This is a genomic window from Paenibacillus terrisolis (assembly GCF_056171975.1).
This window is the reverse complement of sequence record NZ_JBKFGG010000041.1, coordinates 1-54,938: the sequence shown is the minus strand read 5'-3', so window position 1 is coordinate 54,938 and position 54,938 is coordinate 1. Positions and strand designations below refer to the sequence as shown.

The window sequence follows — 54,938 nt, the reverse complement described above, 5'->3', positions numbered from 1 at the left end:
ACGGACGCAATAAAAAAAGGCATGGATCACCGCCAGGCGGGATGATCGATGCCTTTTTTCGTTAAAACCGGCCTTATGATAAATTGAACAACCCTAAGGTTGAGCATTTTTGCGATTCGCGTTCTACAATTTCGTCCATGCTGATGCCTAAGAGATTACATAATGCGGACATATAGAAAAGATTGCGTCCAAGCTCATTCGTAATAGCGTCCCGGCAATTCTCGCAAAGCTCGCCCCGGACATGCTTGGCAAGCGTTTCTTTGGCTTGCTCCAAGTCCATACCCGGTTCAAAATCCTGTCTCGTAGCATGCAGCTCGATGCACCCGCATTCGGTTACGGCTTTGGTGACGGCGCGAACGGCGGAGGCGTTGGTTTGTCCGGTTTTGGACAAGACATCCAGCAAACTGCGGTGACGGAGCAACAGTTCGGAAACTTGTTCTTGAAAAGATTGAAGGCTTGGTGCGCTCATTTTTCCATCCACCTCAATATTATGAATTGAGTTCATTATATGCCACTTTTTCCCCTCATATCAACCTGAAATCCCTCACAACGAGGGCGATTTCGTAAAAGAATCCTGCGGCGCCGCCAAAAAAAAGTTCAAACCTCCCGATTATGCTATCCAAAATTGGATCATACTGGATATTGAAGTTAATGATTCAGGAGGTGAAGAGAGAGATGCTGAAAAAATATTTGCTGGCCTTAGCCGGTCTATGCGGGGCATGGTTCGGTTATACGGCAGGCGGAATGACTTCTATACTGCCGGAAGCGCTTCGGAACTGGTTTAACGGAATAAATTCAATGGCAACCCATTTCATTTTGGCATTTGCGGGCGCTTTATTGTTTTTGCTGCTATTCTCCCTCGCCGCAGAGGCGGTTTCTTCGAGGGTGAGAATGTGGATTACTGCATTAACGCGTATTCCGATGAATGAAATGGCGGCCGGAACGGCCGGCTTGACCGTGGGACTTCTTCTTTCTTTAATGGTCTATCCCCTGTTGTCCTGGCTTGGATCCATGGAAAGTATAGCCCGTTTTGCCGTATCGGCGTTGTTTGGTTACATAGGGGTGTATGTCGGGCTTGCTAAAAAGGAAGAGCTGTCTTTGCTATGGAAAACGGGGAATTGGGGCAGAGAAGCTGTAAGCGATGAGCGGCGTTTGGAAGAGCATAAAATTTTGGATACCAGCGTGATTATCGACGGGCGGATCGCCGATATTTGCAAAACCGGGTTTATCGAAGGCACGATCGTGATCCCGGAATTTGTTTTGGAGGAGCTTCAGCATATTGCGGATTCGTCGGATTTGCTCAAGCGGAACCGGGGACGCCGGGGCCTTGATATTTTGAATAAAATTCAAAAGGAACTGGACGTCAAGGTGATGATCTACGAAGGGGATTTCGAAGAAATCTCCGAGGTGGACAGCAAGCTTGTCAAGCTGGCTAAGGTGCTGCAGGGTAAAGTGGTGACCAACGATTTTAACCTGAATAAGGTTTGCGAGCTTCAAGGCGTTTCGGTCCTCAATATCAACGACCTCGCCAACGCGGTCAAGCCGGTTGTGCTTCCGGGCGAGGAGATCATGGTTCAAGTCATCAAGGACGGCAAGGAACATGGACAAGGTGTTGCTTACCTGGATGACGGAACGATGATCGTGGTTGAAGGCGGCCGCGACTTTATCGGCAGTATTACGGAAGTTCTGGTGACCAGCGTGTTGCAGACGTCAGCGGGACGGATGATTTTCGCCAAACCGAAACTGTTGGAAAAAGCCCAGTAAATTCGGTATGATGGGAATAAATGCGCGAACAGGCGCAGAATTCTGGGCAGGGCGAGGCAGAAACATATGGTATTAGAAGCAATTCCCCGAGCGGAGGGCGTCGGCGTGATCGTCGTTGCGGCCGGCCGGGGAACCCGTATGGGTACGAAGGAAAGCAAGCAGTATCTCATGCTGCACAATAAGCCGGTCTTCATTCATACGCTGGAGGCATTCGATCGTCATCCGCTTATCACGGAATTGGTGCTTGTCACCGGTGAAGGAGATGTGGAACGATGTAAGGCATGGATCGGGGAATTCGACATCCGCAACAAAATAAAGGTTATTCCGGGCGGCGCAGAGCGTCAGCATTCGGTATACCGGGGACTGCTGGAAATCAGCGCTCCATGGGTACTGGTGCATGACGGCGTCCGCCCTTTTGTCACGCACGGGCAAATCACGTCCTGCTACGAGACAGCGGTGGCATGCGGGGCCTCTGTGCTTGCGGTACCGGTGAAAGACACCGTGAAACAGGCGGACGGGCAGGGCTGGGTGAACGCGACACTTGACCGCAGCAGCCTGTGGGCGATACAAACCCCGCAAGCATTTCGGCGCGGCGACCTCCTGCTGGCCCACGAGCGGGCAGACCAAGAAGGTTTTATAGGCACCGATGATTCGATGCTTGTTGAGCGTATGGGAATTCCCGTTAAGATAGTGGAGGGCGGTTACGGCAACATCAAGATTACGACGCCTGAAGATCTGGAATATGCGGAGTTCATCCAGCGCCGGAAGTAGCGTGAGGGGAGAGAGGAAACAATGAGAATCAGCGTAGGACAAGGGTTTGACGTACACCAGCTAGTTGAAGGAAGGCCATGCATCATCGGAGGGGTAACGATTCCTTATGAGAAAGGGCTGCTCGGACATTCGGATGCCGACGTGCTTCTTCATGCGGTCAGCGATGCCGTTTTGGGGGCGCTTGGTCTGGGGGATATCGGACGGCATTTTCCCGACACTGATCCCGCTTTTAAAGGGGCGGACAGCGTAAAGCTGTTGGAGCGGGTATGGGACATGGCCAAAGAGAAAGGTTACCGACTGGGCAATCTGGATGCTACGATTATCGCGCAGCGGCCGAAAATGGCTCCGCATATTCCGCAAATGGCTGCAAATATTGCTAGTGTGCTGGAAACGGAGCAGGAGCGCGTCAACGTGAAGGCCACGACGACCGAGCATCTCGGTTTTACCGGGCGCGGCGAAGGCATTGCGGCACAATGCATTGTCTGTCTGGTCTCGGATGTGTTATCATTTTAGGATTGTAACGAGTTCACACGCTCAATTTTTACAACTTATCAGCCTGGGGAGGAATAGTTATGGCAGAGGTTCGAGTGCGTTATGCGCCGAGTCCGACCGGTCATTTACATATCGGAAATGCAAGAACGGCGTTATTCAATTATTTGTTTGCCAGACATCACGGCGGGAAATTCATTATCCGGATCGAAGATACGGACGTGAAACGCAACGTGGAAGGCGGGGAAGAGAATCAGCTTACCTACCTGAAATGGCTCGGCATCGACTGGGATGAAAGCGTGGATGTAGGCGGAAAATACGGACCATATCGCCAAACGGAGCGATTGGATCTATACCGCCCGCTGGTGCAGGATTTGCTTGACCGGGGGTTGGCCTACCGCTGCTATTGCACGGAGGAAGAGCTCGAAAAGGAACGCGAAGAGCAGATGGCCCGCGGCGAAACTCCGCGTTATTCCGGGAAGCATCGCAATCTTTCGCCGGAGCAAATCGCCGCTTTCGAAGCGGAGGGATTGCCGTACAGCATCCGTTTCCGTGTTCCGGAAGGCCGCACTTTTACGTTCGACGACCTTGTCAAAGGGCCGATCTCGTTTGAGTCGGATATCAGCGGCGACTTCGTTATCGTCAAAAAAGACGGCATTCCTACGTACAACTTTGCAGTCGTGCTTGATGATCATCTTATGGAAATCACTCACGTTCTGCGAGGGGAGGATCATGTATCCAACACGCCTCGCCAGTTGATGATTTACGACGCGTTTGGCTGGGAGCCGCCGGTGTTCGGCCATATGACCCTGATCGTCGGGGAAAATCATAAAAAGCTGAGTAAACGCGACGAATCGGTTATTCAGTTTATCGAGCAATACGACCAACTGGGCTATTTGCCGGAGGCGTTGTTCAACTTCATCTCTCTGCTCGGCTGGTCGCCGGAGGGAGAAGAGGAGTTCTTCACCAAGGAAGAACTGGTAGCGATTTTTGACGCCAACCGCTTATCCCGCAGTCCGGCGGTATTTGATACGAACAAGCTTGCGCATCTGAACAACCACTATATCAAAAATGCCGATTCCGAGCGCATTGCGGCGCTCGCGATCCCACATTTGCAAAAGGCGTCCCGCCTGCCGGAGGAATTGTCGCCCGAGCAAGCGGCCTGGGCCAAAGCGCTTGTCGCTTTGTACCAGGAGCAAATGACAGCCGCGTCCGATATCGTGGAGTTGTCGGAGCTGTTCTTCCGCACCGACCTGGAATTTGACGACGAAGCGACTGCCGTGCTGGCCGAAGCGCAGGTGCCTGAAGTGCTCAGCGCTTTCCTCGCCAAGATCGAGGCGCTTGAGGCATTTACGGCGGAGAACATCGCCGCGCGCATCAAAGAAGTGCAAAAGGAAACCGGCCACAAGGGCAAAGGGTTGTTTATGCCGATCCGCGTCGCATTGACCGGACAAGTCCACGGCCGCGACCTGAACCAGACGATTTATCTGCTCGGCCAAGAGCGAACGATCGAACGCCTGAAATCGCAGCTTGCGAGCCGTTAAGCGTAAGCGAGCCCGTGGCTTAGCCAAATCATTTCTTGTAGCTTTACCGCCTTTCAGGTAATATAAAGGCAAGAATCATTACTACAACTCACATAGGCAGGCTGAGCAGCGGAGGGAAGTTTGGAGCCGAAGAAGCGAAGCGGTCGCCTTTGCGATTGGATTGTTTCTTATTAAGATTTCATATGATCAGACAATCCGATGGCAACAGCGATCATAGGCCCAAACTTTCCGCAGTTGCGGATTACCTGCCTATATTTCACCGGCATAGAACGGGAGAAGTACGAAGACAGCTGTATTTGCCAGAGAGGATGACCGGGACCGTTCCATCGGACCCAGGCTGGAAGTTATCCAGATACGCGCCTTCCGAAATGCACCCGGGAGCTGCGGAATCGAAGCGCCGTTTGAGGGCGAAGTAGATTTCGCCGTATCGTCCGCGTTAAGGGCGGCGAAAGGGATGAGGAACATACGGTCTTTTTGTGCGGGACGCCCGCATGAAGAATAGACGCCGTGCCTTATCCGAAGCAGAGTGGAACCGCGCGCACAAGCGTCTCTGCAGCTGAGGCTGCAGGGGCGTTTTTTTATGGCCGCCAAGTTTGGGGGAACGAGAAGGTGAGAGGTGGGGGAGTCATGTTCAAGAGAATGAGATCCGATATCCGGGCGGTATTTGATAACGATCCGGCGGCAAGAGGCTGGTTCGAAGTGGTTTTTACCTACTCCGGCCTGCACGCGATATGGAGTCACCGGATTGCCCATGCTTTCTACCGCCGCCGCCTGTTTACCCTTGCACGGATCATATCCCAGGTTAGCCGTTTTTTTACCGGTATCGAAATCCACCCGGGAGCTCGAATCGGCAATCGCTTGTTTATCGACCACGGGATGGGGGTTGTTATCGGAGAAACTTGCGAAATCGGGGACGATGTGGTTATCTATCAGGGAGTGACCCTGGGAGGAAGCGGAAAGGAAAAGGGAAAACGGCACCCGACCATCGGCAACAACGTCGTCATTGGATCGGGAGCCAAAATTCTCGGTTCCTTCAAAGTCGGGGATCAATGCAACATCGGAGCCAATTCGGTGGTTTTGAAGGAAGTTCCATCAGGTACCACCGTCGTGGGCATTCCGGGCAAAATCGTCCGTCAGGACGGGAAACGCCTGGACCGTCTCAGCCATGAGCTGCCGGACCCGGTTGTGGACGCGATGCGGGAGCTGCGCCAGGAAATCGAAGGGCTGCAGGAGGAAGTCAAAAGCTTGCGTCAACGTTTAAAGGAAGATCAACTTAAGTGAAAGGAAAATGAACATGGCATTGCAGATTTACAACACGATGACCCGAAAAAAAGAGGAATTCGTCAGTCTTGAACCGGGTAAGGTGAATATGTACGTATGCGGACCAACCGTATACGGTTATCTCCATATCGGCAACACGCGGCCGATGATATTTTTCGACGTGGTGCGCAACTATTTGGAGAACCAACAATATAAGGTCAACTATATCAGCAATTTTACGGACGTGGACGACAAGCTGATTCATAAAGCTCATGAGATGAACACGACCGTTCCCGAAGTGGCGGAGACTTTTATCAAAGCGTACTTTGAAGATCAGGAAGGGCTCGGAGTCGGGCGGGCCACGGCTAATCCCCGGGTTACGGAAAACATGGGGATTATCATCGATTTCATTCGCGAACTGGTGCAAAAAGGCTTCGCTTATGAAAAAGGCGGTGACGTTTTTTTTCGAACGGGCAAGTTTGACGACTACGGCAAGCTGTCCGGCCAGAACATCGAAGAACTTCAGTTCGGGATCCGGATCGATGTGGATGAACGGAAGGAAAGCCCCGAAGATTTCGTATTATGGAAGGCGGCCAAGCCGGGAGAAATTTTCTGGAACAGTCCATGGGGAGATGGCCGGCCGGGCTGGCATATCGAATGCTCGGCCATGTCCAGACAACTGCTTGGCGATACGCTGGATATCCATGGCGGCGGCCAGGATCTGCAGTTCCCGCACCATGAGTGCGAAATTGCCCAGTCGGAAGCGGCTACGGGCAAACCTCTAGCAAATTATTGGATGCATAACGGATATATTAATATCGATGGGGAAAAAATGTCGAAATCGCTCGGAAACGGAGTTCTTGCGAAAGATTTGCGGGCCACGTACAATCTGGGGGCAATTCGTTATTTCATGCTATCCACCCATTATCGCAACCCGTTGAACTTCTCGGAGGAGACGATGGTTCAAGCGGAGCGAAGCGTGGAACGGATATCCAACGCTGCAGGCAACCTGCGTCACCGGTTAAGTATCGCTCCTGAGCCAGACGGCGAAGCAACGCCGGAATGGAATGCGAAGCTGCAGCAAATCCGCAGCACCTTCCATGCCAAGATGCAGGATGATTTCAATACGCCGGATGCGATTACGGCCATTTTTGAATGGGTAAGCGAAGTGAATGCGCTTCTGCAGCGTACGGATGCCGGGCGCGCCGATCTCGAAGCCGCGGAACGGCTATTCGAAGAGATGAACGGGGTTTTGTCCATTGTGCCGGAGGCGGAGCCTGAACTGCTGGACGATGAGATCGAAGCATTGATTGAAGAACGGACGGAAGCGCGGAAACTGAAGAACTGGGTGCGAGCCGATGAAATCCGCAATTTGCTGGACGCGCAGGGGATTGTGCTGGAAGATACGCCGCAAGGCATGAGATGGCGGCGTAAATGACGAGCGGCGGGTTCGATCAAAACTTTCCGGACCATCGCAGGGATGAAGCGGAAACGGGCGGCAATGAGGGAGGCGCAAGCGATGCGGCGTCTTTCGGGGATGCCACGGGGGCGCCGTCCGCGCTTTGGTTTCCCGACTTGCCGTCCAAGTCTGCCCGGCTGCTGCCCCCGCTGGCGCTCGCTTATATCGGAGACGCCGTCTTTGAAGTGGCCGTTCGTCAGCATGTGATGGCTCGCCCCAATTTGCGGCCGCATCATCTGCATCGCGAATCGACCAAATATGTGTCCGCGAAAGCGCAGGCCGAACTGCTTGCGCTGATCGAATCGCAGCTTACGGAAGACGAGCGGGACGTCGTGCGGCAGGGACGCAACGCCAAGTCGGGCACGGTTCCCAAAAACGCGAACGTGATCGATTACCGTAATGCCACCGCGTTTGAGAGCCTGGTCGGATTTTTGTATTATTCCGGAGCTCATTACCGTCTTCGCAGATTGATTTCCAGCGGGTTCGATCAACTGGAGGAGAAACACCGCTCTTAACGGAGCTGATTATAAATAAGGGAGCTTCCGCGTTTCAAGCGAGACGCACGGTCGGACTTCCTGGGAGGAATAACATGGAGGATCAAGAATGGATCGCGGGCAAGCATTCGCTGCTTGAGGCGCTGCGCGCCGGCCGCACAATCAACAAAATCTGGGTAGCCGAGGGTGCCCAAAAGCATCTGACCCAACCAATTTTGGCGGAAGCCAAAAACAACGGCATCGTCGTGCAGTTTGTCGACAAAAGAAAACTCGATCAAATGGTGCCCGGCCTGCAGCATCAAGGCGTCGTTGCTCAAGCTGCTCCGTATGCTTACGCGGAGGTTGAGGATTTGCTGGCTAAAGCAAAGGAACAAGGGGAACCGCCGTTTTTGCTGATTCTTGACGAAATCGAGGACCCGCACAACTTGGGCTCCATTTTACGTACAGCCGAGTGCACCGGGGTTCATGGCGTTATTATTCCGAAGCGCCGTTCGGCGGCGGTTAACGCAACGGTGTCGAAAACGTCCGCAGGCGCGGTGGAATATGTGCCGGTCGCAAGGGTGACGAATCTTGTCCAAACGATGGAACAACTGAAGGAAGCGGGCGTTTGGGTCGTTGGCACCGACGTTGCCGCCAAAGAAGAAATGTACCAAGGCGGGAACGTATTAACCGGACCTGTCGCCATCGTCATCGGCAACGAAAACAAGGGGATGGGGCGCCTTGTCCGGGAAACCTGCGACGTGCTGCTGAAGCTCCCCATGAACGGACGGCTGAATTCTCTGAACGCTTCGGTTGCCGCAGGTGTGGTTATGTACGAAGTGTTGCGCAGACGCCGCGGCGAAGGCTAATAGGTTATGCGCGATTTGCGCGATCTTCTTCTCGTCGACGGCTATAACATGATCGGCGGGTGGCCTGAACTGGCGGCGCTCGCCAAAACCGGGATGCAGGAAGCCCGGGACCGGCTGCTTGAACGGCTGGCCGATTACCAGGCTTTTTCCGGCAGAAAGGTGATCGTCGTCTTTGATGCGTACCGCGTGCCGGGGCTTGGCAAGTCTTTTGACCAGAACAATGTAGAAATCTATTTCACCAAGGAAAAAGAGACGGCGGACGAATGCATTGAACGGCTGGTCGGCGAATATACCCACCGGAGGCGGCAGATTTATGTGGCCACCAGCGATATGGTGGAACAGCACGTCATCTTCGGACAAGGCGCGCTGCGTATATCCGCTCGTGAATTATTGACCCAAGTGGAGCAAGGCGAAAAAGAAATTCAACAGAAGATCTCCGAGCGCAGCGCAAAAACAAGCCGTAATACGGTGGAAGCCAAGCTTAGCCCGGAACTGCGCCAAATGTTTGAACGCTGGCGCAGGGAATGAAAGGGGAATCATTGGGTTTACTACCATATACCCTTGACAAAGTTCGACTTTACATCTTTTGGTACTTTTTTGGTTGACGCTAGTATGCACCTTCATATATACTGTTCGTATTACTTGATTGGGTGACGGAGTACCGTGCGTTGCAGCCGGAGGGATTTGTGGTGAGTGTCAAACTTGAGTCGTGGGTAATGTTTGACTATGAGATCCAAAATGACGAAGACATTGTCGAGGCTGTCCGTCAAGGAGACAGTGAGGCGCTCGAGTACTTGATCAACAAGTACCGCAGTTTTGTGCGCGCCAAAGCCAGGTCTTATTTCCTGATTGGAGCCGACCGTGAGGATATTATTCAGGAAGGCATGATCGGCCTTTACAAGTCGATCCGTGACTTTCGGGGGGACAAGCTGGCTTCGTTCAAAGCGTTTGCCGAACTGTGCATTACGAGACAGATCATTACGGCCATCAAAACGGCTACACGGCAGAAGCATATTCCGTTGAATTCGTATGTATCCTTGGACAAGCCCATTTACGACGAAGATTCAGACCGGACTTTGCTTGATGTGATCTGCGGAACCCAGGTATCCGATCCGGAAGAACTGATCATCAATCAGGAGGAGTTTATTGGCCTCGAGGACAAGATGTCGGAGATTCTCAGCGATCTGGAGCGTAAGGTGTTAATGTTGTATTTGGATGGTCGGTCTTACCAGGAAATTGCGGTGGATTTGGACCGTCACGTAAAGTCTATCGATAATGCATTGCAACGCGTTAAACGCAAACTTGAGCGGTATTTGGAGATCAGGGATTGCGGCGGCATTTGAATTTTTCTACAATAAATTATCACGAAAATGAGAGACGGCTATATTTTTAGTCGTCTTTTTAGTATCTTCTCCCTTCGACGCGGGCGAGGAGAATTCTCTCACGTGGGTTTATCTTCCAATATCCTGAGTTATACTTGATATTAATCGAATAGATCGGCGGATGTCTCGTTGACACGGGGTTGGGCATGTGATAAAGTGTTTTAGGTAGGCCTAATTTTGCGTACGCATTTTTAGGTCAATAAAGAGACTTCTCATTAATAAAGAATGTCTTCGGGAGGTGCACATCATGCGGGTAATTATCACGTTGGCTTGTACGAACTGTAAGCAAAGAAACTACACGACAACGAAAAACAAGCGTAACCACCCCGACCGCATGGAGATGAAGAAATTTTGCAAGTTTTGTAACGAGCAAGTTCCTCATCGCGAAACCAGATAGTCTTTGGAGGTGTAATCGCGCATGAAACGTAATTTCAAGTCGTTCATTTCTTTTTTCTCTGAAAGCTGGACTGAGCTTAAAAAGGTTCGCTGGCCTAACCGTAAAGAGCTGACGAATTACACGCTGATTGTGCTTGGAACAATTGTCGTTATCGGCATTTATTTTTGGGTGTTGGACATCGGCATTTCCGCTGTGATCGAAGCGATAATTTAAGAAGGGTCCCTAGGTGGCTTGATATGGAAAAAAGATGGTACGTCGTTCATACCTACTCCGGGTATGAGAACAAGGTCAAAGCCAATTTGGAAAAGCGCGTCGAGTCCATGGGTATGGAAGACAAGATATTCCGCGTTCTTGTTCCGATGGAAGAAGAAGTGGTGAACAAAGACGGCAAGAAAAAAACCGTCATGCGCAAAGTTTACCCCGGCTATGTCTTGGTGGAAATGATCCAAACCGACGATTCTTGGTATGTTGTCCGCAACACGCCGGGAGTTACCGGATTTGTCGGCTCGACAGGTTCAGGTTCCAAACCTACCCCGCTGCTTCCTGAGGAAGTTGAACAGATTCTGCAGCATATGGGAATGGAAGAACCTAAACCGGTTATCGAGTTCGAGATCAAAGAGTCCGTGCGCATCAAAGTTGGTCCGTTTGCTAATTTTGTCGGCTCGGTTGAAGAAATTTTGACCGATAAGAGCAAAGTCAAGGTTCACGTCAACATGTTTGGACGAGAAACCCCGCTTGAACTGGATTACACTCAAGTGGAAAAAATATAAGTGAGTGCTCAAAAAATCAGATTTTCAGCACCGAGAAGGTTGGATGAAGCTAGGGACTGAGTAGCGGAGCGTAGCTGGAAGCTACGTGAGCAACGGAAGGCCCCGGGTGAATTCAAGATTCGACGTCGAATCGACTTCTTGAATTGCATCGTGATCAAAAGATGATTATTTGAGCTACTTCTAAAGGTTTCTTAGGGTTTCAAAGTGGGAGGGGCTAAGGTCCCGTCTACCACTATTAGGGCAAGGAGGTGTTTTACATGGCGAAAAAAGTTATCAAAATGGTAAAACTGCAAATTCCTGCAGGGAAAGCGAATCCTGCACCTCCGGTAGGTCCTGCGTTGGGTCAAGCGGGTGTCAACATCATGGCATTCTGTAAAGAATTTAACGCTCGTACCGCCGATCAAGCGGGTTTGATCATTCCGGTTGAAATTTCGGTGTTTGAAGACCGTTCTTTTACATTCATCACCAAAACTCCACCGGCAGCCGTTCTGCTTCGTGTAGCAGCGAAGATTGAGAAAGGTTCCGGCGAACCGAACAAGAAAAAGGTAGCTACCGTGAAACGCGACACCGTTCGTCAAATCGCGGAGCAAAAAATGCCTGACCTTAACGCGGCATCCGTAGAAGCGGCTATGCGTATGGTTGAAGGTACAGCTCGCAGCATGGGCATCACGATCCAAGACTAGTCTTGGAGATTGGATGAGATTTTATAATGCTTACGCATATTCTAAAATTTCATCCCTGGATGAAAATATATATTGCGAACTGCAATAATATACATTTTCATCCTCAGTGGGAGGATATTCCGCTAATACCACATAAGGAGGACAAATTCATGGCTAAACACGGCAAGAAATACCTTGAAGCCGCTAAGCTGATCGACAGTGAAGCGACATATGAGCCTTCAGAAGCCGTTGAACTGGTGAAAAAGGCAGCGACTGCAAAATTCGACGAAACCGTTGAAGCGGCAGTTCGTTTGGGTGTTGACCCTCGTAAACAAGACCAAGCCGTTCGTGGTGTTGTTGTCTTGCCTCACGGCACAGGCAAAACCCAACGCGTATTGGTGTTCGCCAAAGGCGATAAAGTGAAGGAAGCGGAAGCGGCCGGAGCTGACTACGTCGGCGATCAGGACATGATCAACAAAATCCAACAAGGCTGGTTCGAGTTCGATGTCTGCGTAGCAACACCGGACATGATGAGCGAAGTTGGTAAACTTGGCCGTTTGCTCGGCGGTAAAGGCCTCATGCCTAACCCTAAAGCAGGTACGGTTACGTTTGACGTAGCTAAAGCCGTTCAAGAAATCAAAGCAGGTAAAATCGAGTACCGTCTGGATAAAGCGGGTCAAATTCATGCGCCAATCGGCAAAGCTTCTTTCAGCGCCGAACAATTGAACGAGAACCTCAAAGCTCTCGTTGACGCATTGAACCGGGCTAAGCCGGCTGCCGCTAAAGGCGTATACTTGAAGAATATCGCGCTTTCTTCGACAATGGGCCCAAGCGCTCGCGTTAGCACAGCTTCTTACAGATAATACCGCTTGCGTTAAGCGGGATTTGGGTTGACATGAATGTCGCCCCTTGGTATACTGAAATGACTGTTTTAATGTGAGAACTAAATTTGAATATGCTTACCGTAGACAGTAGGTGCCTTCGGGCTTAATTTCCTACCGAGGTGTTGTGATAGAACGTCAGCATTATGCAGTATGCGTATATGCAATGATTTATCAAGCCTTCGTGATTCTACGGAGGCTTTTTTAAATGTCAAGGCCCAGCTAATCTATTAGGAGGTGTACAGTTTGGCAAACGCAAAAGTGATTCAAGCAAAATCGGAAGCCGTTGAAGCCGTAACCGCGAAGTTGCGCGAAAGCACAACGACGGTTGTTGCGGATTACCGCGGACTGAACGTTGCTCAAGTTACTGAACTCCGCAAACAGCTTCGTGAAGCCGGCGTGGAATTCCAAGTGCTTAAGAATACGCTCGTTCGCCGTGCGACAGCCGCTGCGGAATTGACTGAACTGAACGAAGTGTTGACCGGTCCTACGGCCATCGCGTTCAGTGCGGACGACGCAGTAGCTCCGGCGAAAATCCTGAGTGACTTCGCGAAAAAGAACGAAGCGCTCAAAGTGAAAGGTGGCGTGGTTGAAGGCCGTGTTGTTGGCGTCGACCAAATCAAAGCGTTGGCGGATCTTCCGTCCCGCGAAGGTCTCCTTTCCATGCTCCTCAGCGTGCTTCAAGCTCCAGTGCGCAACTTCGCACTCGCTGTCAAAGCCGTTGCCGAGAAAGAAGAAGCAAGCGCGTAAGCTTGTTTTAAAGCAGGCTAGTTAATTTTAAACCAATCTAAATTATTTAATGGAGGTTCAACCATGAGTAAAGAAACGATCTTAGAAGAAATTAAAGGCATGACCGTTCTTGAACTGAACGACCTGGTTAAAGCAATCGAAGAGGAATTCGGCGTAACTGCAGCTGCTCCTGTAGTCGTAGCTGGCGGCGGCGCTGTTGCTGAAGCTGAAGAACAAACTGAATTCGACGTAATCCTGACTAACGCTGGCGCTTCCAAAATCAACGTTATCAAAGTGGTTCGCGAAATCACTGGCCTCGGCTTGAAAGAAGCAAAAGACCTGGTAGACAACGCTCCAAACGCACTGAAAGAAAAAGTGGGCAAAGAAGAAGCAGAAGCTGTAAAAGCAAAATTGGAAGAAGCAGGCGCAACTGTAGAAGTGAAGTAATTCCTTTCTTCCTTACGGCAAACCCCTTGAACTTGTTCAAGGGGTTTGTTCACAATTACCGAGGTTTATTCAGTTGTCCTTGAGCTTCTGAACTTTTCGAAAACAATGGAGGTTACCCGTACAAATGTCAGATCACTATTATACGAGCAAACCAACCGCCGAACATGACCGCAAGATTTGGGAAACCTCGCTGCGAGGGTTTGCTTTCCGTTTTGTGAGTGATGCGGGTGTGTTTTCCAAAGGCGGTGTCGATTACGGCAGCCGAACTTTGATCGAAGCGATGGACCTTCCGGAAAATGCGAAAGTACTTGATGTCGGCTGCGGTTATGGCCCGATTGGTTTGACGGCGGCTAGACTCGCCAGACAGGGTCATGTGACCATGATCGACGTAAACAGCCGTGCCGTAGAGCTGGCTCGTGAAAATGCGGCAGCCAATCGGATAACCAACGTTACTATGCTTGAAAGCGATTTGTTTGCCGCGTTAGGTGATGAACAATTTGATGTGGTTGTGACGAATCCTCCGATTCGCGCAGGCAAGGCGGTGGTACATGCGATTTTTGAAGGTGCATGGGAACGGCTGCGTTCCGGCGGCGTATTGTGGATCGTGATTCAGAAAAAACAGGGAGCGCCATCGGCGAAGGAGAAACTGGAGTCGCTATTCGAGAGAGTAGAAGAAGTTACGAAGGATAAGGGGTACCGGATCTATCGGGCTGTGAAAAAATAATTGTAACTTTTAAGGTTTTCAGAAATAAAGTCATGAAATAGAGTTGACTTGACAATATCGATATGTTATTATTATAAAATGTCAGCATTAGGATGCCCTTTGTGGCTTTAGTTTACTGAAATGTCAAGAATTTTATGTGGACAATGCATAAATTTGCGTTGTTTTACGTATAATATGCACATTTTGGATAAACTATTAGAACGGGGACATCAGGCAGAAATGACACAGATAATGATGCTCTTTTTTCGAAAGCATTCGATAAGGGCTTTTCTTTATTTGTGGCCCGAATCCGTCATGGTCCTATTATAAGGGTACAAACACGGGTTCGCAACGAAATTTTTAAGTGAGTAGACATGAGGGGTGAGTTTAAGTTGGCAGGACATCTTGTTCAATATGGTCGACGCACTCGGCGAAGTTATGCACGGATTAACGAGATCCTCGAAATTCCGAACCTGATCGAAATCCAACAAAAATCCTACGAATGGTTCCTTGAAGAGGGACTTCGGGAAATGTTCCAAGATATTTCTCCGATTCAGGATTTTACCGGAAATTTGGTGTTGGAATTTATCGATTATAGCCTGGGCGAACCGAAGTATACGGTAGATGACGCGAAAGAACGCGACGTAACGTATGCAGCGCCGCTTCGGGTCAAAGTCCGGCTCATTAATAAGGAAACGGGCGAAGTCAAAGAGCAGGAAGTATTTATGGGAGATTTCCCGCTGATGACCGAAACCGGTACATTCATTATCAATGGTGCGGAACGGGTTATTGTCAGCCAGTTGGTTCGCTCTCCTAGCGTCTATTTCAGCACAAAAGTGGATAAGAACGGCAAAAAAATGTATACCGCTACTGTGATTCCTAACCGCGGGGCCTGGCTTGAGCTTGAAACCGACGCGAAGGATATCATTTATGTGCGGATCGACCGTACGCGTAAAATTCCGGTAACCGTATTGTTGCGGGCGCTTGGATTTGGGACGGATGCGGAAATTCTAGATCTGCTCGGCAACGACGAATATATTCGCAACACGCTTGACAAAGACAACACGGATTCGACGGAGAAAGCTCTGATTGAAATCTACGAACGTCTGCGTCCGGGGGAACCGCCTACACTAGACAATGCTAAGAGCTTGCTGGTAGCTCGTTTCTTCGATCCAAAACGTTATGACTTGGCCAATGTAGGCCGTTACAAAATTAATAAAAAGCTGCACATCAAAAACCGCCTCTTCAATCAACGCCTCGCTGAGACTTTGGTCGATACGGGCACGGGCGAAATCATTGCGGAAGCGGGTCAAATGGTTGACCGCCGTTTGCTCGATGAAATTTTGCCTCACCTCGAGAGCAACGTTGGATTCAAGAACTACCACGTTGCCGGCGGTGTGCTTGATGCGGACGACGTGCCTTTGCAAACGGTTGACGTATTCTCGCCGATTGAAGACGGCAAAGTGGTCAAAGTGATCGCGAACCGCAATATCGACAAGTCGATCAAAAATATTACGCCGGCTGACATCATTTCTTCGATCAGCTATTTCATTAACTTGCTGCACGGCATCGGCAGCACGGACGATATCGACCATCTCGGCAACCGTCGTCTGCGCTCCGTAGGCGAACTCCTGCAGAACCAATTCCGGATCGGTTTGTCCCGTATGGAACGCGTGGTTCGCGAAAGAATGTCGATCCAGGACGCCAATGTCATCACGCCTCAAGCGCTGATCAACATCCGTCCGGTTATCGCGTCCATCAAAGAGTTTTTCGGCAGCTCGCAGTTGTCCCAGTTTATGGACCAAACGAATCCGCTTGCTGAACTTACGCATAAACGCCGTTTGTCCGCTCTAGGTCCCGGCGGTTTGACTCGTGAGCGCGCCGGCATGGAAGTGCGTGACGTTCACCCGTCCCACTATGGCCGGATGTGTCCAATCGAAACGCCGGAAGGTCCAAACATCGGTTTGATCAACTCGTTGTCCACGTTCGCGCGGATTAACGAATATGGCTTCATTGAAGCTCCTTATCGTTGGGTTGATCCGAAGACGGGTAGCGTAACCGATCAGGTTGCTTATCTCACTGCCGATGAAGAAGACAACTACATCATCGCGCAAGCGAACGCAAAGCTGACGGAAGATAACAAATTCGAAGATGAATCGGTTATCGTTCGTTACAATAAACAGTCCGACAACATTTTGACAATGCCTAGCAGCCGGGTGGACTACATGGACATTTCGCCTAAACAGGTGGTATCCGTGGCTACGGCGCTCATTCCTTTCTTGGAAAATGACGACTCCAACCGTGCTCTGATGGGATCGAACATGCAGCGTCAGGCCGTGCCTCTTCTTATTCCGAAAGCTCCACTGGTCGGAACGGGGATGGAGCACAAGTCTGCCAAAGACTCCGGCGTTTGTATCGTATCGAAATATGACGGTATCATCGAACGCTCGGCAGCGAACGAGATTTGGCTTCGCCGCGTCGAAGTCATCGACGGCAAGGAAGTCAAAGGCGACCTTGTCAAACATAAATTGCACAAATTTATGCGTTCCAACCAAGGAACATGCATTAACCAGCGCCCGATCGTCAAACGCGGCGATATCATCAAGAAAGGTGATATTCTGGCGGACGGACCTTCTACGGAAATGGGCGAATTGGCCTTGGGACGCAACGTGGTCGTTGCCTTCATGACTTGGGAAGGCTATAACTATGAAGATGCGATCCTGCTCAGCGAGAAGCTGGTGAAAGAGGACGTATACACCTCGATTCACATTGAGGAATACGAATCCGAAGCCCGCGATACGAAGCTCGGGCCGGAAGAAATTACCCGCGACATTCCTAACGTCGGGGAAGAAGCGCTTCGCAATCTCGACGAACGCGGTATTATCCGCGTCGGCGCCGAAATCGGCGCAGGCGACATTCTCGTCGGTAAAGTAACGCCTAAAGGGGTTACCGAGCTGACAGCGGAAGAACGTCTGCTGCATGCCATCTTTGGCGAGAAAGCGCGCGAAGTCCGCGATACCTCCCTGCGCGTACCTCACGGTACGGACGGGATCGTCGTTGACGTGAAGGTATTTACCCGCGACAACGGCGACGAATTGCCACCGGGCGTAAATCAACTTGTACGCGTATATATTGCCCAAAAACGTAAAATTTCCGAAGGCGACAAGATGGCAGGACGCCATGGTAATAAAGGGGTCGTTGCCCGTATTTTGCCGGAAGAAGATATGCCGTTTATGCCTGACGGAACACCGGTGCAGGTTGTCCTCAACCCGCTGGGCGTACCGTCGCGGATGAATATCGGTCAGGTCCTGGAAATTCACTTGGGAATGGCCGCGCTGCAAATGGGCATCCATGTAGCAACCCCTGTATTTGACGGCGCGAACGAAAACGACGTCTTCGATACAATGGAAGAAGCCGGCATGCAGCGCAACGGTAAGACGATATTGTATGACGGCCGGACAGGCGAACGCTTCGAGCGTGAAGTCACGGTCGGCGTCATGCACATGATCAAGTTGGCGCACATGGTCGACGATAAAATCCATGCCCGTTCCACTGGACCATACTCGCTTGTTACGCAGCAGCCTCTCGGCGGTAAAGCTCAGTTCGGCGGACAACGCTTCGGTGAAATGGAAGTTTGGGCGCTGGAAGCTTATGGCGCCGCATATACGCTGCAGGAAATCTTGACCGTCAAATCCGATGACGTGGTCGGCCGGGTGAAAACCTACGAATCCATCGTCAAAGGTGAAAATGTGCCTGAACCGGGCGTGCCTGAATCGTTTAAGGTCTTGATCAAAGAACTTCAAAGCTTGGGTATGGATGTGAAGATTCTTACCGAAAACGAAGAAGAGATCGAGATGAAGGAAATCGACGATGACGATGATGTGTCCGGCGATAAACTGAGTCTGAACCTGGAAGGCGCAGAAGTCGGAGTGGAATAAGCGTGGAATGTCAATAACAGGACTTGGTTAAGGAGGGGTGCTCCTTGTTGGACGTCAACAACTTCGAGTTTATGAAAATTGGGCTTGCTTCCCCAGATAAAATTCGTTCTTGGTCCCGCGGAGAAGTAAAGAAACCTGAAACGATCAACTACCGTACACTAAAACCGGAAAAGGAAGGGCTGTTCTGCGAGAAGATTTTTGGCCCGACCAAAGACTGGGAATGTCACTGCGGTAAATATAAACGCGTTCGCTATAAAGGCGTTGTCTGCGACCGCTGCGGCGTTGAAGTAACAAGAGCCAAAGTGCGCCGCGAACGTATGGGTCACATTGAACTGGCTGCGCCGGTATCCCATATTTGGTACTTTAAAGGGATTCCGAGCCGTATGGGCCTTGCGCTCGATATGTCTCCGCGTTCCCTGGAAGAGATCATTTATTTTGCATCTTATGTCGTAACCGATCCAGGTGAAACACCGCTTGAGAAAAAGCAGCTTTTGTCCGAAAAAGAATACCGCAGCTACCGTGAAAAGTACGGCTACGGGTTCCAAGCCGGCATGGGTGCCGAAGCGGTCAAAAAACTGCTCCAGGATCTTGATGTCGACAAGGAGCTTGATTTCCTGAAAGAAGAGCTGCGTACGGCTCAAGGCCAACGCCGCAACCGGGCGATCAAACGCCTGGAAGTCATCGAAGCATTCAAAAGCTCCGGCAACGAGCCGGAGTGGATGATCCTTGACGTGCTTCCGGTCATTCCGCCGGAACTTCGTCCGATGGTGCAACTGGACGGCGGACGTTTCGCAACGTCTGACCTGAACGATTTGTACCGCCGCGTGATCAACCGTAACAACCGTTTGAAACGTTTGCTGGATCTCGGCGCGCCTGACATTATCGTGCAAAACGAAAAACGGATGCTTCAGGAAGCGGTTGACGCCCTGATCGACAACGGCCGCCGCGGCCGTCCGGTTACAGGTCCGGGCAACCGTCCGTTGAAATCCCTCAGCCATATGCTGAAAGGGAAGCAAGGACGTTTCCGTCAAAACCTGCTCGGTAAACGGGTTGACTATTCCGGTCGTTCCGTTATCGTCGTAGGTCCATATTTGAAAATGTACCAATGCGGTCTGCCGAAGGAAATGGCGCTTGAACTGTTCAAGCCCTTCGTAATGAAAGAGCTGGTGAACAAAGGCCTTGCGCATAACATCAAGAGCGCAAAACGCAAAGTTGAACGCGTCAGCCCGGAAGTATGGGACGTATTGGAAGAAGTCATTAAAGAACATCCGGTTCTCTTGAACCGTGCGCCTACGCTTCACCGTCTCGGTATCCAAGCGTTCGAGCCGATCCTGGTTGAAGGCCGCGCCATTCGTCTTCATCCGCTCGTATGTACGGCTTACAATGCCGACTTCGACGGTGACCAAATGGCCGTGCACGTGCCTTTGTCCGCGGAAGCTCAAGCGGAAGCACGCATTCTGATGCTGGCCTCCGGCAACATTCTGAACCCTAAGGACGGCAAACCTGTCGTTACGCCTTCGCAGGATATGGTTCTTGGCTCCTTCTATCTGACTATGGATAATAAGGAAGCCGAAGGAGCGGGAATGATTCTTACTTCGGTGAATGAAGCGGTGTCCGCTTATCAACGCGGTACGTCTTCCCTGCACGCTCGTGTAGCGATTCCGGCGAAAGCTTTGGGTAAAACGGGATTTACGGAAGCACAGCAAAACGCTTTGCTTATCACTACAGTAGGGAAAATTATTTTTAACGAAATTTTCCCGGCAAGCTTCCCATACATTAACGAAGCCACTCGTGTGAACCTGTTCCAGGGAACACCGGATCATTACTTTATCCATGAGAAGGGCGCTAATGTTCTGGAACGGATTATGGCAGCGCCGCAAGCCAGTGGCGTAGGTAAAGAGTATCTCGGCGAGATCATCGGCCGTTGCTTCGAAATCTACCACACCACGGAAACTTCCATGATTTTGGATAGAATCAAACAAACCGGCTTTACGTATTCCACTCGTGCAGGCGTCAGTATCGCTGTTGCGGACGTTATCGTTCCGAAGGAAAAGCAGGATATCCTGCACGAATCGGATGAAAAGGTTAAAGTGGTTACGAATCAATATCGTCGTGGTTTGATTACTAACGAAGAACGTTATGACCGCGTCATTGCCATTTGGTCGAAATGTAAAGACCAAATTACCGAAGTGCTCATGAAATCGATGGATCGGTACAATTCCATCATGCTCATGGTTGACTCAAAAGCGCGCGGTAACAAATCGCAGATTACTCAGCTCGGCGGCATGCGGGGCCTGATGGCGAACCCGGCGGGCCGGATCATCGAACTCCCGATCAAATCGAACTTCCGCGAAGGCTTGACCGTCCTCGAGTATTTCCTTTCGACGCACGGTGCGCGGAAAGGTTTGGCCGATACCGCGCTTCGTACGGCGGACTCGGGTTACCTGACTCGCCGTCTGGTCGACGTTGCGCAAGACGTGATCGTTCGCGAAGAAGATTGCGGCACCGATAAAGGCTTTACCGTCAGCGTGATTCAAGACGGCAAAGAGGTCATCGAAGATCTGTACGATCGGATCGAAGGCCGTTACTCGTTTGAAACGATCAAACATCCGCAATCCGGTGAAATCATTGTTCATCGCAACGAGCTGATCGATTCCGATAAAGCGCATGAAATCGTGGACTCGGGAATTGCCAAACTGCAAATTCGTTCCGTGCTCAGTTGCCGCGCCCGTCATGGCGTGTGCAAAAAGTGCTACGGGCGTAACCTGGCTACCGGCAAGCACGTCGAAATCGGTGAAGCGGTCGGCATCATCGCCGCTCAATCCATCGGTGAACCGGGAACCCAGCTCACCATGCGTACGTTCCATACCGGGGGCGTTGCGGGCGACGATATTACTCAAGGTTTGCCGCGGATTCAAGAGCTGTTCGAAGCCCGGAATCCGAAAGGTCAAGCAACAATCAGTGAAATCGACGGCGTGATCAAGGAAATTCGCGAAGCGAAGGACCGCCGAGAAATTGAAGTACAAGGTGAAGCCGAAACGAAGGTATACTCCGTCACTTACGGTTCCCGTCTTCGCGTAGAGGAAGGCAACGAAATCGAAGCGGGTGATGAGCTTACCGACGGTTCGATCGATCCGAAAGAAATTTTGCGCATCAAAGGGATCCGTGGCGTACAGAACTACATTCTGCAGGAAGTACAACGCGTATACCGTAACCAGGGCGTAGAAATCAACGACAAGCACGTTGAAGTTATGATTCGCCAAATGCTGCGCAAAATCCGGATTGTGGACGCCGGCGATACGCCGCTCCTTCCGGGCTCTTTCGTCGATTTGTACGAATATGAAGTGGCCAACAAAGACGCGATCCTGTCCGGTAAAGAACCGGCCGTCGCCAAACCGGTCCTTCTCGGGATTACGAAAGCCTCGCTCGAAACGGATTCCTTCTTGTCCGCCGCTTCCTTCCAGGAAACGACGCGCGTGCTTACCGATGCTGCCATCAAGGGCAAAGTGGATAAGCTGCTCGGCTTGAAGGAAAATGTCATCATCGGGAAGCTGATTCCGGCTGGTACGGGCATGAACCGTTATCGCAGCGTGGAATTTGAAGGTCCGGAAAATGATGAAGCAGCAGCTGAAAACCTGGAGCCTGTCTCCGTGGAATAGCCCCATTTGTTTGGACGGCGCGGTGCGGGTCAGGAGCGATTCTGATCACGGCCGCGCCGAACTTTTTTACGGGATATATTTAAGGAATATAGTCAATATTCTGCTTGACATTGCCTATAGCGGAGTGCTACTATATCAAAGTGCGTGAGTACGGATATACCCTGTGCTTTGGAGGACCCTGAACATGTCTTATGATAAAGGTCTACAGGACGCTCATGTTAAAATCGGCACCAAGCAAACCATGCGAACGGTAGAGCTCGGACAGGCCGAGGAAGTTTATGTGGCTGAAAATGCAGATCCACGTCTTACATCGAAAATCATCGCCTTATGCAACCAAAAGTCAGTCAAGGTCACTTACGTGGATACGATGACAAATCTCGGCAAAGCCTGCGGGATTGAAGTGGGAGCGGCGATGGTAGCGATCGTAAAACCATAGCTGATTGAAATGTTTTTGCTGAAGGGGCTGAACTCTTTGGTGAAAACTTTTCCTTTGTTCTTTTATGAACCGCCTGGGTCTGTGGGCTTAATCAAGAGGTTTGTAAAGAAACATGAAATTCGAGGAAGGGGGTGGCAACAACATGCCAACAATTAACCAATTAGTACGTAAAGGACGCCAAGACAAGGTGTACAAATCCAAATCGCCAGCGCTGCAAAGAGGTTTCAATGCCCTGAAACGCGAGGCTACGGATTTGAGCTCTCCGCAAAAACGCGGGGTGTGCACTCGTGTAGGTACCATGACTCCTAAGAAACCAAACTCCGCACTTCGTAAATATGCCCGTGTTCGCTTGACGAACCGCGTTGAGGTGACGGCTTACATTCCTGGGATCGGTCATAACCTTCAAGAGCACAGCGTTGTACTGATTCGCGGAGGCCGGGTAAAAGACCTTCCAGGTGTACGTTACCATATCGTACGCGGAGCTCTTGATACTGCAGGCGTTAACAACCGGATGCAATCTCGTTCCAAATACGGCGCGAAACGTCCGAAAGCGAAGAAATCCTAAGGTCGCTTTAAATGAGTGATCGAAAGTTGGCTTTTAGCTGCCGCTAAAGGTTTAATTATTACTGAAAGGGGGATAACTATGCCACGCAAAGGTCCAGTTACCAAAAGAGACGTATTGCCGGATCCGGTGTATAACAGCAAACTTGTTACTCGCCTGATCAACCGTATCATGTTAGACGGTAAACGCGGTGTCGCTCAAAGCATCCTTTACAATGCGTTCAACCTGATTCAAGAACGTACGGGAAATGACCCAATGGAAGTGTTTGAAGCCGCGATTAAAAATATCATGCCAGTATTGGAAGTTAAAGCTCGCCGTGTCGGCGGTGCCAACTACCAAGTACCGATCGAAGTAAAACCGGAGAGACGTACATCCTTGGGATTACGTTGGCTCGTGAACTACTCCCGCAACCGCGGTGAGAAAACAATGGAAGAGCGTTTGGCTGCAGAAATCATCGACGCATCCAACAACACAGGCGCTTCCGTTAAGAAACGCGAAGATACGCACAAAATGGCTGAAGCGAACAAAGCGTTTGCGCACTACCGCTGGTAGGATTCGGCTAGCAATTTAAAACTTCTATTTTGAAGGGAGACAGATCCATGGCAAGAGAGTTCTCCTTGAAAAATACACGTAACATCGGGATCATGGCGCATATTGACGCCGGTAAGACGACCACGACGGAACGGATCTTGTTCTATACAGGACGCACGCACAAAATCGGGGAAGTTCACGAAGGTGCTGCAACAATGGACTGGATGGAGCAGGAACAAGAGCGCGGAATCACGATTACGTCCGCTGCGACGACCGCTCAATGGAAAGGTCACCGCGTTAATATCATCGATACCCCGGGGCACGTCGACTTCACCGTTGAAGTCGAACGCTCCTTGCGTGTATTGGACGGGGCAGTAGGCGTGTTCAGTGCGAAGGAAGGCGTTGAGCCTCAGTCTGAAACCGTTTGGAGACAGGCTGACCGCTACGGCGTTCCACGGATCGCCTACGTCAACAAAATGGATATCATCGGTGCGGACTATCTGAACGTTGTTAAGGATATGCGCGAACGTCTGCAAGCGAACGCAGTTGCGATCCAACTGCCGATCGGTGCGGAAAATGATTTTGTCGGCATCATCGACGTCATCACGCAAAAAGCGTATATGTACAAGGACGATTTGGGTCAAAACATCGAAGAAATCGAAATCCCTGAGCAATATACCGCTCAAATTGAAGAACTTCGTGCAGAATTGGTTGAGAAGGTTGCCGAGCTTGATGAGGATTTGACGATGAAATACCTCGAAGGCGAGGAAATCAGCGTTGAAGAGATCAAAGCTGCGCTGCGTAAAGGTGTATGTAGCGTTAAGATCTTCCCGGTTATCTGTGGTTCTTCTTACAAAAACAAAGGGGTTCAGCTTATGCTGGATGCCGTAATCGATTACTTGCCGGCGCCTATCGACGTACCAAGCATCCAAGGTCACTTGGAAGACGGTACTGAAGTGGAACGTCATTCTTCCGACGAAGAGCCGTTCTCCGCGCTTGCATTTAAAATCGCAACCGATCCTTATGTTGGTAAACTGACGTTCTTCCGTGTGTACTCCGGTGTTTTGCAATCCGGTTCATACGTACTGAATGCAACGAAAGGTAAACGTGAACGGATCGGCCGTATCCTGCAAATGCATGCCAACGCTCGCCAAGAAATCAGCGAAGTTTTCTCCGGAGATATCGCGGCAGCCGTAGGTTTGAAAGATACAGGAACGGGTGATACACTGTGTGATGAGAAGGCTCCGGTTATTCTTGAATCGATGAACTTCCCTGATCCGGTTATCGAAATCGCGGTTGAACCTAAGACGAAAGCCGACCAAGATAAAATGGGTGTCGCTCTCGGCAAATTGACTGAAGAAGACCCTACGCTTCGCGCTCACACCGACGAAGAAACCGGTCAAACGATCCTTGCGGGTATGGGTGAGCTTCACCTGGATATCATCATCGACCGTATGCGCCGTGAATTCAAAGTTGAGACTAACGTAGGTAAACCTCAGGTAGCTTACCGTGAGACCTTTAAAGCTGCGGCTCGTGTCGAAGGTAAGTTCGTTCGCCAATCCGGTGGCCGTGGTCAATACGGTCACGTATGGGTCGAATTCGAACCTTTGGAACCAGGTACAGGCAGCCAGTTCGAAAGCAAAATCGTCGGCGGTTCCGTACCAAGAGAGTATATCGCTCCAGCGCAACAAGGTATTGAAGAAGCTATGAAAAATGGTGTCCTCGCGGGCTTCCCGCTGGTTGACGTTAAAGCCACAATCGTAGACGGTTCTTACCATGATGTTGACTCCAGTGAAATGGCGTTTAAAATCGCTGGCTCCATGGCTCTTAAAGCGGCTAAGGAAAAATGTCAACCGGTTCTGCTTGAGCCAATCATGAAAGTTGAAGTAACGGTTCCGGAAGAGTACATGGGCGACGTTATGGGTATGCTGAACTCCCGCCGCGGACGGATCGAAGGTATGGATTCCCGTGGTGGAGCGCAAATTATCCGTGCGAAAGTGCCTCTCTCCGAAATGTTCGGTTACTCGACTACGCTTCGTTCCGGTACGCAAGGACGCGGTGTGTTCTCGATGGAACTTTCTCACTATGAAGAAGTGCCAAGAAGCATCTCCGAAGAAATCGTATCCAAGAACAAAGGCGGAGAATAATCATTTGTACTTGCTGATCGGAAGTAATTCCGCTTCTGGTTGGCCAAACATAACAATCCATATTTTAAGGAGGAACTGTTTAAAATGGCAAAGGCTAAATATGAACGTACAAAACCGCATGTTAACATCGGTACAATCGGTCACGTCGACCATGGTAAAACAACGCTGACTGCAGCTATCACTACTGTATTGTCCAAAACTTACGGCGGTGCTGCTGTAGCATTCGATCAAATCGACAAAGCTCCAGAAGAACGCGAACGCGGTATCACAATCTCGACGGCACACGTTGAGTATGAAACTAACAATCGTCACTATGCACACGTTGACTGCCCAGGGCACGCCGACTATGTTAAAAACATGATCACCGGCGCGGCTCAAATGGACGGAGCAATCCTGGTTGTATCCGCAGCTGACGGCCCAATGCCGCAAACTCGCGAACACATCCTGTTGTCCCGTAACGTAGGCGTTCCTTACATCGTCGTATTCTTGAACAAATGCGACATGGTTGAAGACGAAGAGCTCCTCGAACTCGTTGAAATGGAAGTTCGCGACCTGCTGAACGAATATGAATTCCCAGGCGACGACACTCCAATCATCCGTGGTTCCGCTCGTGAAGCTTTGCAAAACCCTGAAGGCGAATGGGCTAAGAAAATCGTTGAAATGTTTGAAGTTATCGACGAATACATTCCGCTTCCAGAACGTCCGGTTGACAAACCGTTCTTGATGCCTGTCGAAGACGTATTCTCGATCACTGGTCGTGGTACGGTTGCTACTGGCCGTGTAGAACGCGGTACTGTTAAAGTCGGCGACGAAATCGAAATCGTGGGTATCCACGAGGAAACTAAAAAATCCGTTGTTACCGGCGTTGAAATGTTCCGTAAATTGCTCGATTCCGCTCAAGCGGGCGACAACATCGGCGCATTGCTTCGCGGTGTTGACCGTAAAGAAATCGAACGCGGTCAAGTATTGGCTAAACCGGCTTCCGTTAATCCGCATACTGAGTTTGCTGCTCAAGTATACGTATTGACTAAAGAAGAAGGTGGACGTCACAAACCTTTCTTCTCCGGTTACCGTCCACAATTCTATTTCCGTACAACTGACGTAACAGGCATCATCAACCTGCCTGAAGGTACTGAAATGGTTATGCCTGGCGATAACATCGAAGTTACCGTTCAACTGATCTCCCCAATCGCGATCGAAGAAGGAACTCGCTTCTCCATTCGTGAAGGCGGCCGTACAGTTGGATCGGGCGCTGTTGTTAAAATCAGCAAATAATAAAGCTTTTGCTTCAAAGAAAAGAGTCGCTTCCCGTAAGGGGAGCGACTCTTTTGTGTTGTTGGAAAGCATAGCTTTCATGAACCTGTCCTTTATATTCCCGTCATAACTCGACATAACGAGTCAATTATTGTCGAATCTTGTAGTTATTTTTCTTTACAGTGACATATATCACATTTATAATTTGCCTATAGATACTAGATTGCACAAAGGAGTGGATCCAATAATCCGATGAAAAGTCCCTTTTCTTTTCTTTCGCGTACATTGCCATCTAGTCACCGGACATCTGATAACGAATTGCCCTTTCCGGGAGATTCGGCAGAACGGATAGACGAGGAGCGAAAACTAATTTTTGATGGAGAGACGGAAATTAACGAACAAATGCGCATGATTGATTTTAATGTTGGGGACATTCAACTTTTGCATCGGATGCAGCCGATCATCTCGCAGGAAATCGACCGGATCGTCGACTCCTTTTATCAGTCGGTGCTTGATGTTCCGAAGCTGGAAGAGATCATAGTCAAGCACAGTCAAGTGGAGCGGCTCAAACAAACGCTTAAGGAGCATTTGCATGAGATGTTCAGCGGTCAAGTCGACAACGACTTTATCGCAAAGCGCTTGAAAATCGCCAAAGTTCATAAACGGGTGGGGCTTGAGCCTAAATGGTATCTTTCCGCATTTCAGAATTTACAGAACGCTTTTCTACAAACGATATATCAAAAAATTAACGATGAACAGCTTCTCTTGCAGATGGTGAGCACAACCACGAAGTTATTCAATTTTGAACAGCAGCTCGTTTTGGAAGCTTACGAGAAGGAGAATATCAAGGAAAAAGAAGAGCAATACGAGGTTGTAAAAAATGAGCTCAAAAGCAAAATTACCGTTTTTAGCGGGGAGCTTGAGGATCTGAGCTTGGCAACCAGCGCAGCCGTAGAAGAGCTGGTCTCCAGCAGCAATGAGGTCAACCGGGCGATCGAACGTTCATCGGATGCCGCGCTGCAAACCAAGGATCAGGCTGAGGAAGGAAGGAATATTTTGCGCCTTTTGCAGCATCATATTGATGATATTCATTCCAAAACGAGCTCGATGGAGGAATACGTAAACCGATTGAATCAGTCTTCCGTACAGATTGAAAATATCGTGGGCGCGGTTGAGGAAATCGCCAGCCAGATTAAGCTTTTGTCGCTGAATGCATCGATTGAAGCAGCCCGGGCCGGCGAACACGGACGAGGGTTTGACGTGGTTGCCCGCGAAGTCAACAAATTATCCGAGGAAGCTAAGGGGACCGTGTATCAGATCGAAGGTCTTGTCCGGCAATCCGCTCAAATTTCGGTTCAGGTGGTAAAGGCAATTGATGAGGTCCGGAATCTCGCCGAGCAGGGAGAGATTCATTCCAAGGACAGCGGGAACATGTTCACGCAAATTCTGACCTCGATGCAGGATCATGCCGCCGAGATTGTTTTGCTGAAAGCGCAAATTCAGGAACTTATCGTAACGATCGAAGGGATCGGAACCTCTACGGCCGATGTCGCCGAATCGGCGGAACGGTTGAATCGGGTTTCCGCGAATTTATAATGAAGAAACACGGTGCGTTTCTCCGGAAATGCACCGTGTTTTTGTTTTGATATCGGGGACATTTACGCAAGCAAATTCTTTGTGATTTGTGCTTGCATTACGCCTATCTTTTCTATATAATAGTGAATGTTGTTCTGTGACGTTGCGATGATGTGAGAGGTTACTGACACACCCGGCCCCTTTGCCATGGGAGAGTGGTCAGAAAATTTTCACGGAGTATGTCCGATACTAAATTGGGCGATAGAAGGAGGGACTAAAATGGCAAAGCAAAAAATTCGTATTCGTTTGAAAGCTTACGACCACAGAATTCTTGATCAATCCGCAGAGAAAATCGTTGAAACGGCAAAACGTTCGGGTGCTGGCGTATCCGGGCCAATTCCGCTGCCAACTGAAAAGCAAGTTGTAACTATTCTCCGCGCGGTACACAAGTACAAGGATTCCCGGGAACAATTCGAACAACGGACGCACAAACGTCTGATCGACATTGTTAACCCGACTCCACAAACTGTGGATGCCTTGATGCGCTTGGACCTGCCGTCCGGTGTAGATATCGAAATCAAATTGTAATCCCTACTATTGTAAGGTAATCAGGAAAGGAAAAGAGGTGTCAACATGAAAGGTATCTTAGGAAAAAAACTCGGAATGACTCAAGTGTTTACTCCGGAAGGGAATGTAATTCCTGTAACGGTTATTGAGGCGAGTTCCAATGTTGTTTTGCAAAAGAAAGACGTGGAGAACGACGGTTATGAAGCGATTCAAATCGGTTACTCCGACAAGAAAGAAGCAAGAGCAAACAAACCTGAAGCTGGTCATGCCAAGAAGGCTAACACCACGCCTAAGCGCTACGTTCGCGAAATTCGCGGTGTTGATTTGGCAGGATATGAAGTTGGCCAAGAGGTCAAGGTTGATATTTTTGCCGAAGGCGAATTTGTTGACGTAACAGGTATTTCGAAAGGTAAAGGGTTCCAAGGTAATATCAAACGTTGGGGTCAAAGCCGCGGACCTATGGCTCACGGTTCCCGTTACCATCGCAGACCAGGTTCCATGGGTTCCATCCAAGCGAACCGCGTTCCTAAAGGCAAACACCTTCCTGGACATATGGGCAGCGAAACCATTACGATTCAAAACCTTGAAGTGGTACGCGTTGATGCTGAACGCAACGTGCTTCTTGTTAAAGGCTCGATCCCGGGTCCTAAAAACAGCTTCGTTAAAATCAGACAAACGATTAAGAAATAATTGAAGAAAGAAAGGAGGAACAACAAATGCCAAAAGTAGCACTTTTTAATATCAGCGGTAGCCAAGTGGGCGAAGTGGAATTGAATGATGCGGTTTTCGGTATCGAACCGAATGTCCATGTTCTTCATGATGCAGTTGTTATGCAACGTGCTTCCCTGCGTTTTGGTACCCATAAAGTTAAAGGACGCTCTGAAGTTCGCGGCGGCGGACGCAAACCTTGGAAACAAAAAGGCACAGGCCGTGCCCGTCAAGGTTCCATTCGCTCTCCGCAATGGGTAGGCGGCGGTACTGTGTTCGGACCAACTCCGCGCAGCTATTCGTTCAAACTGCCTAAGAAGGTACGTCGTTTGGCCATCAAATCGGCGCTTTCGTCGAAAGTAATTGACCAAGACATTATCGTACTTGATGCACTTACTTTGAACGCTCCTAAAACGAAAGAATTCGCAGCGATTTTGAACAACCTGAAAGTGGAACGCAAAGCTTTGGTTGTAGCGCCTAGCTATGACGACAACGTGGCGCTTTCCGCACGTAACATCCCAGGTGTGAAATTCGTAGCAGCTGACGGCATTAATGTTCTTGACGTGCTGACGCACGACAAACTGATCATTACGAAAGAAGCAGTTCAGAAGGTAGAGGAGGTGCTTGCGTAATGAAGGATCCTCGTGATATTATCAAACGCCCGGTGATTACGGAACGTACGGCAGATTACATGAACGACCTGAAATATGTGTTTGAAGTGGACATCCGTGCCAATAAGACCGAAATCAAGAAAGCTGTAGAAGCGATCTTTAATGTAAAAGTAAGCAATGTGAATACACTGCGTGTTCCTGCGAAGCCAAAACGTTACGGACGCCACTTCGGATACACTCCCGAATGGAAAAAAGCGTTCGTTACTTTGACGGCGGATAGCAAGCCGCTTGAATTTTACGAATCGGTATAAAATTGCCTGAAGTAAGGAGGGAAAACTAGTGCCAGTTAAAAAGTATAAACCGACATCCCCGGCAAGACGTGCGATGTCTGTGTCGACATTTGAAGAAATCACCACGGATCAACCCGAGAAGTCGTTGCTTGCTCCGCTGAGCAAAACTGCCGGCCGCAACAACCAAGGTAAAATTACGGTTCGTCACCATGGCGGCGGACACAAACGTAAATACCGGATCATCGACTTTAAACGTGATAAAGATGGAATTCCAGGCCGCGTTGCTACAATCGAGTACGACCCGAACCGGACTTCCAACATCGCTTTGATCCATTATAACGACGGTGAAAAACGTTATATCATCGCTCCTAAAGGTTTGAAAGTGGGCGACGTGATCGAATCCGGAGCAACTTCCGACATCAAAATCGGCAACTCGCTTCCGCTCGAAAACATTCCTGTAGGTACCGTGATCCACAACATTGAGCTGAAACCGGGCAAAGGCGGACAACTCGTTCGCGCAGCCGGTACGGAAGCCCAATTGCTTGGTAAAGAAGAGAAATACGTAACGGTTCGCTTGTCTTCCGGCGAAGTCCGCAAAGTCTTGAAGGTTTGCCGCGCTACCATCGGTTCCGTTGGTAACGGTGACCATGAGCTCGTTAAAATCGGTAAAGCGGGACGCAGCCGCTGGCTCGGACAACGTCCGGAAGTGCGCGGTGTCGTCATGAACCCTAACGATCACCCTCACGGTGGTGGTGAAGGTCGCGCTCCAATCGGCCGTAAATCTCCATTGTCTCCTTGGGGCAAACCGACCCTTGGTTACAAAACGCGTAAAAAAGGTAAAGCATCTGATAAATATATTGTTCGCCGCCGTACGAAGTAATCCGCATCTAGCGGATGCTTCCCGGCAGTGGTGAAGGGAGGAAAATTGAATGAGTCGCAGTCTGAAAAAGGGACCTTTTATTGACGGTTACCTGTTGAAGAAAGTGGAGGAAGCGAGCGCATCGAGCAAGAAAGTCGTGATCAAAACTTGGTCCCGTCGCTCCACGATCTTCCCGCAATTCATCGGCCAAACATTCGGCGTATATGACGGCCGCAAGCATGTTCCGGTATATGTTACCGAGGATATGGTCGGACATAAACTGGGCGAATTTGCTCCAACCCGTACCTACAAAGGGCATACGGATGACGATAAGAAAACGAAACGTTAATCAATAAGTTCTTCGTTTGAGAGGAGGTAACACACATGGAAGCTAAAGCACATGCAAGATCCATCCGCATTGCTCCGCGCAAAGCTCAACTCGTTGTTGACCTGATCCGCGGCAAGCAAGTGGGCGAAGCGATCGCGATTCTCCGCCACACTCCGAAGGCGGCTTCACCGGTCGTTGAGAAGCTGCTGAACTCGGCGATTGCCAATGCAGAGCATAACTTTTCTTTGGATGTAAATAAATTGGTTGTTACGCAGGTGTACGTAAACCAAGGTCCGACAATGAAACGTTTCCGTCCTCGTGCACAGGGACGTGCAAGCCGGATCAATAAACGCACCAGCCACATCACTTTGGTGGTATCCGAAAAATAAGGAGGGAAAACGTGTGGGCCAAAAGGTAAATCCGGTCGGATTACGAGTAGGGATTATCCGCGATTGGGAATCCAAATGGTACGCAGGCAAAGATTTTGGTGATCTTTTGCTGGAAGACGTAAAAATTCGTGAACACCTGAAAAATAAACTGAAAGACTCCGCGGTATCTCGGATCGAAATCGAGAGAGCGGCAAATCGTGTGAACGTAACGATCCATACTGCCAAACCAGGTATGGTTATTGGTAAAGGCGGTTCGGAAGTCGAAAACCTGCGCAATGAAATTACGAAAATCGCAGGCGGCAAAAAAGTTCACATCAACATTTCTGAAATCAAACACCCTGACCTCGACGCAATTCTGGTCGCAGAAAGCATTGCACAACAATTGGAACGTCGCGTTTCTTTCCGTCGTGCGCTGAAACAAGCGATTCAAAGAACGATGCGTTCGGGAGCAAAAGGGATTAAAACAGCAGTCAGCGGTCGCCTTGGCGGTGCTGAAATTGCTCGTTCAGAAGGCTACAGTGAAGGAACTGTTCCACTTCATACGCTCCGCGCCGACATCGATTACGGTACGGCAGAAGCGCATACGACTTATGGTCGTATCGGCGTAAAAGTATGGATCTATCGTGGAGAGGTTCTTCCTACGGCTAAGAAACAACAAGCTGCTCAGGAAGGAGGCAACTAATCATGTTGGTACCAAAACGCGTAAAACACCGCAAGCAACAACGCGGTAGTATGAGAGGCCAAGCCAAGGGCGGTACTGAGTTGAACTTCGGCGAATACGGCCTGCAAGCTCTTGAACCGACTTGGATCACAAACCGTCAAATCGAAGCAGCGCGTATTGCAATGACGCGTTACATGAAACGTGGCGGTAAAGTATGGATTAAAATTTTCCCTGACAAGCCGATTACTCAAAAGCCTCTTGAAGTCCGGATGGGTAGTGGTAAGGGTAACGTGGAAAAATGGGTTGCAGTTGTGAAACCTGGTAAAATCATGTTTGAGCTTGCCGGTGTATCGGAGGAAGTAGCGCGTGAAGCTATGCGTCTTGCCGCCCACAAACTGCCGATCAAAACGAAATTCGTGAAACGTGAAGAATTGGGTGGTGAAGCAAATGAAAGCTAATGAACTTCGCAACTTAACCACTGCTGAGATTGAACAAAAAGTCGCAGGTTTCAAAGAAGAACTCTTTAACCTTCGTTTTCAATTGGCTACCGGCCAGCTTGATAACCCGACTCGGATCCGCGACGTGCGTAAGGAAATAGCTCGTGCTAAAACCGTATTACGTGAAAGAGAACTTGGTATTACCAGTTAAGAAACGCGCTAGCAGCGTAAGCCAAAGCGTCTAAGTCCAGGAAGGAGGCTAACCATGAGCGAAGAACGTAACAGCCGTAAAGTGCAAATTGGTAAAGTCGTCAGCAACAAGATGGATAAAACGATCGTTGTTGCTGTAGAAACCTACAAAAAACATGATCTGTACCACAAGCGCATTAAATACACGAAGAAATTTAAAGCGCATGATGAAAATAACACCGCGAAAATCGGTGACACCGTAAAAATCGCCGAAACTCGTCCGTTGTCCAAAGACAAACGCTGGAGACTCGTTGAAGTCGTCGAAGAAGCGGTTATTATCTGATAGCAATTAGCTTAGGCTGAAAGGAGGAAATATCCATGATTCAACCATTTACACGTTTGCAAGTTGCTGACAACTCCGGCGCGAAGGAATTGATGTGTATCCGCGTTCTGGGCGGCACGGGTCGTCGTACGGCACAAATCGGTGATCTGATCGTTTGTTCTGTAAAACAAGCAACACCAGGCGGCGTTGTCAAAAAAGGCGACGTAGTTAGAGCGGTTGTTGTTCGTACGAAACGTTCCGTTCGCCGGAAAGACGGTTCTTACATCGCATTTGACGAAAACGCAGCGGTTGTCGTTAAAGAAGATAAGAGCCCACGCGGCACACGTATTTTCGGACCAGTTGCTCGCGAACTTCGCGACAAAGATTTCATGAAAATCGTTTCCTTGGCTCCGGAAGTTATCTAATAAAGCCCTACCCCGATTAACAGGAGGTGTAAATAGATGCCTAGACTGAAGAAGATTCTTGAATCTCATAACAATAAGCTGCATGTCAAAAAGGACGACACGGTTATCGTGATCTCCGGTAAAGACAAAGGCAAAAAAGGCCGCGTTATCGCAGCATATCCTCGTGAGAACCGCGTGCTTGTGGAAGGCGTGAATATGGTTAAGAAACACCAAAAACCAAATCAGCTGAACCCGCAAGGCGGTATTATCGAAAAAGAAGCTCCGATTCACGTATCGAACGTGATGCACGTTGATCCTAAGAGCGGAAAAGTAACCCGTATCGGTTACAAAGTATTGGACAACGGCACGAAAGTTCGTATCGCTAAAAAATCCGGAGAAGTAATCGACTAATCCACGATGTTAAGAAAGGAGGTCCATGATTCATGGCAACTAGACTTAAAGAACGCTTTTTGAACGAAGTACAACCTGCTTTGATTCAAAAATTCAACTATACGACAGTAATGCAAGTGCCTAAAATCGAGAAAGTCGTTATCAACATGGGTGTTGGTGACGCAGTAGCTAACTCGAAGGTATTGGATTCCGCAGTAAACGACATGCAGCTGATCGCTGGTCAAAAACCTGTCATCACTCGCGCCAAGAAATCCATCGCCGGCTTCAAACTTCGCGAGAACATGCCGATCGGTGTGAAAGTAACCCTTCGCGGCGACCGCATGTATCATTTCCTCGACAAGTTGTTCAACGTAACGCTTCCTCGTGTCCGTGACTTCCACGGCGTATCGACGAAAGCTTTCGACGGACGCGGCAACTATACGCTTGGTCTCAAGGAACAATTGATCTTCCCTGAAATCGAGTATGATCAAGTAGACAAAGTTCGTGGTATGGATATCGTTATCGTAACTACGGCTAAAACCGACGAAGAGTCCCGCGAACTGTTGACCGGGCTCGGAATGCCATTTACAAAGTAATCCGATTGAATCAATTCTCCGAAACTATTTGGGAGGTGTCAGGCTAAAGTGGCAAAAACTTCGATGAAAGTTAAACAACAACGCGCACCTAAATTCAAAGTGCGGGCATATACCCGCTGTGAGCGTTGCGGTCGTCCACATTCGGTATTGCAAAAGTACAAAATTTGCAGAATTTGCTTCCGTGAATTAGCTTATAAAGGCCAGATTCCTGGCGTGAAAAAAGCAAGCTGGTAATTAATCAACAACGGGAAGGAGGTTTACAACGTATGACTATGTCAGATCCAATTGCAGATATGCTTACACGTATTCGCAACGCTAACACTGTGCGTCACGAAACGGTTGAACTGCCTGCGTCCACGATCAAGAAACAAATCGCTGAAATTTTGAAGCGTGAAGGTTTCATTCGCGATGCGGAATATATCGATGATAACAAACAAGGGATGATTCGTATTTTCCTGAAATACGGCCCTAACAACGAACGTGTTATCTCCGGTTTGAAGAGAATCAGTAAACCAGGCCTTCGCGTGTACACGAAAAGTAATGAAGTTCCTCGTGTCCTCGGCGGTTTGGGTATCGCGATTATCTCCACTTCCAAGGGAGTTATGACCGACAAAGAAGCTCGTCAGTCCAAAGCGGGCGGCGAAGTAGTTTGCTACGTTTGGTAATCAACGTCTTATAACAAGGAGGTGCAATAAATGTCTCGTATTGGTCGCAAACCAATCGCAGTACCAAGTGGTGTGAGCATCACACTCGATAACACTGTCATTACGGTAAAAGGACCGAAAGGTACCTTGTCTCGTGAGCTTCACAAGGACATGAAGGTAAACGTTGAAGAGAGCGCTGTTACCATCGAACGTCCTTCTGATAATAAATTACATCGTTCCCTGCATGGTACGACTCGCTCCGTCGTGAGCAACATGGTCAGCGGGGTAACGGAAGGTTTCTCCAAATCGCTCGAGCTGGTTGGTGTCGGTTACCGCGCAAGCTTGTCCGGCAACAAACTCGTTCTGAACGTTGGTTACTCTCACCCGGTTGAAATTACTCCGGAAGCGGGCATCGAATTTGAAGTTCCTTCGAACACGAAGATCATCGTAAAAGGAATCAATAAAGAGCGCGTAGGCGAATACGCCGCTAAAATTCGTTCCGTGCGCGAACCTGAGCCTTACAAAGGCAAAGGGATCAAGTATGAAGGCGAACGCATCATTCGTAAAGAAGGTAAAGCAGGTAAGAAGAAATAAGTTTCTTCTTAAAGCGCCTGTCCTTCTGGCTTCTTGAAATGAATTGCTTGTACGGTAAACCGAAGGGAGTGAAATGGTAGTCATGATTACAAAAGGTGATAAGAACAAGGCTCGTCTGAAAAGACATTTGCGTGTTCGTAAAAAAATCGAAGGAACGGCAGCACGTCCAAGACTGAACGTATACCGTTCTTCCAAACATATTTATGCACAATTGATCGACGACGTGGCAGGCGTGACGCTGGCCAGCGCATCGACTGTGGATAAAGAGCTTAGCGCTTCGATCGACAACGGCGGAAACGTGGAGTCGGCTCGTCAAGTTGGCGAATTGATCGCAAAACGCGCTCAAGACAAAGGATTTAAAGTCGTTGTTTTTGACCGCGGAGGATACTTGTACCATGGACGGATTCAAGCACTGGCTGACGCAGCTCGCGAAGCAGGCCTTGAGTTCTAAAATATTTCTTAAAAGGAGGTTAACGACTTGCGTGTAGATCCGAACGCTTTAGAACTGACAGAAAGAGTTGTAAACATTAACCGTGTAGCTAAAGTTGTTAAAGGCGGACGTCGCTTTAGCTTCAGCGCTCTGGTTGTTGTCGGCGACGGCAAAGGCTGGGTTGGCGCTGGTATCGGCAAAGCCGGCGAAGTTCCTGATGCGATTCGCAAAGGAATTGAAGATGCCAAGAAAAATCTTGTACACGTTCCGCTCGTGGGAACTACGATCCCTCACCTTGTAACCGGACATTTCGGTGCAGGCCGCGTGCTTCTGAAACCGGCATCCGAAGGTACCGGCGTTATCGCCGGCGGTCCGGTTCGTGCCGTTCTTGAACTTGCCGGTGTAGGCGACATTTTGACAAAATCTTTAGGTTCTTCGAATTCCATCAACATGGTCAATGCGACTTTGGAGGGCTTGTCCCGTCTGAAACGTGCTGAAGATGTTGCGAAATTACGCGGTAAATCCGTCGAAGAACTTCTCGGTTAAGGAGGGAATCTCATGGCTAAACTGCAAATTACCCTCGTGCGTAGTTTGATCGGTCGTCCGGAGAACCAACGTACTACCGTGAAAACATTGGGACTTCGCAAAATCAACCAATCGGTGGTTCATAATGACAACCCAGCCATTCGTGGCATGGTAAATCAAGTCAGCCACCTGGTTTCTGTACAAGAAATCGAAGGTTAATGGACACGAAACTTATAAGTGCTAACAATAAATAAGGAGGTGCAACGAACGATGAAGTTACATGAGCTTTCTCCAGCTCCTGGCTCCCGCCAAGAACGCAAACGCGTAGGCCGCGGTACAGGCAGTGGCATGGGTAAAACATCTACTCGCGGTCATAAAGGTCAAAACGCTCGTTCCGGCGGTGGTGTACGTCCGGGCTTCGAAGGCGGTCAAAACCCGTTGTATCGTCGCTTGCCAAAACGCGGGTTTGTAAATCCGACGCGGAAAGAATATGCGATTATCAACACCCAAGATCTGAACAACTTTGCGGCGGATACGGAAGTGACTCCTGAACTGTTGTTTGAACAAGGAATCGTGAAAAACGCAAAAAGCGGCATCAAGATTCTTGGCAACGGTGACGTTACTGTCAAGTTGACAGTTAAAGCGAATAAGTTCTCCCAATCTGCGGTAGAGAAAATCGAGGCTGCCGGCGGTAAAACCGAGGTGATCTAATGTTTAAAACCATTAAGAACATATGGCACGTTCAGGACCTTCGCAACCGTATTCTCTTCACCCTGTTTATCTTTCTTATCTACCGGATCGGTTCTTTCGTTCCGGTTCCGGGCGTTAATAAAGATGTCCTCGAACAGACTAATAGTGCGGGCAGCGACTTGTTGGGGCTCTTGAACACCTTCTCGGGTGGCGCTCTTAAAAACTTCTCGATCTTTGCTCTTGGGATCATGCCTTATATCACGGCATCGATCATCGTGCAACTCTTGTCCATGGACGTTATTCCGAAATTTGCGGAATGGGCCAAACAAGGGGAGCAAGGCAAGAAGAAGAGTGCTCAAGTAACCCGGTACGGCACTGTAGTGCTCGCGCTGATTCAATCGTTTGCGACATCGGTTGGTTTCAACCGTTTGTACAGCACACAAATGGTGCCTAATGCTACATTTGCCGATTATCTTGTTATCGCAATTGTGTTAACCGCAGGAACATCCTTCCTGATGTGGCTCGGCGAGCAGATTACCGAAAGAGGGATCGGCAACGGGATTTCGCTGATCATCTTTGCCGGGATCGTGGCTTCAATACCGGGACATATTCAGACGATTATTAAGTCGGACTTCTTTGCCGAAGGTCAAGCTTTCATGAACGTTGTGAAAGTGATTGCGATTTTACTGGTTTGCGTGCTGATTGTTGTTGGTGTCATCTACATCCAACAAGCTGTCCGGAAAATTCCGGTACAGTACGCGAAACGCGTTGTCGGCAACAAAATGTACGGTGGGCAAAACACCCATATACCGCTGAAAATTAATGCGGCGGGCGTTATCCCGGTTATCTTTGCAATTTCTTTGCTGCAATTCCCGGTTGTCATCGCTAACTTCTGGTCTACCCATACTTGGGCGAAGTGGATTAGCACGAACTTGTCTCAGACAGCTCCGCTCGGGATGCTTCTTTATGTTGTCATGATCATCGGCTTCACGTTCTTCTATACCTTTGTGCAGATGAACCCTCAGCAAATGGCCGACAACATGAAGAAAAACGGAGGCTATATTCCGGGAATTCGTCCGGGGAAAACAACGGCTACTTATCTCACTCGGATTTTAACCCGTTTGACGATGGCAGGCGCGATTTTCCTGGCGGCAATCTCCCTGCTTCCTACAGGGCTCGGCGCATTGGCTGGACTGCCGCGTTCGGTGTTAATCGGCGGTACTTCCATCTTGATCGTCATCGGCGTTGCGCTTGATACGATGAAGACGATCGAAAGCCAATTGATCAAGCGTCACTATAAAGGATTCATCAATAAATAGGTGGATAGGTTCCAGGATCGGGCGACGGTTCGTTTATGCTCTCCTGGTGCCTATTACGCCGTTTCTTGAAGTGGAGTAAGTCTTTGGAGGGAGTGAGAGACATGAACATTTTATTCATGGGGCCTCCCGGGGCAGGAAAAGGAACACAAGCCGAGGTCATCGTTAACGAATTCGGTATTCCTCATATCTCTACCGGCGATGCTTTTCGTCTGGCTATTAAACAGGGAACACCTGTAGGGATGAAAGCAAAGGAATATATCGATCAAGGCCTTTTGGTGCCTGATGATGTGACGGTTGGCATTGTTCGCGAGCGTCTGCAGCAGTCCGATTGCGAAAATGGTTTTTTATTGGACGGTTTTCCAAGAACCCTTTCGCAAGCGGAATCGCTTGAGGAACTGCTGGCGGATTTGGGCCGCAAGCTGGAGCATGTCATCAACCTGAAAGTGGACCGGAGCAAGCTGCTGGCGCGGCTGACCGGACGCCGGATTTGTAAATCCTGCGGTGCCACTTATCACGTGATCTTTAATCCTCCGGGGCAGGAAGGCGTCTGCGATAAATGCGGAGGCGAACTGTACCAACGTTCCGACGACAGTGAAGAGAAGGTCGGTACGCGGCTGGACGAATATATCAACAAGACAGCGCCGCTTCTGAAGTTTTATGAAGAAAAAGGCCTGCTGCACGAAGTAGATGGAGAACAGGAAATCGATACGGTTTCGAAGACAATCGTATCCTTACTGCGAGGTTAGGTGTAATGATCATATGTAAATCCGAAACGGAACTGGGCTTTATGAGAGAAGCAGGGCGAATCGTAGCGGAAACGCACAGGCTCATGGCGCAATCGATTGAGCCTGGAATTACGACGGGGGAACTCGATCAACTCGCCGACAAATTTATTCGCAGTCAGGGCGCCATTCCATCCTTTAAAGGCTACAACGGTTTTCCTTACAGTATTTGCGCTTCGGTCAACGAAGAATTGGTACATGGATTTCCCGGCAAACGCAAGTTGAACGAAGGCGATATCATCAGTATTGATATCGGCGCACAGTATCGAGGCTTTCATGGCGACTCGGCATGGACTTACCCGGTAGGGCAAATTTCGGATGAAGCCCAAAGACTTCTTGAGGTCACGGAAGGTTCCCTTTTTGCAGGCCTGGCGCTTGTCAAACCGGATGTCCGCCTGTTCACCCTCTCGCATGCGATTCAGCAGCACATTGAGGCTGCCGGATTTTCGGTCGTTCGGGAATACGTCGGACACGGCGTAGGCGCGGATCTGCACGAAGAACCGCAAATTCCTAACTATGGCACTCCCGATCGGGGACCTCGGTTGAAGCCGGGCATGGTACTGGCCGTCGAACCGATGGTTAACGTCGGCAAACGGTATGTCAGAACGCTGGAAGACAATTGGACGGTCGTTACGGTGGATGGATCGCTTTGTGCTCATTTTGAACACACGGTGGCCGTTACGCCTGACGGCATGGAAATTTTTACGAAGCTGAACGAATAGGTGATGAAGGTGGAGCACCGAACGGATTTGCAAATCGGCCAGCTGGTAAAAGTTTTGAAAGGCAGAGATGCCGGTGCGGTTTACGTGATTGTCCAGGTCGTGGACGAGAAATTCGTTCTGATCGTGGACGGGGACAAACGCAAGTTTGATCAGCCTAAGCGTAAAAATGCCCATCATCTTGAGCCTCTGTCCATGATCAGCAGCGAGGTTGTTCATAGTTTGCAGGATAGCGGCCGGGTGACGAACGCCAAGTTGCGTCATGCCGTGCTCGAATATTTGAAATCCGCCAATTCTATTGCTGAAGAGAAAGGAGACTGACTGTGGCTAAAGAAGATGTCATTGAAGTCGAGGGAACGGTCATCGAACCGCTGCCCAATGCTACATTCAAAGTTGAGCTGGAGAATGGTCATCAAATTCTCGCTCACGTTTCCGGCAAGCTGCGGATGCACTTTATCCGTATCCTGACGGGAGATAAAGTGGTAGTTCAATTATCGCCATATGATCTGTCCAAAGGCCGGATCACATATCGTAAATAGATTGGTATACCATTCACAATAACTTTGTGGTATAATATGCAGGTTGAGTTGTTTCAAGCGTATAGTTTTTCGACTTGGTTTTACATTCCGTGAACTAGGTTAATGCTTACGATGAGAGTTTTACATTCGTAAAACTTAGCTAATCCTTACGAAGAGAGTTTTGCTTCGCAAAACTTTAAGGAGGTAATCAACATGAAGGTAAGACCTTCTGTAAAGCCGATTTGCGAAAAATGCAAAGTCATTCGTCGCAAAGGCAATGTCATGGTGATTTGCGAAAATCCGAAACACAAACAAAAACAAGGATAAAGAAGGGGGTGTAGCGTAAAATGGCACGTATTGCTGGTGTGGATTTGCCACGTGATAAACGCGTTGAGATCGCCTTAACTTACATTTTCGGAATCGGTAAAACGACTTCCCAGAAAATCCTGAGCACAACAGGCATCAATCCGGACACTCGTGTTCGTGATTTGACGGAAGATGAGGTTAGCAAACTACGCGAAACGATCGACAAAACGGTCAAGGTTGAAGGTGACCTGCGTCGTGAAATTTCTTTAAATATTAAACGTTTGATCGAAATTGGCTGCTACCGCGGTGTTCGTCATCGTCGCGGCTTGCCGGTTCGCGGACAACGTACGAAAACGAATGCCCGTACTCGTAAGGGTCCTCGTCGTACGGTAGCGAACAAGAAGAAATAAGAAGGGGGGATAACAGACAATGGCTAAACCAAAAAAAGTCGTACGTACTAAACGTCGTGACCGGAAAAACATTGAATCTGGTGTGGCACATATCCGCTCCACCTTCAATAATACGATTGTAACGATTACGGATCCGCACGGTAACGCGATCTCTTGGGCCAGCTCCGGCGGTCTTGGATTCAAAGGCTCCCGTAAATCGACTCCGTTTGCCGCTCAAATGGCAGCGGAATCCGCTGCGAAAGCAGCAATGGAGCATGGCATGAAGAGCGTCGAAGTTATGGTTAAAGGTCCTGGAGCCGGCCGTGAAGCCGCTATCCGCTCCTTGCAAGCGGCAGGCCTTGAAGTGAACATGATTAAAGACGTGACTCCGATTCCTCATAACGGATGCCGTCCTCCAAAACGCCGCCGCGTTTAATGAAGCCGGATATAGTGTGGTATAACAACAGCAAAGTTTGTAAATAATGGTTGTTTAGGCATACTACAAGATCGACTTCAGTCAAACAAGGCAGTTTTCAAAGGAACGACGTTTTTGAAGGAGGGGTACTTTCGTGATAGAAATCGAAAAGCCAAAAATTGAGACCGTAGAAGTTAACGAAGATGGCACCTATGGGAAATTTGTAGTAGAACCACTTGAGCGTGGATATGGCACCACACTGGGCAACTCGCTTCGCCGGATTTTGCTCTCTTCTCTGCCGGGTGCTGCGGTAACCTCGGTCCAAATCGATGGAGTTCTGCATGAATTCGCGACAGTCCCGGGCGTAATGGAAGACGTTACGGAGATCATTCTAAACCTGAAGGCTCTTTCGCTTAAAATCCACTCGGACGAGGAGAAAATTCTCGAAATCGATGCGGAAGGCGAAGGCGTCATCACGGCTGGTGATATCCGTGCCGATAGCGATGTGGAGATCCTAAATCCGGATCTGCATATTGCTACGATGGAGCCGGGTTCGAGACTTCACATGCGCATCTATGCGGGCCGCGGTCGTGGTTATGTTCAAGCCGACCGGAACAAACGTGATGATCAGCCGATCGGTGTCATTCCTATCGATTCGATCTATACCCCGATTACTCGTGTCAATTACGTTGTAGAAAATACGCGTGTTGGCCAAGTGACCAACTACGACAAGCTGACGCTTGAAGTATGGACCGATGGCAGTATCAGACCTGAGGAAGCGGTTAGTCTCGGTGCAAAAATTTTGACTGAGCATCTCTTCTTGTTCGTGGGCCTCACGGACGAAGCGAAAGACGCGGAAATCATGGTCGAGAAGGAAGAAGACAAGAAAGAGAAAGTGCTTGAAATGACGATTGAAGAGCTTGATCTTTCTGTTCGTTCCTATAACTGCCTCAAACGTGCCGGCATCAATACGGTACAAGAGCTGACGACGAAAACCGAAGAAGATATGATGAAGGTCCGCAACCTGGGCCGCAAATCTTTGGAAGAAGTTCAAGAGAAGCTCGAGGAACTCGGTTTGGGATTACGTACAGAAGAATAGACTGCTTGAATCGTTTTAGCGAAGGAGGGAAAACTCATGGCATACCAAAAGTTGGGCCGTGATTCCAGTGCACGTAAGGCTTTGTTTCGTGACTTGGTAACGGACCTGTTCTTATACGAACGCATCCAAACGACGGAAGCGAAAGCAAAAGAAGTTCGTTCTATTGCAGAGAAGCTGATCACCAAGGCAAAACGCGGAGATTTGCACGCTCGTCGTCAAGTTGCAGCTTATGTTCGTCGCGAATCGATCGACGGACAACAAGATGCAATCCAAAAGCTGTTCTCCGAACTGGCAGCTCGTTACTCCGAGCGTCCAGGAGGATACACTCGTATCCTGAAACTGGGACCTCGCCGCGGCGATTCCGCCCCTATGGTTTATCTGGAACTGGTAGACCGGGCTTAATTCACCGGGGAGATTCCCCAAACTTAGCGTGTAAAACTCTCTGTCGGCTCGCCTTACGGCTAAGCTTTCGGAGAGTTTTTTTATTAGGAAGGAAGATACCGATGCGGAATCTGCTGATGACCGTCAGCTATGACGGAACGAACTACTTCGGCTTTCAAACCCAGCCGGACGGCAATACCGTCCAAGATTACATTGAGGAGGCCATCCGGCATTTGACGGGGGAAGAAGTGAAGATCCACGGATCGGGACGCACCGATGCCGGGGTACATGCACGGGAGCAACCGTTTCACTTTATCACCGATTCCCAGATTCCGATTGAGCGCTGGCGTCTCGCCCTGAACGGCCGTCTTCCTTCCGACATTCGGATTATCGAAGCCCGCGAAGTGTCCCTATCCTTTCATTCCAGACGTTCGGCTAAACGGAAAACTTATCGTTACACGATCAACGGCAACCGTGTACCTGACGTGTTTTTACGCAACTTCCAGTTTCACCATCCTGGGCATTTGAATGTTGAAGCGATGGGCGAGAGCCTGGTGCATCTGTTAGGGACACATGACTTTACCTCCTTCGCTTCACGGCATTCGACGAAAGCCAGTCACGTTAGAACGATCTTTGACGCCCGCCTTGAACTGGACGATTCGGATGATTATCCGGGCAGCCGTGAGCAGGGAATCATTCATTTTTATATTACCGGCAGCGGCTTTTTGCAGCATATGGTGAGAATCATCGTAGGAACGCTGCTGCAAATCGGCGAAGGCAAACGTTCCCCGGAGTCGATGAAAGCGATTCTTGAGGCGAGAGACCGTAAGGCCGCAGGTCCTACTGCGGAAAGCAAGGGCCTGATGCTATGGCAGGTCGAATATGCTGTGATCGAAGCGGACGAATCGGGAAAATGACAGTTATTTGAAACCTCAGGCGGAATTATACGTAACATATTTTAAATATAAGATATTTTACGGAAGCGGAGGTTTTTTATAGTGAAATGTCCGGTGTGTAACGATGTTCGTATGCGTGAAGTGGAAAAAGACGGTGTGCTGATCGACGTATGTCCCGATTGCAAAGGCGTGTGGCTTGATCGGGGCGAATTGGAAAAATTGCTGAACGAGATTCGTGAGATCCGTCCGGCGTTTAATGAATGGTATGACAACAACCGCGATGGCGAACGTACCTATGATCGCCACAGAGACGATGACGATGATCATTACAGTCATCCGAAACAGCAACCGGGATACGGCAATCAACCGAATCAAGGGTATGATCCACGGTATCCGCAACATGGTTATGATAAAGGCTCGCACAAGCACAAGAAGAAAAAATCGGTGCTTGATGTATTTGGTGATTTATTCGATTAAACCCGCGACTTCTTTGAAAAAAGCCTTGCTTATTGAGGTGGCTTCCTGTAAAATAAAAGTTGTGTTTTCTTATGGCTCTCCCACAGCCCCCAATTAAGAAAACCGCTAAGCAAGGTATTGAAAACAACAACTAAACCGTGAATGAAACGATCGAAGATAAATGTGCTGAAGTGTCCTGCGACCTGAAGAGCAAGATCGTTTTCAGCACCTATGAACCATTTCGGACGAATATGAAGGAGGATCTTTACATGCGTACCACCTATATGGCGAAGCCAAGCGAAGTTGAGCGCAAATGGCACATCATTGATGCCGAGGGCAAAACGCTGGGCCGTTTGGCTAGCGAAGCTGCTGCTCTGATTCGCGGCAAACACAAACCAGGCTTCACTCCACATGTTGACGGCGGTGATTTCGTTATCGTCATTAACGCCGAGAAAATTGCACTTACGGGCAAAAAAATGGAAAACAAAAAATACTATCGTCACTCCCTGCATCCAGGCGGTTTGAAAGTGACAACTGCTCAAGATATGCTGAGAACAAAACCTGAGCGTGTGATTGAATCTGCTGTTCATGGCATGCTGCCTAAAACTCGCCAAGGCGAGAAAATGAAGCTGAGACTTAAAGCGTATGCCGGCACGGAACATCCACATGCAGCACAAAAACCTGAAGTTTACGAACTTCGCGGATAATTAAAAGGGAGGACAGTTTCATGGCACAAGTACAATACTATGGGACAGGTCGTCGTAAACATTCGGTAGCTCGTGTTCGCCTTGTACCGGGTGAAGGACGCATTGTCATCAATAAGCGCGACATCAATGAATATTTTGGTCTGGAAACTCTTAAACTGATCGTTAAGCAACCTCTGACGCTGACCGAAACTTTGGGCAGCTACGATGTAGTTGTTATCGCTCATGGCGGCGGCATTTCCGGTCAAGCCGGCGCAATCCGTCACGGGATCTCCCGTGCGTTGCTCAAAGCTGACCCTGAATTCCGTCCTGCCCTCAAAAAAGCAGGCTTCCTGACTCGTGACCCACGTATGAAAGAACGTAAGAAATACGGCCTCAAAGCAGCTCGCCGTGCTCCTCAGTTCTCGAAACGTTAATATTTGCTTCGAAAAGCTCTTTTCCGACTCGGAAAAGAGCTTTTTTTATTGACTTATTTCCAAGTTGACATATACTTTTATATATAATTCAAATCAGTTTACTTGGTATATTGCTTGTGTTCGGAAATCATCAGATTTTAAAGTGGGGGCGAGGGCATGAATTTATTGGAGAAGGAACAGCTGATTCAAGTAAAATCGGAGGAATTGGAAACGGCGACGCCGGAAGAAGTTATCGCTTGGGCCGTAGAGACATTTCCCAATATCGCGTTTGCCTGCAGTTTTGGCGCCGAGGACGTTGTATTGGTGGATATGCTGCAAAAAATCAGCCCTTCCAGCGATATTTTTTATCTGGATACGGACTTCCACTTTAAGGAGACTTACGAAACCCGGGATGCAATCGCCGCAAAATACGGTTTGGAGTTCGTAAGGGTATCTCCGCAAATAACACCGGAGGAACAGGCGGAGCAGCATGGAGAAGAGTTATGGAATTCCGATCCCAACGCCTGCTGCAACATTCGTAAAGTAGAGCCTCTAACCCGGGTGCTGGGGGGCTATGATGCGTGGATTACGGGCATTCGGCGCGACCAGGCTCCAACGCGGGCAAATGCCAAGAAAATCGAATATGACACCAAATTCGGTCTTGTCAAATTCAACCCGCTGGCCAGTTGGACCTCAGAAGACGTCTGGAATTATATCCGCGAAAATCATGTCTTTTATAACTCGCTTCATGATCGCAATTATCCGAGTATCGGCTGTGAGTATTGTACCCGTCCCGTATTGGCCGGGGAAGATCCTAGGGCCGGACGATGGTCGGGCACGGATAAAACCGAATGCGGCTTGCACCAGTAATCGGCGTTCATTACCAATAACGGAGGAGATCGGATGACGGCAATATTACCGCATGGCGGTTCTTTGGTGAACAGATTGGTTGCGGGCAAAGAGCGGGATGAACTGCTGACGTTGGCGCGAAGCCTGCAGAAGATAACGATCAACAGCTGGACTTTATCGGATCTTGATTTGATTGCAGTGGGCGCTTTTTCCCCATTAACCGGGTTTTTGAACGAGGATGATTACCGTTCCGTCGTGCAAAACATGAGACTCTCGGACGGCACGGTTTGGAGCATTCCGATTACGCTATCGGTAGAAGAAGAGCAAGCGGGCCGATTATCGATCGGAGAGAAAGTGGCGCTTGCAGGCGAGCAGGAGGGGCCAATCTACGCGTTGCTGGAAGTCGGCAGCATTTATCCCGTTGACCATAATGAGGAAGCCATAAAGGTCTTCAAAACGAACGACCCGGAGCATCCCGGCGTCAAAAAACTCCTTGAGCGCCCCTCAATTTACGTTGGAGGTTCGATCCAGGTTCTGAATCGGCCGCGTCCGGAGCGGTTTGAGGAGTTTTATTTCGATCCGGCCGACACGCGTCGCATTTTCGCCGAGAAGGGCTGGAAAACTGTCGTAGGTTTTCAAACCCGTAATCCGGTTCACCGGGCCCATGAATATATCCAAAAAAGCGCGATGGAGATCGTTGACGCGTTATTCTTGAACCCGCTGGTCGGAGAGACCAAATCGGACGATGTGCCGGCCGACGTTCGGATGAGGAGCTATTTGACGCTGCTCGAGCATTATTATCCGCAGGACCGGACGTTTCTTGGCGTCTTTCCGGCTGCGATGCGTTATGCTGGCCCGAGAGAGGCGATCTTTCACGCCATGGTCCGAAAGAATTACGGCTGCACTCACTTTATTGTAGGGCGGGATCATGCCGGTGTTGGCGATTATTACGGAACGTACGAAGCGCAGGAAATCTTCGTGAATTTCTCGGCGGAGGAGTTGGGGATATCACCGCTGTTTTTTGAACACAGCTTCTTCTGCACGAAATGCGGCAATATGGCTTCGAGCAAAACCTGTCCTCATCCTAAGGAGGATCATTTGACGCTGTCGGGCACGAAAGTGCGCGGGCTTATTCGTGAGGGAATTTGCCCTCCTCCGGAATTCACCCGGCCGGAAGTGGCAAAGGTGCTGATTGAGGGCATGAGCGAGCAGGTCGCAAGATCATAGAGAGCAATTATTCGATAAACGGAGTTCCGGCATATTTGTCCACCTCGTCCCATATGATGATTAATGTCATGATGGGGACGAAAGGTGGCTTTTTTATGGGCAAACGAGACAAGGTGATTCTGTGGATATCCTTCCGGCAAATTAGATTGGCGCTGATCGGCATAGGCCTGGTTGCCCTGCTCTCCGTTATTGCGGTTTACGAGGTTCCTGCGGCCAAAGTGTGGAAATACTGGAGTCTTCCGCTTGCCGGACAGGTTATTGCTCTGGATGCCGGGCACGGCGGCCCGGACGGGGGGGCCGTAAGCAAGCAGGGACTGATTGAGAAAGATATTAACCTGTCGGTAGCCTTGTATTTGCGGGATTATTTGCAGCAGGCCGGAGCGGTCGTCGTGATGACCCGGGAAGAGGATGAAGATTTGGCCAACGCGGAGACCAAAGGCTACAGCAAGCGGAAAACGGAGGATCTGAAGCAGCGCGTCCGGTTTGTTCAGGATCAGCAAGCGAAAACGCTTGTCAGCATTCATATGAACAGTATCCCGTCCCCCAAGTGGAGAGGGGCGCAAACCTTTTATTATCCCAATCACCAGGACAGCGCCAGCCTGGCGGATCTTGTTCAGGAAGAGTTAAAACGCAATTTGGAAAATACTGACCGGGTCGCTAAACCTTCCGACAAAAAGGTATATTTGCTGGAATCCTTGCATATTCCGGCAATCCTGGTCGAAGTCGGCTTTTTATCGAATCCGGGGGAATCGCAGCTGCTCGGAAGCGATGCTTATCAACGCAAAGTGGCGGCGTCGATTTATCAAGGGATTTTACGTTATTATTCGGGGGAACAAAGCGGAAAAGCGCCAGACCATGTCAGGTAGTGCTATAATTAAAATCATAGCGTAATCAAAAAGAGATATCTGACGAAGTCGAGGTGCTGCATTTGTTGACAAGAGAACAGCTTCAGGCGGCTTTGCGTCCGGTTGCCGAGCCGACCCTAAAGCGGAGTTTGGTGGATTTGCAGTGGATTCGCGACATGATGATCAAGGAGGATCGGGTATCGCTGACGGTCGTAGGCATGGAGCAAAGTCTTCAGGCGCGCGAGGAGCTGGAGCGGGAAATCCGTTATCGTCTTGAGGAAGCCGGAGTAAAAGACGTACATCTTCGGTTCCGGGAAGCTTCCGAACGTGAACTGGAGGAAGCGGATGGAGCCTTAGAAGGTGCATCATCTTCCGGCACAGGCGCACAAGAGGCCAACGTCACGGATGAAACAGATTCCAAGCGAGTGCCTCTCCTGGCACCTGAGTCCGGCGTGCATTTCATCGCCGTTGCCAGCGGCAAGGGCGGCGTCGGAAAGTCGACCGTCACGGTTAATCTGGCCGCTGCGCTTGCGCGCCAAGGCAAAAAAGTCGGTCTGATCGACGCGGACATTTATGGATTCAGCGTTCCCGACATGATGGGAATCGAGGAAACGCCCCGTGTCGAAGATGGAGTGATTTTACCGGTCGAGCGGTTTGGCGTTAAAGTGATGTCCATGGGCTTTTTTATTCAGGACAACAACCCGGTGATTTGGCGGGGCCCGATGTTAGGGAAAATGCTGCGCCAATTTTTTGACGATGTAGCGTGGGGTGAGCTCGATTACATACTTCTCGATTTGCCTCCCGGAACGGGCGACGTGGCATTGGACGTACATCAGATGATCCCGCAAAGCCGGGAAATCATCGTAACCACGCCGCATGCAACGGCGGCTTTTGTTGCTGCCAGAGCGGGCTCCATGGCCTTGCGAACCGAACATGAGGTGCTTGGCGTCGTCGAGAATATGGCTTATTACGAATGTTCCGCCTGCGGGCAAAAGGATTACATCTTTGGCAGAGGTGGAGGCGCAAGACTTGCCGAGTCGCTTCACGCGGAATTGCTGGCTCAGATCCCGCTGGGCGCTCCGGACAATCATCCGGCCGAGCCGGATTTTTCACCTTCCGTTTATAAAGCGGAAAGTACGGCGGGGAGGCTATATGATGAAATCGCCGCCCGGATCGCGGTTAAATGTACAAAAGACTGACCTCCCGCGGGTCAGTCTTTTTATATGGTGCATGATATTAAGATGAGCCACCGCTGCCACCGCTACCGCCGCCGCCTTCTTGATCGCCGCCACTGCCGCCGCCTCCACCTTGGTCGCCACCGCCTTGCTTCGGCGATTTTTCAATTTTAGGCTGCAATTGTTCTTGAACGACCGTTTTCAGCAGTTCCATGACTTCCATTTTGAAGATCGGACTTTGCATGGCTTCTTGCATAACCGTCATGGATTGCTTACGATAATCCGGCGTTTTGGTAAGATCCAGGAACATCTTCATAACATCGGGGGATTTCAACATATCCTGAACCGATTTTTGATACGTTGGATCTTTAATCAGCTGCATATGGAGTTCTTTGCTTTGTGAATTGACCGCTTTGGCGAAATCGCCGGCGAACTGCGGATCGGTCATGATTTTCTCGATTTCCTTCTTGTATTCCGGAGAAGTGATCGTATCCTTGACGGCCATTCGGACCTCATTTGATGTTTGGGACGGGAGCAGCATTTTTATACCGAAGTTTCCGCCTCCTCCACCTCCGCTTGATCCACCGGATTCCGAGCCCGACTCGGAACCGGACCCCGATCCTGAGCTTGAGCCGCTTCCGCTTCCTCCTCCACTGGCTGGAGAACTCAAAGCCTCATATATCGCTTTTTTACCCTCATCGGTTTTCAGGATATCGATAACCATGGACTTCGTTTCTTTATAACCTCCACCTTGAGAAGAGGAGGAGCTTTGCTCAGAACCGCAGGCCGATAACGGAAGAGTCAATGTAAATAGGATGCATAAAAGCCAACGGGTTGTCCGCCTTTTCATGGTTCCCTTCCTCCTTGTCGTCGTTGCTGTGCTTAGTATGCGGTATTGAAAAGGAATTATCCCATCACCGGGCCGTGAAAAGAATGGTTTTTTGCCGGGATCGTTGGTAAAATAATTCGTTAGTGGGGGGTGTATGGTGTGAATTTGAAAAATTGGCTGTACTTATTTGGGACAACGTTAGTTGTAGGCGCGGCCGGTTCGTTAATCGTCGGCCTGCTTCTGCAGTGGACAGATACGCTTCAATTTACCGGAACCACCGACTTTTTTGTGAATATCGGCATTCTTCTTGGAGTAGGCATTATGATCAGCGTGTATTCACAAATGGGCTTTTTTGCTTATTTAATGATTAACTATATGGGTAAAGGCGTTTTTTCGAAAAGAACATGGCAATACGTACAGCTTGCGCTTGCCGTTCTGGCTCTATTGGAACTGATGTTTTTCCGGATATTTGTCGGCAGGGAAGAACGCGGCATCTTTGATCTGATCTTGGGCATCATAATTATCATCATCGCCTTCGCGGTTTCTTATTGGAAGGTTCGTCTCACCAATGCAACGGCCTGGATACCGACGCTTTTTTTCATGTCTGCGGTCACGATCGTGGAGATTGTCGGGGTTCTTAATATTGGGGTAAACAACGCGACGGCTTGGATCGCTGCTCCGCTTATCGCCTGCAACGCTTACCAGATTCTTATTCTTCAGCGGGTTTTGAACCGTTAGTAACCTCTGGTCATCCGGAAATTTAAAAAGCCCAGAATTTCTCTGGGCTTTTTGTCTTTACAGCATAAGGATGGAGTCATTTATAGTCCGGCCGCGATATCCTCCTGTTTTTGGAGCCACGCTTGATCGCGTACTTCATTTCCCTGAACGCCGGCCTCCTGCAGCAAATCGGTAACGGTAACGAATTCATATCCTTTTTTTCGCAATTCATCGATAATGATTGGCAGAGCCTCATGCGTTTGCTTAACGGAATCGCTGGCGTGAAGAAGGACGATGTCTCCTGGGTGGGCTTTGGTTACAACGCGGTCTACGATGGATTGCACGCCTTTATTCATCCAGTCCTGGGAGTCGGTATCCCATTGAATGACCGTATAACCCTGGCTTTCAGCCACCTTCAGTACTCTTTTGTCAAAATCTCCGTTGGGAAGTCGGAGCAGCTTGGGAGCTTTTCCCGTCAAGTCCGTCAAAATCGTGTGAGCCGTTGAAATTTGACGCGAGATTTCCTCTTCGCTCAGGCTGCTGTAATTAACGTGCTTGTGTCCGTGACTGCCAATTTCGAAGCCTTGCTGCTGGATGTCTTTTACGATGTCCGGATGAGTTTTGCTCCAGGGCGAGGAAAGGAAAAACGTAGCTTTTTGCACGTTCTTGTCCTTCAGCACTTTCAGAATGGGCTCCGTTCGCGTATCTCCCCAACTGATGTCGAAGGTCAAGGCGATGACTTTTTTGTCCGTGGATACGCTATAAACGGCGGAAGGCGTACTTTCTTCCGAAAACACCGTAATGTGCTCTCTCTCCACGTAAATGACGCCTGCTGCAAACAACGCCGCTGCAAAAACAAAGAAAAACCTTTTGATCTTCTTTCCGTTAAGAACATAGAAGAAATTGTTCATGAGATTCAAGCCCCTCTCGTCACCAGAGTGAATGGTTTGAAGTGATCCGCTTGTACCAATGTATGCTCGTACCTCTATCGTTTATGACGTTCTTGTCCATAGAAAACCTAAAAAAGAGGAGTTGTTTATGATGTTGTCCGCCTTGTCGGCACGCCGTTTTTTTCGGGATTTATCCAGATACAAAAAGATGATTCTGATTTCTTTTATCATATTTGCGGCGGGAGTTGCTATAGGAGCGTCCAATGTGGAAGCACTCACGCGGCTGATCATGCCGGATCTTGAAAAGTTGGGGGAGTATAGTCGCCGGTTGTCTCAGACCGAAAACCCCGAGCTAAGCTTTTTCGGATTTATTTTCATGAATAATGTTGTTAAAAGCATCGCCATCATGTTACTTGGAGCTCTGCTTGGTTTGGTGCCGGCATTTTTTCTGTTGATGAACGGATTGGCACTAGGATTCGTGGTCGCCGCTGCGGGTGCTAATGGCGAGAATGTGTATGAGCTAATCGTTAAGGGTCTTTTACCGCACGGTATTATTGAAATTCCGGCGATCATTATCGCTTCCGCGTTTGGTCTTCAGTTTGGTTATTTTGTGCTGAAAGGCCTTGGGGAACTGGGGGCGAGAGACCGCCAGGATCGTACGGTGAATTGGAGGCATTTTTTTGCGTCTTTAGGCAGGGGAGTGTGCTGGATCACTTTGCTTCTATTGATTGCGGCCATAATAGAAAGTACATTGACTTACTATCTGGTCGGCTGAATGAGTATTCGAGATTCTTTTACGGGTCCATTCATAATTTTCCCAAAAAATGTGCATAACATTAAAGCGCCCAAGATGAGATTGAGTTCGGCAGGATATAAGGCGAAGCATTATGACAAATCCCCGATCGTAATTTGGAATCCAGTTTATGAGGAGTTGTTGCTTGAGTGTTGGGAATGCTGTTCAATGAAAAAGAATGCAAAGAGCTGGACTATGTACTGCGCAAGGAGTTGGACGAGATGCTCCTTGATATGAGCGACCATCGCCTGGATCAGGATATACGTCACGCTATCGCTAATCGTTATAAAACCGTGTTTCGGATGTACGCCCGATTCGCTCCTCCAAAGGAACTCTCCAAGTATGCACGCAGAAGCCATTTTCCACAGGTAAAACAATAGCGAGTTCGGATGTTTACAGTAAAAAATTGGATTTGACGGCAGGTCGTCGTTTATGTTAAATTAGCAAACGTCCCGCTTTTTGGCGGGGCGGCATAAACGCGGAAAAGCAAGAAGGATAACGAAAAAACTTTCGAAAAACCCCTTGCAAAAACCTAGCCGAGTATGATATATTATAAAAGTCGCCGCTGAAACGCAGCGACGAAGAAAAGCGAAGTTGATCTTTGAAAACTGAACAACGAGTGAGTATTAAAATGAGAAATTTATTTCTCGTCAGTTTCTAAATGAGCAAGACAAACACTTTCGATGGAACACCTCATACCTCCGGGTACGAGACTGCTTCCATCTTTAATGGAGAGTTTGATCCTGGCTCAGGACGAACGCTGGCGGCGTGCCTAATACATGCAAGTCGAGCGGATCTTACCTTTCGGGGTAAGGTTAGCGGCGGACGGGTGAGTAACACGTAGGCAACCTGCCCGTAAGACTGGGATAACTACCGGAAACGGTAGCTAATACCGGAT

At 49.4% G+C, this 54,938-nt stretch carries 71 protein-coding genes, 1 rRNA gene and 1 other annotated feature; of the genes, 69 read left to right on the top strand and 3 right to left on the bottom strand.

The genetic code is table 11. From position 1 onward, the window contains the following. Positions 1-73: 73 nt before the first annotated feature. Positions 74-469, bottom strand: a complete 396-nt coding sequence (locus tag ACI48K_RS23135; protein WP_475029997.1) for a nucleoside triphosphate pyrophosphohydrolase family protein — start codon at positions 467-469, stop codon at positions 74-76. Positions 470-675: 206 nt separating this feature from the next. On the opposite strand from ACI48K_RS23135, the gene ACI48K_RS23130 reads away from it, so the two are divergent. From ACI48K_RS23130 to ACI48K_RS22810, 65 genes are all read left to right on the top strand, one after another. Further along, positions 676-1,764: a PIN/TRAM domain-containing protein gene (locus ACI48K_RS23130; protein ID WP_475029996.1), complete on the top strand. Its 1,089-nt coding sequence runs from the start codon at positions 676-678 to the stop codon at positions 1,762-1,764. A 66-nt stretch (positions 1,765-1,830) separates the two neighbouring features. Beyond that, a complete protein-coding gene (gene ispD / locus ACI48K_RS23125; RefSeq protein WP_475029995.1) occupies positions 1,831-2,535 on the top strand; it encodes a 2-C-methyl-D-erythritol 4-phosphate cytidylyltransferase in 705 nt (234 codons plus the stop codon). A 21-nt stretch (positions 2,536-2,556) separates the two neighbouring features. Beyond that, positions 2,557-3,048 (top strand): 2-C-methyl-D-erythritol 2,4-cyclodiphosphate synthase, encoded by a 492-nt coding sequence (gene ispF / locus ACI48K_RS23120; protein WP_475029994.1) that lies wholly within the window; start codon positions 2,557-2,559, stop codon positions 3,046-3,048. Between the two features lie 59 nt (positions 3,049-3,107). Beyond that, a complete protein-coding gene (gene gltX / locus ACI48K_RS23115) occupies positions 3,108-4,568 on the top strand; it encodes a glutamate--tRNA ligase (protein WP_475029993.1) in 1,461 nt (486 codons plus the stop codon). Positions 4,569-5,195: 627 nt separating this feature from the next. After that, positions 5,196-5,849: a serine O-acetyltransferase gene (gene cysE / locus ACI48K_RS23110; protein ID WP_475029992.1), complete on the top strand. Its 654-nt coding sequence runs from the start codon at positions 5,196-5,198 to the stop codon at positions 5,847-5,849. Between the two features lie 13 nt (positions 5,850-5,862). Then, positions 5,863-7,266 (top strand): cysteine--tRNA ligase, encoded by a 1,404-nt coding sequence (cysS, locus tag ACI48K_RS23105; RefSeq protein ID WP_475029991.1) that lies wholly within the window; start codon positions 5,863-5,865, stop codon positions 7,264-7,266. After that, positions 7,263-7,802 (top strand): Mini-ribonuclease 3, encoded by a 540-nt coding sequence (locus tag ACI48K_RS23100; RefSeq protein ID WP_475029990.1) that lies wholly within the window; start codon positions 7,263-7,265, stop codon positions 7,800-7,802. The genes cysS and ACI48K_RS23100 overlap by 4 nt, the downstream gene beginning before the upstream one ends. Positions 7,803-7,876: 74 nt before the next feature. Continuing rightward, positions 7,877-8,629 (top strand): 23S rRNA (guanosine(2251)-2'-O)-methyltransferase RlmB, encoded by a 753-nt coding sequence (rlmB, locus tag ACI48K_RS23095; RefSeq protein WP_475029989.1) that lies wholly within the window; start codon positions 7,877-7,879, stop codon positions 8,627-8,629. A gap of 6 nt (positions 8,630-8,635) precedes the next feature. Further along, entirely contained in the window at positions 8,636-9,157 is a 522-nt protein-coding gene (locus ACI48K_RS23090) for an NYN domain-containing protein (protein ID WP_475029988.1), read from the top strand. Positions 9,158-9,315: 158 nt separating this feature from the next. Next, entirely contained in the window at positions 9,316-9,972 is a 657-nt protein-coding gene (gene sigH / locus ACI48K_RS23085) for an RNA polymerase sporulation sigma factor SigH (RefSeq protein WP_475029987.1), read from the top strand. Positions 9,973-10,258: 286 nt separating this feature from the next. Beyond that, positions 10,259-10,408 carry a 50S ribosomal protein L33 gene (rpmG, locus tag ACI48K_RS23080; protein ID WP_071784256.1) on the top strand — a complete coding sequence of 50 codons (150 nt, stop codon included), beginning with the start codon at positions 10,259-10,261 and terminating at the stop codon, positions 10,406-10,408. Between the two features lie 21 nt (positions 10,409-10,429). Continuing rightward, positions 10,430-10,621 carry a preprotein translocase subunit SecE gene (secE, locus tag ACI48K_RS23075; RefSeq protein ID WP_475029986.1) on the top strand — a complete coding sequence of 64 codons (192 nt, stop codon included), beginning with the start codon at positions 10,430-10,432 and terminating at the stop codon, positions 10,619-10,621. 23 nt (positions 10,622-10,644) lie between these two features. Continuing rightward, positions 10,645-11,178: a transcription termination/antitermination protein NusG gene (nusG, locus tag ACI48K_RS23070; protein ID WP_475029985.1), complete on the top strand. Its 534-nt coding sequence runs from the start codon at positions 10,645-10,647 to the stop codon at positions 11,176-11,178. A gap of 257 nt (positions 11,179-11,435) precedes the next feature. Beyond that, the gene (gene rplK, locus ACI48K_RS23065) at positions 11,436-11,861 is read left to right on the top strand and encodes a 50S ribosomal protein L11 (RefSeq protein ID WP_475029984.1); all 426 of its coding nucleotides are present in this window, start codon (positions 11,436-11,438) and stop codon (positions 11,859-11,861) included. A 149-nt stretch (positions 11,862-12,010) separates the two neighbouring features. Next, complete coding sequence (gene rplA / locus ACI48K_RS23060) at positions 12,011-12,703, top strand: 50S ribosomal protein L1 (protein ID WP_475029983.1); 693 nt, start codon at positions 12,011-12,013, stop codon at positions 12,701-12,703. An 81-nt stretch (positions 12,704-12,784) separates the two neighbouring features. Next, positions 12,785-12,937 (top strand) — a sequence feature (ribosomal protein L10 leader region). Positions 12,938-12,967: 30 nt separating this feature from the next. After that, positions 12,968-13,471, top strand: a complete 504-nt coding sequence (rplJ, locus tag ACI48K_RS23055; RefSeq protein ID WP_475029982.1) for a 50S ribosomal protein L10 — start codon at positions 12,968-12,970, stop codon at positions 13,469-13,471. Between the two features lie 63 nt (positions 13,472-13,534). Continuing rightward, positions 13,535-13,897 (top strand): 50S ribosomal protein L7/L12, encoded by a 363-nt coding sequence (gene rplL, locus ACI48K_RS23050; RefSeq protein ID WP_475029981.1) that lies wholly within the window; start codon positions 13,535-13,537, stop codon positions 13,895-13,897. Between the two features lie 124 nt (positions 13,898-14,021). After that, entirely contained in the window at positions 14,022-14,621 is a 600-nt protein-coding gene (locus ACI48K_RS23045) for a class I SAM-dependent methyltransferase (RefSeq protein ID WP_475029980.1), read from the top strand. 371 nt (positions 14,622-14,992) lie between these two features. Beyond that, a complete protein-coding gene (rpoB, locus tag ACI48K_RS23040; RefSeq protein WP_475029979.1) occupies positions 14,993-18,538 on the top strand; it encodes a DNA-directed RNA polymerase subunit beta in 3,546 nt (1,181 codons plus the stop codon). 44 nt (positions 18,539-18,582) lie between these two features. Beyond that, positions 18,583-22,197: a DNA-directed RNA polymerase subunit beta' gene (gene rpoC, locus ACI48K_RS23035; protein WP_475029978.1), complete on the top strand. Its 3,615-nt coding sequence runs from the start codon at positions 18,583-18,585 to the stop codon at positions 22,195-22,197. A 184-nt stretch (positions 22,198-22,381) separates the two neighbouring features. Further along, a complete protein-coding gene (locus ACI48K_RS23030; protein ID WP_475029977.1) occupies positions 22,382-22,633 on the top strand; it encodes a ribosomal L7Ae/L30e/S12e/Gadd45 family protein in 252 nt (83 codons plus the stop codon). A gap of 142 nt (positions 22,634-22,775) precedes the next feature. After that, a complete protein-coding gene (rpsL, locus tag ACI48K_RS23025) occupies positions 22,776-23,198 on the top strand; it encodes a 30S ribosomal protein S12 (RefSeq protein WP_379321351.1) in 423 nt (140 codons plus the stop codon). Between the two features lie 78 nt (positions 23,199-23,276). Next, a complete protein-coding gene (gene rpsG, locus ACI48K_RS23020; RefSeq protein ID WP_091234482.1) occupies positions 23,277-23,747 on the top strand; it encodes a 30S ribosomal protein S7 in 471 nt (156 codons plus the stop codon). Between the two features lie 47 nt (positions 23,748-23,794). After that, entirely contained in the window at positions 23,795-25,873 is a 2,079-nt protein-coding gene (fusA, locus tag ACI48K_RS23015; protein ID WP_475029976.1) for an elongation factor G, read from the top strand. An 84-nt stretch (positions 25,874-25,957) separates the two neighbouring features. Then, on the top strand, positions 25,958-27,148 hold the full coding sequence (tuf, locus tag ACI48K_RS23010; RefSeq protein WP_475029975.1) for an elongation factor Tu: 1,191 nt from the start codon (positions 25,958-25,960) through the stop codon (positions 27,146-27,148). Positions 27,149-27,379: 231 nt separating this feature from the next. Beyond that, positions 27,380-28,723 (top strand): protoglobin domain-containing protein, encoded by a 1,344-nt coding sequence (locus ACI48K_RS23005; RefSeq protein WP_475029974.1) that lies wholly within the window; start codon positions 27,380-27,382, stop codon positions 28,721-28,723. A gap of 258 nt (positions 28,724-28,981) precedes the next feature. Continuing rightward, entirely contained in the window at positions 28,982-29,290 is a 309-nt protein-coding gene (gene rpsJ, locus ACI48K_RS23000; protein WP_068698242.1) for a 30S ribosomal protein S10, read from the top strand. 45 nt (positions 29,291-29,335) lie between these two features. Further along, complete coding sequence (gene rplC, locus ACI48K_RS22995; protein WP_475029973.1) at positions 29,336-29,959, top strand: 50S ribosomal protein L3; 624 nt, start codon at positions 29,336-29,338, stop codon at positions 29,957-29,959. 26 nt (positions 29,960-29,985) lie between these two features. Then, positions 29,986-30,609 (top strand): 50S ribosomal protein L4, encoded by a 624-nt coding sequence (gene rplD, locus ACI48K_RS22990; RefSeq protein WP_475029972.1) that lies wholly within the window; start codon positions 29,986-29,988, stop codon positions 30,607-30,609. Beyond that, the gene (rplW, locus tag ACI48K_RS22985; RefSeq protein ID WP_475029971.1) at positions 30,609-30,899 is read left to right on the top strand and encodes a 50S ribosomal protein L23; all 291 of its coding nucleotides are present in this window, start codon (positions 30,609-30,611) and stop codon (positions 30,897-30,899) included. The genes rplD and rplW overlap by 1 nt, the downstream gene beginning before the upstream one ends. Before the next feature lie 28 nt (positions 30,900-30,927). Beyond that, a complete protein-coding gene (gene rplB, locus ACI48K_RS22980) occupies positions 30,928-31,758 on the top strand; it encodes a 50S ribosomal protein L2 (RefSeq protein ID WP_475029970.1) in 831 nt (276 codons plus the stop codon). Positions 31,759-31,807: 49 nt separating this feature from the next. Further along, the gene (gene rpsS, locus ACI48K_RS22975; protein WP_475029969.1) at positions 31,808-32,086 is read left to right on the top strand and encodes a 30S ribosomal protein S19; all 279 of its coding nucleotides are present in this window, start codon (positions 31,808-31,810) and stop codon (positions 32,084-32,086) included. Between the two features lie 35 nt (positions 32,087-32,121). Then, a complete protein-coding gene (rplV, locus tag ACI48K_RS22970) occupies positions 32,122-32,454 on the top strand; it encodes a 50S ribosomal protein L22 (protein ID WP_475029968.1) in 333 nt (110 codons plus the stop codon). A gap of 13 nt (positions 32,455-32,467) precedes the next feature. Further along, a complete protein-coding gene (gene rpsC, locus ACI48K_RS22965) occupies positions 32,468-33,136 on the top strand; it encodes a 30S ribosomal protein S3 (RefSeq protein ID WP_091234511.1) in 669 nt (222 codons plus the stop codon). 2 nt (positions 33,137-33,138) lie between these two features. Beyond that, entirely contained in the window at positions 33,139-33,573 is a 435-nt protein-coding gene (rplP, locus tag ACI48K_RS22960; protein ID WP_475029967.1) for a 50S ribosomal protein L16, read from the top strand. Further along, positions 33,563-33,763 (top strand): 50S ribosomal protein L29, encoded by a 201-nt coding sequence (gene rpmC / locus ACI48K_RS22955; protein ID WP_148458035.1) that lies wholly within the window; start codon positions 33,563-33,565, stop codon positions 33,761-33,763. The genes rplP and rpmC overlap by 11 nt, the downstream gene beginning before the upstream one ends. A gap of 54 nt (positions 33,764-33,817) precedes the next feature. Next, positions 33,818-34,084 (top strand): 30S ribosomal protein S17, encoded by a 267-nt coding sequence (gene rpsQ, locus ACI48K_RS22950; RefSeq protein ID WP_475029966.1) that lies wholly within the window; start codon positions 33,818-33,820, stop codon positions 34,082-34,084. A gap of 35 nt (positions 34,085-34,119) precedes the next feature. Next, positions 34,120-34,488: a 50S ribosomal protein L14 gene (gene rplN / locus ACI48K_RS22945; RefSeq protein ID WP_009226648.1), complete on the top strand. Its 369-nt coding sequence runs from the start codon at positions 34,120-34,122 to the stop codon at positions 34,486-34,488. A gap of 36 nt (positions 34,489-34,524) precedes the next feature. Beyond that, positions 34,525-34,878 (top strand): 50S ribosomal protein L24, encoded by a 354-nt coding sequence (gene rplX / locus ACI48K_RS22940; RefSeq protein WP_475029965.1) that lies wholly within the window; start codon positions 34,525-34,527, stop codon positions 34,876-34,878. Between the two features lie 32 nt (positions 34,879-34,910). Beyond that, the gene (rplE, locus tag ACI48K_RS22935) at positions 34,911-35,453 is read left to right on the top strand and encodes a 50S ribosomal protein L5 (RefSeq protein ID WP_475029964.1); all 543 of its coding nucleotides are present in this window, start codon (positions 34,911-34,913) and stop codon (positions 35,451-35,453) included. Between the two features lie 48 nt (positions 35,454-35,501). Further along, positions 35,502-35,687, top strand: coding sequence for a type Z 30S ribosomal protein S14 (locus ACI48K_RS22930; protein WP_085279072.1), 186 nt, complete (start codon positions 35,502-35,504; stop codon positions 35,685-35,687). Positions 35,688-35,719: 32 nt separating this feature from the next. Further along, on the top strand, positions 35,720-36,118 hold the full coding sequence (gene rpsH / locus ACI48K_RS22925) for a 30S ribosomal protein S8 (protein WP_430705259.1): 399 nt from the start codon (positions 35,720-35,722) through the stop codon (positions 36,116-36,118). Positions 36,119-36,148: 30 nt separating this feature from the next. Beyond that, positions 36,149-36,691 carry a 50S ribosomal protein L6 gene (gene rplF, locus ACI48K_RS22920; protein ID WP_475029963.1) on the top strand — a complete coding sequence of 181 codons (543 nt, stop codon included), beginning with the start codon at positions 36,149-36,151 and terminating at the stop codon, positions 36,689-36,691. Positions 36,692-36,773: 82 nt separating this feature from the next. Then, positions 36,774-37,142 (top strand): 50S ribosomal protein L18, encoded by a 369-nt coding sequence (gene rplR / locus ACI48K_RS22915; protein WP_475029962.1) that lies wholly within the window; start codon positions 36,774-36,776, stop codon positions 37,140-37,142. A gap of 27 nt (positions 37,143-37,169) precedes the next feature. Next, entirely contained in the window at positions 37,170-37,667 is a 498-nt protein-coding gene (gene rpsE, locus ACI48K_RS22910; protein ID WP_475029961.1) for a 30S ribosomal protein S5, read from the top strand. Positions 37,668-37,679: 12 nt separating this feature from the next. Next, positions 37,680-37,865, top strand: coding sequence for a 50S ribosomal protein L30 (rpmD, locus tag ACI48K_RS22905; protein WP_018753977.1), 186 nt, complete (start codon positions 37,680-37,682; stop codon positions 37,863-37,865). A gap of 51 nt (positions 37,866-37,916) precedes the next feature. Next, positions 37,917-38,357, top strand: coding sequence for a 50S ribosomal protein L15 (gene rplO, locus ACI48K_RS22900; RefSeq protein ID WP_475029960.1), 441 nt, complete (start codon positions 37,917-37,919; stop codon positions 38,355-38,357). Further along, on the top strand, positions 38,357-39,655 hold the full coding sequence (gene secY / locus ACI48K_RS22895; protein WP_475029959.1) for a preprotein translocase subunit SecY: 1,299 nt from the start codon (positions 38,357-38,359) through the stop codon (positions 39,653-39,655). Before rplO ends, secY begins: the two co-directional genes overlap by 1 nt. A gap of 101 nt (positions 39,656-39,756) precedes the next feature. Next, positions 39,757-40,401 (top strand): adenylate kinase, encoded by a 645-nt coding sequence (locus tag ACI48K_RS22890; RefSeq protein ID WP_475029958.1) that lies wholly within the window; start codon positions 39,757-39,759, stop codon positions 40,399-40,401. A gap of 5 nt (positions 40,402-40,406) precedes the next feature. Then, positions 40,407-41,159 carry a type I methionyl aminopeptidase gene (gene map / locus ACI48K_RS22885; protein ID WP_475029957.1) on the top strand — a complete coding sequence of 251 codons (753 nt, stop codon included), beginning with the start codon at positions 40,407-40,409 and terminating at the stop codon, positions 41,157-41,159. Positions 41,160-41,162: 3 nt separating this feature from the next. Then, on the top strand, positions 41,163-41,477 hold the full coding sequence (locus ACI48K_RS22880) for a hypothetical protein (RefSeq protein WP_475030008.1): 315 nt from the start codon (positions 41,163-41,165) through the stop codon (positions 41,475-41,477). A gap of 2 nt (positions 41,478-41,479) precedes the next feature. Then, positions 41,480-41,695 (top strand): translation initiation factor IF-1, encoded by a 216-nt coding sequence (infA, locus tag ACI48K_RS22875; protein ID WP_018753971.1) that lies wholly within the window; start codon positions 41,480-41,482, stop codon positions 41,693-41,695. A gap of 192 nt (positions 41,696-41,887) precedes the next feature. Next, positions 41,888-42,001 carry a 50S ribosomal protein L36 gene (gene rpmJ, locus ACI48K_RS22870; RefSeq protein WP_003333770.1) on the top strand — a complete coding sequence of 38 codons (114 nt, stop codon included), beginning with the start codon at positions 41,888-41,890 and terminating at the stop codon, positions 41,999-42,001. 20 nt (positions 42,002-42,021) lie between these two features. After that, entirely contained in the window at positions 42,022-42,390 is a 369-nt protein-coding gene (gene rpsM, locus ACI48K_RS22865; RefSeq protein WP_036712625.1) for a 30S ribosomal protein S13, read from the top strand. A 19-nt stretch (positions 42,391-42,409) separates the two neighbouring features. Beyond that, positions 42,410-42,805, top strand: coding sequence for a 30S ribosomal protein S11 (rpsK, locus tag ACI48K_RS22860; protein ID WP_018753969.1), 396 nt, complete (start codon positions 42,410-42,412; stop codon positions 42,803-42,805). Positions 42,806-42,938: 133 nt separating this feature from the next. Continuing rightward, on the top strand, positions 42,939-43,883 hold the full coding sequence (locus ACI48K_RS22855) for a DNA-directed RNA polymerase subunit alpha (protein ID WP_475029956.1): 945 nt from the start codon (positions 42,939-42,941) through the stop codon (positions 43,881-43,883). Positions 43,884-43,919: 36 nt separating this feature from the next. Then, positions 43,920-44,285, top strand: coding sequence for a 50S ribosomal protein L17 (gene rplQ / locus ACI48K_RS22850; RefSeq protein ID WP_475029955.1), 366 nt, complete (start codon positions 43,920-43,922; stop codon positions 44,283-44,285). A gap of 101 nt (positions 44,286-44,386) precedes the next feature. Beyond that, on the top strand, positions 44,387-45,181 hold the full coding sequence (truA, locus tag ACI48K_RS22845) for a tRNA pseudouridine(38-40) synthase TruA (protein ID WP_475029954.1): 795 nt from the start codon (positions 44,387-44,389) through the stop codon (positions 45,179-45,181). Between the two features lie 81 nt (positions 45,182-45,262). Continuing rightward, positions 45,263-45,637 (top strand): TFIIB-type zinc ribbon-containing protein, encoded by a 375-nt coding sequence (locus ACI48K_RS22840; protein ID WP_475029953.1) that lies wholly within the window; start codon positions 45,263-45,265, stop codon positions 45,635-45,637. A 248-nt stretch (positions 45,638-45,885) separates the two neighbouring features. Then, the gene (rplM, locus tag ACI48K_RS22835; protein WP_475029952.1) at positions 45,886-46,323 is read left to right on the top strand and encodes a 50S ribosomal protein L13; all 438 of its coding nucleotides are present in this window, start codon (positions 45,886-45,888) and stop codon (positions 46,321-46,323) included. A 20-nt stretch (positions 46,324-46,343) separates the two neighbouring features. Then, entirely contained in the window at positions 46,344-46,736 is a 393-nt protein-coding gene (gene rpsI / locus ACI48K_RS22830) for a 30S ribosomal protein S9 (protein ID WP_475029951.1), read from the top strand. 156 nt (positions 46,737-46,892) lie between these two features. After that, positions 46,893-47,585, top strand: coding sequence for a phosphoadenylyl-sulfate reductase (locus ACI48K_RS22825; RefSeq protein WP_475029950.1), 693 nt, complete (start codon positions 46,893-46,895; stop codon positions 47,583-47,585). Between the two features lie 33 nt (positions 47,586-47,618). Then, complete coding sequence (gene sat, locus ACI48K_RS22820) at positions 47,619-48,791, top strand: sulfate adenylyltransferase (protein ID WP_475029949.1); 1,173 nt, start codon at positions 47,619-47,621, stop codon at positions 48,789-48,791. A 95-nt stretch (positions 48,792-48,886) separates the two neighbouring features. Next, positions 48,887-49,657, top strand: a complete 771-nt coding sequence (cwlD, locus tag ACI48K_RS22815; RefSeq protein WP_475029948.1) for an N-acetylmuramoyl-L-alanine amidase CwlD — start codon at positions 48,887-48,889, stop codon at positions 49,655-49,657. Positions 49,658-49,719: 62 nt separating this feature from the next. Next, positions 49,720-50,835, top strand: a complete 1,116-nt coding sequence (locus ACI48K_RS22810; RefSeq protein WP_475029947.1) for a P-loop NTPase — start codon at positions 49,720-49,722, stop codon at positions 50,833-50,835. A gap of 37 nt (positions 50,836-50,872) precedes the next feature. Here ACI48K_RS22810 and gerD read toward each other — a convergent pair whose 3' ends face one another. After that, positions 50,873-51,661, bottom strand: a complete 789-nt coding sequence (gene gerD / locus ACI48K_RS22805) for a spore germination lipoprotein GerD (protein WP_475029946.1) — start codon at positions 51,659-51,661, stop codon at positions 50,873-50,875. Positions 51,662-51,799: 138 nt separating this feature from the next. On the opposite strand from gerD, the gene ACI48K_RS22800 reads away from it, so the two are divergent. Further along, positions 51,800-52,378, top strand: coding sequence for a KinB-signaling pathway activation protein (locus ACI48K_RS22800; protein ID WP_475029945.1), 579 nt, complete (start codon positions 51,800-51,802; stop codon positions 52,376-52,378). An 80-nt stretch (positions 52,379-52,458) separates the two neighbouring features. Here ACI48K_RS22800 and pdaB read toward each other — a convergent pair whose 3' ends face one another. Continuing rightward, complete coding sequence (gene pdaB / locus ACI48K_RS22795) at positions 52,459-53,268, bottom strand: polysaccharide deacetylase family sporulation protein PdaB (protein ID WP_475029944.1); 810 nt, start codon at positions 53,266-53,268, stop codon at positions 52,459-52,461. 127 nt (positions 53,269-53,395) lie between these two features. Here pdaB and ACI48K_RS22790 point away from each other — a divergent pair, with 127 nt between their 5' ends. The 3 genes from ACI48K_RS22790 to ACI48K_RS22780 all read left to right on the top strand — a co-directional run. After that, entirely contained in the window at positions 53,396-54,022 is a 627-nt protein-coding gene (locus tag ACI48K_RS22790; protein WP_475029943.1) for a stage II sporulation protein M, read from the top strand. Between the two features lie 167 nt (positions 54,023-54,189). Further along, complete coding sequence (locus ACI48K_RS22785; RefSeq protein ID WP_475029942.1) at positions 54,190-54,420, top strand: hypothetical protein; 231 nt, start codon at positions 54,190-54,192, stop codon at positions 54,418-54,420. A 345-nt stretch (positions 54,421-54,765) separates the two neighbouring features. Further along, positions 54,766-54,938, top strand: a 16S ribosomal RNA gene (locus ACI48K_RS22780); the annotation flags it as partial.

Bases quoted from the DNA above. Each gene is read 5' to 3' on its own strand.
- ACI48K_RS22825 (WP_475029950.1), top strand. From the start codon at position 46,893: ATGAATTTATTGGAGAAGGAACAGCTGATTCAAGTAAAATCGGAGGAA.
- rplW (WP_475029971.1), top strand. From the start codon at position 30,609: ATGAAGGATCCTCGTGATATTATCAAACGCCCGGTGATTACGGAACGT.
- rpsQ (WP_475029966.1), top strand. From the start codon at position 33,818: ATGAGCGAAGAACGTAACAGCCGTAAAGTGCAAATTGGTAAAGTCGTC.
- fusA (WP_475029976.1), top strand. From the start codon at position 23,795: ATGGCAAGAGAGTTCTCCTTGAAAAATACACGTAACATCGGGATCATG.
- ACI48K_RS23045 (WP_475029980.1), top strand. From the start codon at position 14,022: ATGTCAGATCACTATTATACGAGCAAACCAACCGCCGAACATGACCGC.
- gltX (WP_475029993.1), top strand. From the start codon at position 3,108: ATGGCAGAGGTTCGAGTGCGTTATGCGCCGAGTCCGACCGGTCATTTA.
- ACI48K_RS23090 (WP_475029988.1), top strand. From the start codon at position 8,636: ATGCGCGATTTGCGCGATCTTCTTCTCGTCGACGGCTATAACATGATC.
- rpsS (WP_475029969.1), top strand. From the start codon at position 31,808: ATGAGTCGCAGTCTGAAAAAGGGACCTTTTATTGACGGTTACCTGTTG.
- nusG (WP_475029985.1), top strand. From the start codon at position 10,645: ATGGAAAAAAGATGGTACGTCGTTCATACCTACTCCGGGTATGAGAAC.
- rpmC (WP_148458035.1), top strand. From the start codon at position 33,563: ATGAAAGCTAATGAACTTCGCAACTTAACCACTGCTGAGATTGAACAA.
- rplA (WP_475029983.1), top strand. From the start codon at position 12,011: ATGGCTAAACACGGCAAGAAATACCTTGAAGCCGCTAAGCTGATCGAC.
- rpsG (WP_091234482.1), top strand. From the start codon at position 23,277: ATGCCACGCAAAGGTCCAGTTACCAAAAGAGACGTATTGCCGGATCCG.
- rpsI (WP_475029951.1), top strand. From the start codon at position 46,344: ATGGCACAAGTACAATACTATGGGACAGGTCGTCGTAAACATTCGGTA.
- ACI48K_RS23030 (WP_475029977.1), top strand. From the start codon at position 22,382: ATGTCTTATGATAAAGGTCTACAGGACGCTCATGTTAAAATCGGCACC.
- rpsM (WP_036712625.1), top strand. From the start codon at position 42,022: ATGGCACGTATTGCTGGTGTGGATTTGCCACGTGATAAACGCGTTGAG.
- rplX (WP_475029965.1), top strand. From the start codon at position 34,525: ATGCCTAGACTGAAGAAGATTCTTGAATCTCATAACAATAAGCTGCAT.
- rplE (WP_475029964.1), top strand. From the start codon at position 34,911: ATGGCAACTAGACTTAAAGAACGCTTTTTGAACGAAGTACAACCTGCT.
- rpsK (WP_018753969.1), top strand. From the start codon at position 42,410: ATGGCTAAACCAAAAAAAGTCGTACGTACTAAACGTCGTGACCGGAAA.
- ACI48K_RS23130 (WP_475029996.1), top strand. From the start codon at position 676: ATGCTGAAAAAATATTTGCTGGCCTTAGCCGGTCTATGCGGGGCATGG.
- rplC (WP_475029973.1), top strand. From the start codon at position 29,336: ATGAAAGGTATCTTAGGAAAAAAACTCGGAATGACTCAAGTGTTTACT.
- ACI48K_RS22890 (WP_475029958.1), top strand. From the start codon at position 39,757: ATGAACATTTTATTCATGGGGCCTCCCGGGGCAGGAAAAGGAACACAA.
- gerD (WP_475029946.1), bottom strand. From the start codon at position 51,661: ATGAAAAGGCGGACAACCCGTTGGCTTTTATGCATCCTATTTACATTG.
- rplQ (WP_475029955.1), top strand. From the start codon at position 43,920: ATGGCATACCAAAAGTTGGGCCGTGATTCCAGTGCACGTAAGGCTTTG.
- rpsH (WP_430705259.1), top strand. From the start codon at position 35,720: ATGACTATGTCAGATCCAATTGCAGATATGCTTACACGTATTCGCAAC.
- sat (WP_475029949.1), top strand. From the start codon at position 47,619: ATGACGGCAATATTACCGCATGGCGGTTCTTTGGTGAACAGATTGGTT.
- cysS (WP_475029991.1), top strand. From the start codon at position 5,863: ATGGCATTGCAGATTTACAACACGATGACCCGAAAAAAAGAGGAATTC.
- rplR (WP_475029962.1), top strand. From the start codon at position 36,774: ATGATTACAAAAGGTGATAAGAACAAGGCTCGTCTGAAAAGACATTTG.
- rplF (WP_475029963.1), top strand. From the start codon at position 36,149: ATGTCTCGTATTGGTCGCAAACCAATCGCAGTACCAAGTGGTGTGAGC.
- rpmJ (WP_003333770.1), top strand. From the start codon at position 41,888: ATGAAGGTAAGACCTTCTGTAAAGCCGATTTGCGAAAAATGCAAAGTC.
- cysE (WP_475029992.1), top strand. From the start codon at position 5,196: ATGTTCAAGAGAATGAGATCCGATATCCGGGCGGTATTTGATAACGAT.
- ACI48K_RS23100 (WP_475029990.1), top strand. From the start codon at position 7,263: ATGACGAGCGGCGGGTTCGATCAAAACTTTCCGGACCATCGCAGGGAT.
- ACI48K_RS22790 (WP_475029943.1), top strand. From the start codon at position 53,396: ATGATGTTGTCCGCCTTGTCGGCACGCCGTTTTTTTCGGGATTTATCC.
- ACI48K_RS23135 (WP_475029997.1), bottom strand. From the start codon at position 469: ATGAGCGCACCAAGCCTTCAATCTTTTCAAGAACAAGTTTCCGAACTG.
- rplV (WP_475029968.1), top strand. From the start codon at position 32,122: ATGGAAGCTAAAGCACATGCAAGATCCATCCGCATTGCTCCGCGCAAA.
- rplP (WP_475029967.1), top strand. From the start codon at position 33,139: ATGTTGGTACCAAAACGCGTAAAACACCGCAAGCAACAACGCGGTAGT.
- rpmG (WP_071784256.1), top strand. From the start codon at position 10,259: ATGCGGGTAATTATCACGTTGGCTTGTACGAACTGTAAGCAAAGAAAC.
- rplK (WP_475029984.1), top strand. From the start codon at position 11,436: ATGGCGAAAAAAGTTATCAAAATGGTAAAACTGCAAATTCCTGCAGGG.
- rplD (WP_475029972.1), top strand. From the start codon at position 29,986: ATGCCAAAAGTAGCACTTTTTAATATCAGCGGTAGCCAAGTGGGCGAA.
- rplL (WP_475029981.1), top strand. From the start codon at position 13,535: ATGAGTAAAGAAACGATCTTAGAAGAAATTAAAGGCATGACCGTTCTT.
- secE (WP_475029986.1), top strand. From the start codon at position 10,430: ATGAAACGTAATTTCAAGTCGTTCATTTCTTTTTTCTCTGAAAGCTGG.
- rplM (WP_475029952.1), top strand. From the start codon at position 45,886: ATGCGTACCACCTATATGGCGAAGCCAAGCGAAGTTGAGCGCAAATGG.
- cwlD (WP_475029948.1), top strand. From the start codon at position 48,887: ATGGGCAAACGAGACAAGGTGATTCTGTGGATATCCTTCCGGCAAATT.
- rpsL (WP_379321351.1), top strand. From the start codon at position 22,776: ATGCCAACAATTAACCAATTAGTACGTAAAGGACGCCAAGACAAGGTG.
- tuf (WP_475029975.1), top strand. From the start codon at position 25,958: ATGGCAAAGGCTAAATATGAACGTACAAAACCGCATGTTAACATCGGT.
- pdaB (WP_475029944.1), bottom strand. From the start codon at position 53,268: ATGAACAATTTCTTCTATGTTCTTAACGGAAAGAAGATCAAAAGGTTT.
- secY (WP_475029959.1), top strand. From the start codon at position 38,357: ATGTTTAAAACCATTAAGAACATATGGCACGTTCAGGACCTTCGCAAC.
- ispF (WP_475029994.1), top strand. From the start codon at position 2,557: ATGAGAATCAGCGTAGGACAAGGGTTTGACGTACACCAGCTAGTTGAA.
- ACI48K_RS22880 (WP_475030008.1), top strand. From the start codon at position 41,163: ATGAAGGTGGAGCACCGAACGGATTTGCAAATCGGCCAGCTGGTAAAA.
- rplO (WP_475029960.1), top strand. From the start codon at position 37,917: ATGAAGTTACATGAGCTTTCTCCAGCTCCTGGCTCCCGCCAAGAACGC.
- ACI48K_RS23005 (WP_475029974.1), top strand. From the start codon at position 27,380: ATGAAAAGTCCCTTTTCTTTTCTTTCGCGTACATTGCCATCTAGTCAC.
- rlmB (WP_475029989.1), top strand. From the start codon at position 7,877: ATGGAGGATCAAGAATGGATCGCGGGCAAGCATTCGCTGCTTGAGGCG.
- truA (WP_475029954.1), top strand. From the start codon at position 44,387: ATGCGGAATCTGCTGATGACCGTCAGCTATGACGGAACGAACTACTTC.
- rpsJ (WP_068698242.1), top strand. From the start codon at position 28,982: ATGGCAAAGCAAAAAATTCGTATTCGTTTGAAAGCTTACGACCACAGA.
- rpmD (WP_018753977.1), top strand. From the start codon at position 37,680: ATGGCTAAACTGCAAATTACCCTCGTGCGTAGTTTGATCGGTCGTCCG.
- map (WP_475029957.1), top strand. From the start codon at position 40,407: ATGATCATATGTAAATCCGAAACGGAACTGGGCTTTATGAGAGAAGCA.
- rplN (WP_009226648.1), top strand. From the start codon at position 34,120: ATGATTCAACCATTTACACGTTTGCAAGTTGCTGACAACTCCGGCGCG.
- ispD (WP_475029995.1), top strand. From the start codon at position 1,831: ATGGTATTAGAAGCAATTCCCCGAGCGGAGGGCGTCGGCGTGATCGTC.